The organism is Nocardia sp. 348MFTsu5.1, from assembly GCF_000383535.1.
Taxonomy (GTDB): Bacteria; Actinomycetota; Actinomycetes; order Mycobacteriales; family Mycobacteriaceae; genus Williamsia; species Williamsia faeni.
The window spans coordinates 343,436-399,328 of record NZ_KB911513.1 but is presented as its reverse complement, the minus strand read 5'-3'; the positions used below and the strand labels follow the sequence as shown (position 1 = coordinate 399,328).

Here is a 55,893-nt window from a genome sequence, read left to right as displayed (position 1 = left end):
CGGGCACGGCATATGGCGATAGCCCTGTCGCCACCGGACAAAGAGATACCCGATGCCGAGAATCATGAACTGAACGACTTCTCATTCGGGACCGGCGATGACGGTCGCACTCATGGCACCTTCGATCTGGACAACCTACTCGGAGAAAAGCTTGCAGTAGCGCTGGATCCATTGTCCAAACAGGTTCCCGAACCCGATGGATCACCCGATAGTCGGACCAGAGCCCAACGCACCGCCGACGCGCTGGAGCAACTGTTGGATTCCTACCTCGAACAAGAATACCGACCCACCCGTGGTGGCGCGAAACCCCACGTCAACCTGACGGTGTCACCAGAACATCTACAGGCACTACAACTGCGTGGATTGGGTGGTGTGAAGCCGCCGGCGTTGGCAGCCTCGTTTGAATGGACCGGACCCGCCTCCGCATCGACAGCCCAGATGGTGGCCTGCGACTCGGTGATCACGAAAATCTTGGTCGACAACAACATGGTCCCGCTCGACGTCGGCCGCGACCACCGGACCGTCACCCCAGCGATCCGCAAAGCGTTGATCGCCCGAGACCAAGGCTGCGCATACCCGGGCTGCGGCTGCCCGCCCGGCAGAACCGATGCCCACCACATCCAGCACTGGAGCAAGGGCGGCGTCACCAGCCTGACCAACACCGTCCTCCTGTGCAAGCGACACCACCGGTACATCCATCACCTGCGCTGGGAAGTCTTCATCGGTACCGACGGGCACCCCTGGTTCATCAATCCGGACGACGCCACCAAAACACCTCTGCGATCCCACGCCCGCCGCACCATGACGTCCGACCTCGCCGCCGCATAACCAGGCGAAGCCGGAACCGCAAGACCAGAAACCCTACGACGACATATTCCAAGTACCCCAAGCAACACAGCAACGGCTGTGTACTGCACGACCTTTGAGAACTTAATAGCGCAATCGACGGGTCGAGTCATGACCCGGCGGTCGGGTGAACTCGCAGTGATGCGGAAGGTTCACCCGGCCGCCGGGCTCATGGTCCTCGGAAGGTCCCCGAACGACCGAATCCCAATTTTCGTCGTTTTGTAGCAGGATGTCGGCATGAGTGACGGGGTTGGGACCACGCTGGTCCTGCAGCGTGGGGTTTTCAGTGGTCCAGTGGCCGCAACCGACGCCGGGCTGTATGAAACTGTGGCACAGGGTGAAGCGGCTCGCGAACGGCACCGCTTGCACCTGAGTCCTGGGGCGGTGGTCGACACCGACACCTATTTCGGTCGACTCCCCGCCGGGTATTTCCGCCGGTGGACCACCCTGACGCAGGTGGATCTCGCATTTCGATTCGAGGCCACCGCACGTTCCCGGGTGACCGTGCGCGGCTCGGACCACACCGGCATGGTCCACGATCTACACGACATCGACGTCGAAGGCACCGATGCCCTGGCCCTGACGGTCGATCTGACACCTTTCACCGACGGCGGCAATGTCTGGCTGACATTCACGGCCGGCGATGGATCGTTGACGATCGACGACGTGCGGTGGTCGACCACCGCGCAGCAGCCGATACGGCAGCCCGCGGTGGCTATCTGCACCTTCAACCGACCGGCCGACTGTGTCACCACCCTGGCGACTCTCGTCTCAGATTCAGTGGTCGCACACGAACTGCTGGCTGTCTGTGTCGTTGATCAAGGCACCGACCGCGTGGAAGACCAACCCGACTTCCGCGGGGTGAGCGCCGGCCTTTCGGACCGGTTCACCTACGTACAACAACCGAATCTCGGTGGCGCCGGTGGATTCACGCGCGGGATGTGTGAGATCACCGAGCGCCACGACAACGTCAACGTCATCCTGATGGACGACGATATCCGGTGCGAGCCGGAATCCGTCTTGCGCCTCAACGCCTTTGCCAACCTGACAACCGAGCCCATGATCGTCGGCGCACAGATGCTCTACCTGATGCATCCGACCCGGCTTCATGTCGGTGCGGAGGAAGCGAACCTCGAAAAGCTCAGGGCCGGAAGGTGGTCGGAGCACGCACTGCACGATGCCGACATGCTGACCGAACGTCAGGACCGGATAGCCGACGCCGGCTACAACGGCTGGTGGACGTGCCTGATCCCCGCCGAGATCATCAAGACCATGGACCTGCCGATTCCGATGTTCTTCCAGTGGGACGACATCGAGTACGGCATTCGAGCCAACTTGGCGGGCGGATACCGCACCGTCACACTCCCGGGTGCTGCGGTGTGGCACATGGACTTCGCGGTCAAAGACCACGACGACTGGACCCTCTACTTCAGTATCCGGAATTCACTGATCACCGCCGCGCTGCACAGCGACTTCGACACCGCACCGCTGAGCGTCCTGCTGTTCCGCGAGATCGCACAGTACCTGGTGTCGATGCGATACGGCCTGGCCCTCACGATGATCCGGAGCATCGAGGATTTCCTCGCCGGCCCAGAGATTCTCGAAGACGGTGGACGCCAAGCCCTCGTCGACATCCGGACCGAACGAAAGCGATTCCCCGAGACCACCATTTCGCCCGAGTCGGCGATACCCGGTGCCTCCTACGACGCTCTGCCCGTGCACCCGGCGGGTATTCCACCCGCGAAAGACAAGTTCGATCTCGTGCTGTCCAAACGCGCGGTAACCCAGCTGACAGGTCGAGTCCAGCGAGGTTGCGTGACGATACCGCCACAAAATGAACACTGGTGGCACGTGTCGCTGTTCGATCAGGTGGTTGTCACCGATGCCTCCGGCAGCGGCTACCGGGTCCGCACCCGCGATGTCAGGCTCGCTCGACAGCTGACCAAGCGAACCCTCCTGCTGATGAGGCGTTTTCGCGCCGACGGCACGAAGACCGCGCAGGCGTACCACGATGCACTGCCACGCGTGACCAGCATGGAGAGCTGGCGGCGCCTGTTCGAGACCCCGGAGCGGTGACGGCTACCGCGCCGACCGGCCCCGGCTGACACCACGTACCCCACGAACGGCCTTGCGCGCCGCACGCCGCGTCACGTTGCGGATCGAGATGGGCGGATTCGCCCGTAGCGCCGCCATCTCGTTGTGGTGCCGACGCTCGAGTTCGGCAATCTCGCGATGATGCCCGTCCCGCTGCCGATCGAGCTGATGGACCAGCTCGTCGCGGTTGACGGCCGCCGCGGCCATCTCGTACTGCATCGTGAGGACCCGCGTGTACAGGGCGATCCGATTGTTCTCCATGGCTGCCAGCAACGGCGAGTCTCTATAGGGCTCGAGCGCGGTCCGCAGGCGGTCCGTCTGATCCGCATCTCCGGTGGGGTAGATGATCCCGAGTCCGAAAATTGCTGGTATCAAGGCGAACTCGTGCGTCCCGGGGGCCTGCGCAGCGAGCGAGTCCTCGACGGCGGTCAGCACACCGTTGCGTTCACCACCCGCCTCCACCGCCACGGTGAAGTGTCCCTGTCCCACAAATCCGGCCGGGGTGACGTCGTCGTGCCACACCGTTGCTCCGTCGTCGCCGTGCTCGTGGACTCCGCCGGCCTCGATCGCGTCCGCGTTGTAATACTGATCGCGGCGCCCACAGGGCCATAGGACGTCGTGCAGGATGACAATCGCATCGGGCGCCTTCGCCAGAATCCAGTCGACCTCGCCACGGACGGTGGCATAGTTGTGGTCGCCATCGAGGATGTAGACGTCACCGAGCGGGAGGTCACCGAGCACCTCCGGCGAAAAGCCTTCCACCAGATGCAAATTGGCGTTCTGAGCCAGAGTGGTACGCATCTGTTCGGTCGGAGTCGGTTCGATGCAGTACACCTCGTTCGCACCGTGATCGAGGTAGATCGAACTCGCTCCACCGGATTCGACGCCCACCTCCACCACCGTCGCCGGACGAGCTGCGGCAAAGATACGGCCGATCACCTCGGAGAACAGCGTCAGCGAATGCAGCAGCAGCGGGGCGTTCCGCGCACTCCGCGCTTGGGCGTGTGGATCGTCTCGATCCCCGAACTCAGATGTCGTCATTGTCGTCCTCTTCCTGCGGCAGAGGTGGAGGACCTCCGGCACGCGTCACGATCCTGGCGACTCCGGCGGCCAGGGCCAGGGGGCCGCCGGCGCGGTATTCTTCTTTGGCGCGCGAGGTCAACCGGGTGAGTCGGCGTCCCGGTGGCGGCCGATGCTGCAGTCCCGACAATGACTGTGGGAGAACAGCAAACGCGATCGTGATCGCAGCAGTGCTCACGGGCGCGCCCGCTCGCGCGGCGAGTGGCAACCACAACGCCGAATGCGGTTCGTGGAACTCGACCAGATTGCCGCCCAGCCACGTCGATTCCGCATAGACCAGGCCGGAGAAGTCCCCCGGCTGGTCCCAGCGCAGCGGCTCCGGCAGGCGATGCCCACCGGCAGTGACGGTCGCCTCGATCCAGTCCACCCGCACCAGCGCGGGGCGACCGGGAATGGCCAGTGAGATGTCCGTCGCGTCAAATGCCTCGAAGTTCAAGCGCGCGAACGACAATCCGTTCCGGTTGATGCGCAGCGGGACCTTGGGTCCGTCGTGCCACTTGCCATCGCCGGTCCGAAAGCGCAACACGGTCTCGCTACCGGGCGCATCGGGCTCGAAGACCTCGGCCGGCACAGCCCCCGAGTTCACGGCCTCTGCGGCGGCGGCCAGTTTCGGGTCCGCTGCAGCCAGCACCTGGGGCCAGAAGGAGTCCCGCATCAGGAGGTCACCGACGTCTCCCGGCGACATATACGGGACCGCCGGCAGGAGATCGACCGGGACAACGTGGGTAACGAGATCCGAGCCGAAGTTGTCCTCGTGTTCCCAGGCACCGAAGACCGCAGCCTCGTCGGGGGTGGGATATATAATGGACGTCGCCAGGATGTTGCCCAGCTGCACCACCTCACCACCGTTGAACGCGGGCCACTCCGGCAACTCCGAGGCGTAGCGCAGCCATTCGTTCTGGAACGCATGAACTGCCTCGTGAAGAGCTGCGCGTGCGTGCAACTGCGACGCCGAGCCGGCAATCGGGCCGAGGATCGGTTCGCCCTCGGGAGTGAAATCGAGCAGCGACCCGCAGAGGCTGCTCACGCCTTGTTCCAGAACCTCCGGGCTGCGGACCAGTGGACCGACGATGTCTTCGGGTTCACCGGCGGAGCCGAGATAGCCCTCGAGGCGCAGACCACGCAGCGCCACCTTGGTGCTGCGTTTGTCGGTTGCGAGATACAGACCGGCCGGTTTGATCGGGATTCCGGACAGCTCCAGAGCTGTGGCCAACTGGCTCTGGATCGTGGCGCCCCAGCCGAGATCCACCAACGTGATTTCGCCCGAGTCGAGTGCGCCGACCAGCCGCAGATGCGCCAGGAGCCGTTCGCGGGTGGCCGTCGCGGTGGTCGCGATTCGGTTCCGCAGGGCCGGCGACTCGGTCAGGGCGGTCGCGACGTCGTCGGCGATGATGCCGTTGTCGAGCACCGTGCCCAGTCGGGCCGACAACGCCGGTACATCGCCGGGCCGCAGCTGGAGTATGCCCAGCAGGCCGCCGATGGTCATCCCGTGTCGGCGGCGCATGAAGGTGTGGATGCTGTCCTGGTCGACAACCCCCAGGGCCGCGACCGATGTCAGATGCCGCGACAGCCAGACCGGCTTGGCGGTGACATCGAAGCCATGTTGGCGGGCGGCGTTGTTGATCAGGGTCGACAGCATCTCCCCTTCCCGCATCGGACACCACAGCACCGAGGTGCCCTCTTCGTGCGCCCGGCGCGCCGCCCATTCGGCAAAGCCGGTGAGTACCGGTCCGAGCACGGATGCGCCGTAGCGCCACGCGCACGCCACATCAGGTGCGACTGCATCGAGCTGCGCATCCTCGATCAACTTGGCGCGCAGGCTGGTGATACCGAAGTCGCCCTGAGTCAGGTCCAGTCGCGGCGCACAGGCACCGAACGGTTCGAGCGGGCTGCGCTCGCGACGGAGGATCGGCTCGTACCTCTCGCCGATCCGGGTGAAATGCACGGTCCGGACACCCAGCTTGCCGGGCACCGTCACATCCGGACGCTTGTTGTCGCCGATGTGCACGATCTGGCCGGGGAGTACACCCAGCGCTTTCACGACGATTTTCCACAACCCGTCGGCCTTGTCGACGCCGTGTTCATGAGAGCGGAAGAACTTCGCAGACTTGAGTGGTTCGAGGCCGGGCTGATCGAGGAAGCGGTCGAGATGTTCCTGGAGGAAGTAGGTGTCGGACACCACGACAATCGGGATCGAATGTGCGTGAGCGGTGTTGATCAGGGCGGCGATGTCGAGGTCCGGCACCAGGGTCCGGTACTCCTCGTCGATCTCCGCCTCGACGTAGAAGTCGATATTGCCGCGCAGCATGATCGCGGTGGGCATCTCACGCCAGATGTCGTATATCGACACCTCGGGGCCCAGCGCGCCCCGCCGCTCGCGCGAATCCGATTCGGCGACGATCCGCATCCGGCGAAATGTCGCGGCATCCACCCACGGCGGGATGGCGCCCTCACGCACGAGTCGCTCGCCCAACAGGGCGAAGAGGTCGGTGGGCCGCGGAACCCGCCGCCACAAAATGGTGTCGAATATGTCGAGCGACAAGACAGAACACGAGCCGTCACGCAGCATCTGATGCACGTCTTCGAGGCTGGTGCGGCCACGCCGCACCACCCGCTTTTGGGAGTCCATCACTTCGTTGATCAGGGCTTTGTCCAATCCTCGTGTCTTGATCCAGAACCATCCTAGTGACGACGACCACCTCCGGTGCACATGTCCGCTTCGTTTTTGAGGTCGATGATCGAGCGCTGCGGATGCTTTACCGAGACTTCGATGGGGTCCGCACGTCGATCCCCGATCGGTACCGGCAAGATGAGTGCCATGGGTGTCATCTATCTGGTTCGACATGGGCAGGCCGGCGTCGACGAAAACGGCTACGGCAGTTTGACCGAACTCGGGCGGAGGCAAGCCCACAATGTCGGCAAGACGCTGGCCGCCCGGGCCGGCAAGGTCAACTTCACGGTGTCGGGAAACCTTGCACGCCAACTCGAGACGATCGAGGAGATCGTGGCGCAGTTCCCGAGCGGTGGAGCACCCGAACCGGTCGTGAATCCCGGCTGGAACGAGTACAACCTCGAACGCCTCGCCCAGACCCACGTGCCGCCCACCGGCATCACGCCCGAGGCCACCTCGGCGCAGCGCGGGTTCCAGCGCAACCTCGACGGCGCATTGATCGACTGGGCGAACAGCGGTGACAGTTCGTACACCGAATATCGCGCCGGAGTCCGGGATGCGGTTGCGCAGATCGCCGAACACGCCGGGCCCGGGCAGGTCGCCATCGCGGCGTCGTCCGCCGGCACCATCGGCGCGGTGATCGCCGACCTCTGGGGCATCAGCACCGACAACTGGCCGGGCGTCTCCCGGACGATGGTGAACGGATCGATCACCAAACTCCTCGTCGGGCGGTCCGGTATCAACGTCATGTCCGTGAACGATCATGCCCACGCCGACATCGACGACGCCGATGGCGAACGGCCGATGGTCACCATGCGCTGATCACTGCCCGACAACGGCCGATCAACGTTTGCGAACGGCTGTTCTGGGCATATTGCGTCTGTGCAGCCGCAACGGACGCAAACCCGCAAGATCCTCGTCACCGGCGCCACCGGATACATCGGCGGGCGCCTCGCTCCCCGGCTGATCAAACGTGGGCACGATGTCCGCGTACTGGTGCGAACACCCGACAAGCTGCAGGACGCCCCATGGGCCGACGACGCCAGGGTGATCAAGGGAGACCTGTCCGATCCGGCATCTCTGGCCGAGGCGTTCGACGGCGTCGACGTGGTCTACCACCTGGTTCATTCGATGGGTGGAACGAAGGATTTCGGCGACGAAGAACGTCGTTCGGCGCAGAACGTGGTCGCCGCGGCCACCAACGCCGGGGTCAGCCGGATCGTGTACCTCAGCGGATTGCATCCATCCGACGTGGAGCTCTCGGCACACCTGAGTTCACGTACTGAGGTCGGTGAGATCCTGATGGCCTCCGGCATCGAGACGATCGTGCTGCAGGCCGGTGTGGTGATCGGTTCCGGCTCCGCATCGTTCGAGATGATCCGCCACCTGACCGAGCGTCTGCCGGTCATGACCACTCCCCGGTGGGTACACAACAAGATTCAGCCGATCGCAGTGAACGACGTCCTCCACTTCCTGATCGAGGCCGCCACCGCGGCGGTACCGAAGTCCCGGACCTGGGATATCGGTGGCCCCGACGTCCTCGAGTACGGCGACATGATGCAGGTCTACGCCGAGGTGGCCGGGCTCTCGAAGCGACGGATGCTCGTATTACCGCTTCTCACACCAACACTCGCAAGTCGATGGGTGGGTACCGTCACGCCGATACCCGGTGGACTGGCCCGTCCGCTGGTCGAATCGCTGGAACACAACGCGGTGGTCTCCGAGAACGACATCATCACCGTGATACCGCCGCCCGCCGAGGGATTGACTCCTTATCGCAGGTCCGTCGAGTTGGCCCTGGCACGCATCGACCGCGGAGAAGTCGAAAGCGCGTGGGCGAACGCCTCGCCCGACCATCCACCGTCCGATCCGATCCCCACCGACCCCGGGTGGGCAGGTGAACAGGTCTACGCAACACACCATTCCGGCAACTCAACCGCAGATCCGGCGACGCTGTGGAAAGCGGTCGAGATGATCGGTGAGCGACCGGAATGGCAGGTCGACGTCTGCGAGCCCGAGAAGGTGCTGCGCCTGCGGTCACGCCAGTCGATTCCTGGTACCAAGTGGCTCGAGATCAAGGTGTCAAGCACCGGCAGTGGATCCCGCCTCGACCTGCGCACGGCGTTCTATCCACGAGGTGTTGCGGGCCGCGGCTACTGGTACGCGATGTGGCCTGGACACCGAAAGATGTTGGACGCCACGGCAACCGAGATCATCAGGCAGGCAGAGAACAGCCACCAACCGTGACCGGCGCAGACGGGTCATACTGAATGGATGGAGAACGTCCCCGATTCGGGTGGCGAGGCGTTCGGCCGACTCGCGTGGGAGACGGCCTACCAACAATTGTCCGCATCGGCCGCATCTGCGCCGCTGGTCATTGGCGATCTCGAACGCCTTGCTGTGGCCGCGTATCTCACGGGTCGATACGAGGAGAGCATCGGCGTGTGGGAACGTACGCATCAGGCGGCGCTCACCTCGGGCGATGTCGTCCGGGCGGCCCGCGCTGCGGCGTGGCTGGCGTTCGGCTTGTTGAACCGCGGCGAGTTGGCTCGCGGCGGCGGCTGGGTGTCGCACGCGCAGCGACTGCTCGACGATGCGGATGTCCACGGTGCGGAGCAGGGCTTCCTGCGCTATCTCACTGCGGTGAGGCTCTTGTTCGAAGGCGACACCGATGGCGCTCATCACTGTTTCGTGGAGGCCTGCGCGATGGGCGAACAGTTCGATGATCCCGAGCTCGTCGCGCTGGCGCGGGTCGCACTGGCGCGGTGCCTGATCTACCGAGGCGAAGTTGCCGAAGGGGTAGCTCTGCTTGACGAAGTCATCGTAGCGATTGCCGCACAAAAGGTTTCACCGATCGCCGTCGGCGACATCTACTGCACTGCGATCGACGGCTGTCACGAACTCTTCGACATCCAGCGCGTGCAGGAGTGGACAGCGGCATTCAGCCGGTGGTGTCGGAGCCAGCCCGAACTGGTGCTCTACCACGGTCAGTGCCTCATCCACCGCGCCGAGATGATGATGCTGCACGGTCACTGGTCCGAAGCGGCCGACGAGGCCGCGCGGGCCTTCGACCGGCTCTTCAGTCACCCCGCCGTCGGTGAATCGCTGTACCTGCAGGCTGAGTTGCACCGGCTGCGCGGGGAGTCGGCCGCCGCCGAGGAGCACTACCGGCAGGCGAACCGTCAGGGTCGGCAGCCGCATCCCGGGCTGGCGCTGTTGCGCCTGGCCCAGGGCGACGTTCACGGAGCGGGTGCGGCGATCCGGCGGGCGCTTGCAGAAGCCACCGAGCCACCCGCACGCGCGCCGTTGCTGGCCGGCTACGTCGAGATCACGCTGGCCGGTGGTGATGCAGCTTCAGCCCGGGCCGGGGCAGACGAACTGGCGACGCTGGCCACGGCGTGGAACACCACTTTCCTGCGCGCCGCTGCCGACCACGCCATCGGTGCGGTGCTCTTCGACGGCGGATCGCCTGAGCAGGCCCTGGTCGCCTGCGCCGCGCGGCCAGGGCGTGGCGTGATCTGGAAGTACCGTTCGAGCAGGCCCGGGCCATCGTGCTCATCGGTCGTGCTTGCAGGCGGCTCGGCGATGTCGAGGGCGCCGAGATGGAGTTCGCCGTTGCCCACTCCATCTTCGCCGATCTGCGCTGGACGCCGTCGGACTCGCTCGTCCGGTGGCCGACCTCGCGGTCGGTATCCGCGGGCAGCGCACCGCCGATCACCGCGGCCGACTGTTGTTCGATGTCGATGTCGACAAGATCTGGGGCGGCATCGGGCCGTGCCTGGCCATGCACCGGGCCGACCTTCACCGGATCCTGCTCGACGGGGCCGCCGGTATCCCGATTCGGTGGGACGACTCGCCACAGGCGATCACCCCGGACGGACCCCACGTCACCGTCGAAACGACCGCAGGCCACGTCGGACACTACGACCTCGTCGTGGGCGCCGATGGCGTGCACTCCACGGTTCGCCGGCTGATCCTCGAGGCCGGTGCGGCCACGCCGGTCGGCCAACACGCGTACCGCTTCCTGGCGCCGTGGGACGGACCGCCAGACCAGTGGTCGGTGATGCTCGGGCCGGGTTCGGCCTTCCTGACAATCCCGATCGGCAACGGTCAGGTGTACTGCTACTGCGATGGGCCGATCCGCGATCCCGTGGTCCCGCTACGAAACCTGTTGTCGGACTATGCCGCCGAACCGATCACTACCCTGCTGGGCATGCTGGACACGAAGGACAGCGACGCCGTGCAGGCCGGCCCGATCGAGGAGGTCGCCCTCGACACCTGGTCGCGCGGCAACGTCCTGCTCATCGGCGACGCCGCCCACGCCACCTCCCCCAACATGGCTCAAGGTGCCGCGATGGCCCTCGAGGACGCCATCGTCCTGGCTGAATCCCTCGGTACCGCAACCCACATCACCGAGGTACCGACAGCATTCGAACGACGGCGCCGCCCGCGAACCGACTGGGTGCTCGCCCAGACCCATCGCCGCGACCACGCCCGCAACCTGCCTCCGAGGATCCGAAACGTCATGCTCCGCCATTTCGGGAAGCGCATCCTCCACGCCAACTACAGTCCGCTGCGCGAGAGTCCCTGACAGTACTCAGGCCCGGCCGAGATTGGTCCCCGGGCGGGTCAGGACCACACCGGGCAGTACCGCGTACCGGGACAGCTGGGTCACGGCCAGGGCCATCACCGCGACATCGGCCGCGGTGATCATCTCTTCTTGCGGGATCGCGGTCCACGACGACATGTCGGTGCTGACGTATCCCGGAGAGATCGTGGTGGCCGAGACACCGGCCCCCGACTCCTCCAGATTGAAGGTCTCGCACAACGAGATCAACGCTGCCTTGGTGGCGCCATATGCCGCGAGTTCGGGTTCGGGATGAACACCGGTGATCGAGGCGATGGCGATGACCTTTGCGGCACCGGCCAATTCGGCGGTGCTGCGCAGCGTCGGGATCAGCGCCTGCAACAACACATACGCCGACCGCACGTTCACCTGATACAGCTTGTCGAGCCGCCGGGCGGGCAGCTCACTGATCGGACCCTTCTGCCCCATACCCGCATTGAGCACCAGCGCATCGAGGCGGCCGTACTCGGTGGCATGCATGGCGGCAAGATGCGTCAGCTGCTCTTCGTCGGCGGCGTCGGCGGTCACCACGTCGACGCGCCCACCGAACTTGCCCGACAAGCCAGTTGCCAACTCCCGCAACGGCTCCAGGCTGCGTGCGCTGATCGTCAGATCCCAGCCGTCGGCCGCGAACCTGGTCGCGATCTCGGCGCCGATGCCCCGTGAGGCGCCGGTCACCAACGCGACTTTTCGACCCTTGTCCTGAACTCCCACCTAGAAATTCCCCTCAGCTCTTGTTGTTGATCGCCCGCAGGCCGGCCGCCATGAACTCTGCCGTTGCGGTGGCGGCACTTTCGGCGCCGGAACCGGACGACGAGCCACTGCGAGCCCGGTGTGTGATGCCCTCACCGATCACACCGAGTTTGAAGTTCGCCAGCGCCAGATAGAAGTTCCAGTCCGACAATTCACGTCCGGACACCTTGGCGTACCGCTCGGCGAGTTCATCCGGCGACGGATAGCGGTCACTGGTCCACGCGGCTTCCATGCCGAGTACGGCATCGAAGATCGGTGTGCGGTAGGTGCACATCAGCGCCACGTCGGTGAGCGGATCACCCAGTGTCGACATCTCCCAGTCGACCACGGCCTTGACCTTGCCCGGATCGCTCGCGTCGAGGATCGTGTTGTCGACCCGGAAGTCGCCGTGGACGATCGAGTTGGATGTCTGCGCCGGAATCGCTTCATTCAGTGCCGCATGGAGTTTGGCCACGTCGTCGAGTTCCCGGGTCTTGACGTGCTCCCACTGACGGGCCCACGTCTTGACCTGGCGGGCGACAAAACCGTCAGGACGACCGAAGTCACCCAGGCCCACGGCCTGGTAGTCCACCGCATGCAGGTCGGCGAGTGCCTGAACCAGGCCGTCGACATTGCGTTCCACATCATCGTCGCCGAATGCCTCGAGGTCGTCGGCACTGCGCACCACGAGTCCGTCGACGAACTCGACCACGGTGAAGGGCGCGCCGAAGACGACGCCTTCTTTGTCGAAGGCAACGGTGCCGGCCACCGGAACCGCAGTGTCCTGTAGCCCATTGGTGACCGTCCATTCGCGATTCATGTCGTGGGCCGACGGGGTCAGGCCACCGGTCGGCGGGCGGCGAACCACCCAGTGCGAGTTGTCGTCATGGGCGCTGAAGGTCAGATTCGACCGTCCGCCGCTGATCAATTCGACAACCAGCTCGCCGGTGACGGTGACACCGTTCTCGATCAGGAATGTGCGGAGTTTGGCAACATCCATCCCGGGCAACGAGGTCATGACACCTTCCCGGCGGCGATGGCCTTCTTGGTCCTGCCGACAGCGCGCTTGGCGATCGCCCAGCGATGAACTTCGGACGGACCGTCGTAGATCTGGAACGGGCGGAGTTCACGCTGCAGACGGGCCAGCGGCAGTTCATCCGAGACACCCATTCCACCGCACATCTGGATCGAGCGATCCACGACACGTGAGAATGCCTCGGCACCAAATGTTTTGGCGATCGAGGTCTCGTCACCGGCATTCGAACCCTGATCAAGCGCCCAGCAAGCCTTGACCAGCAGTGCGCGGGCAGCAGCGAGATCGATCTCGTTTTCCGCGACCATCTGCTGAATCATGCCGAGGTCACCGAGCTTTCCGCCGAATGCCTCACGCTGCGCGACATAGTTCAGCGCGACGTCATGGGCGCGATTGGCGCTACCCATCCAGCGCATCACGTGGGTCATGCGGGCCGGTCCGAGCCGCACCTGCGCGTACCGGTAGCCCTCGTCGACCTCGCCGAGGACGTCTTCGTCGGGGACGAACACGTCACGGAAGGCAACCTCACAGTGCCCACCGATCATCGCCCTGTCGATCGTGTTGATATGCCGTCCGACGGTGATGCCCGGGGTGCCGGCCGGGGCGAGGAACATCGTCGCTCCACCGCGGTCGCCGGGGGCACCTGCCGTGCGGGCCATGATGATGAAGAATCCGGCGCCGTCGGCTCCGGTGATGAACCACTTGTCGCCATTGATCTTCCAGCCACCGTCGACCTTGGTGGCCGCGGTCCGCAGGGCGGACGGGTCGGCCCCGGCGCCGGGCGCGGGTTCGGTCATGGCAAATGCCGAACGCTGGTCACCGGCGGCGAGTGGCGCGAGGTACTTCTCCTTCTGCGCGTCGCTGGCGATGTGGGCGAGCATGTGAACGTTGCCCTCGTCCGGAGCGCCGATATGCAGTGCGATCGGCCCGAAAACCGAGTATCCGGCCGCCTCGAAGACGGGAGAGCGGTCGGACATGTTGAACCCGAGGCCGCCATACTCGACCGGGGCGTGCGGCGCGAAGATCCCGGCCGCGCGGGCTTGGTCGCGCATCTGGAGACGACGCTCGTCGCCACCGGCAGCGGCGATGTCACCGGCGAACTCGTCCTCGATCGGCAGTACGTAGTCGCGGACAAACTCATTCGTCTTCTTGATGACGTCCTGGACCTGGGGATCATAGGAAAGTTGAATCGCCATGGGCACCTCCTCGTGCGCGACGCCCGACGCCCCGGGAATCCGGACCGACCGAGCGATCGTTCGGTTGTGGGGAACACCGTGCCATGCCGATACCGCAGCGGTCAAGGACCGGACTCAGCCGGCTCCGGGCTGAACACCCACCATCTGCCGCGCGATCAGCAGATATCGGGACACCAACTCATCGGGGCCGAGCTCCCCCTGTGGTCGATACCACGTCGAAACGCCCACACACATGGTGGCGACCGCTCGCGCCGCGTCTTTCGGATTCGGGCAGTCGAACACACCCGCGGCGACTCCGGCCTCGACGATGTTGTCCACCATCAGCTGCTGGCGGTCCCGCAGTGCGATGTATTCGAGACGGAAGTCCGGCTCGAGGCTACGGATCTCCGTCGACCCGACAAACGCCCGCGCCCGCCGGTACATGTGAAAGCGAAGCAATGACTCGACCACGGCGTCGAACTGTTCCAGTGGCGCCGGCCCGGCCTCGGCCAGCGCCGCCTCCGAACGTTCCAGGAGGTCACTCATCGTCCGCTCGAGCAGGCCCTTCAGCAGAGACTGCTTGGACGGGTAGTGGTGGTATAGCCCCGGCACACTCAACCCGGCCCTTGCGGCGATGTCCCGCACCGACGTCCCGTGGTAACCGTGTTCGGCAAATGCCGCGAGCGCAGCCGCGAGGGGAATCGGGAGATCTTCTTCATCCGCGTACTGGCGCCACGTACCTTCGTCCCACACACCGTCATCACTGACGTGCGACGTCGGCTCGACCCCGGAGTTCATGGATCTCAACCTAGCTTGTCGCCCCCGCCGGCAAACGTACTCACCGGTTCGAGTCGCGAATACCCGATTCGCAATCAGAACCCCTCATCCGGCAAGCTGACTCCATGCAGGCCGAGCCCACATCGCCGCGGACGGCTTCGGCCGGGATCAGTTCGTCACTGACGCTTTTGTTCGCCCTCACGTGCGGAGTGTCGGTCTCGTCCCTGTATCTCCTACAACCGGTTCTCGACGACATCCAGTCGGACTTCGCCGTCAGCACGGCCACCGCGGCCCTGGTGGTGACGGCCGGACAGCTCGGCTACGTCCTCGGGTTATTGCTCCTGGTCCCCCTCGGCGACCTGTGGAATCGAAAACTGTTGGCGCCCAGCATGATGATCGCATCGGCCGGCGCATTGCTGCTCAGTGGACTGGCCCCGGGATTCATCGCGCTGTTCGCGGCATCGATCCTGGTCGGGATCAGCGCGGCCACCGCGCAACTCGTCATCCCCTGGTCATCGTCACTGGCACTGCCCTCCGATCGTGGCCGCGTCGTGGGTGTCGTGATGAGTGGCCTGCTGATGGGCATCCTGCTCGCCCGCGTGGTCAGCGGCCTCATCGCCGAGTTCGGTGGCTGGCGGTCTGTGATGTTCGTCTGTTCCGGACTGATGGCGGTCCTCGCCGTGATCGTGTACTTTCTCGCACCGCCCGACACCTCCCGGCCGCATCAGCCGTACGGAAGACTCTTGCTGTCGGTGGTCCGGATCATCCGCACCGAAACGATGCTGCGCCAGCGGATGGCTCTGGGTTTCCTGACGATGTTCGGATTCAGCGCGATGTGGACCTCGGCGGCCTTCCTGTTGTCCGGCAGCCGCGGTGAGCACTTCGACTACTCCGAGGCGGTGATCGGCGCATTCGGCCTGGCCGGGATCGCGGGCGCGTTGGGCGCGCCGCTGATCGGAAAACTCGCCGACCGTGGACATCTGCGCCTGGCAACAACATCGGCGTGGCTGGTCACCATCGCCGGCTGGCTACTGCTCGCCTGGCCCGGAACCCCGCTGCCAGCGTTCATCATCGGGCTCGTGGTCTTCGACCTCGGCGCGCAGTCGTCACAACTGTCGAATCAGAACGCCATCTACTCGCTGGCGCCCGAGGCCCGCAGCCGAGTCACGACCGCATACATGGTCACGTACTTCACCGGCGCGGTCGCCGGATCGGTGTGCTCGGGTTTCGCCTATGCGGGTGGCGGCTGGGGCACGTTGTGCCTGATCGGGATCGGCGCCTCGATCCTCGGCCTGCTGACGTGGATCGCCTTCGACCGCTGGAACACCCGTGGTCGCGTCAGTGGGTCTGATCAGCCCGTAGCGGAAGCAACTCCGTCACCGCGCCGTACATCATCTTGACGCACAGATCCACGAGTTCATCGGTGCTGCAGTCGATCCGGCCGTCGATCCAGGCCGACAGGACCTGCCCGAAGCCACCTACGTAGAAGTGGGCTGCACCCTGAACCTCGGGACCTTCGTCTTCCGCACCCGAGTTCTGCATGGTGAGGGCCGCGAACATCAGGATGGTGTCCATCCGTTTGCTGGCCAGCTTGCCGCTCAGCAGGGTCTGCGAGAAGAGCACCCGACCGCGCCTGCGGTCGGCATCGATCCGGTCGACGATGACCTGGACAACCGACGTGATCTGATCCCGGGGCAATGGGCCGCCGGCCACCACGGCCTCCTGCGCCGCTGCCGCGATGTCGAAAACCACCTCGTCATATGTGGCCGCGACCAGCGCATCGACATCTTCGAAACTCTCGTAGAAGTATCGGGCCGTCAATCCGGCCTGGCGACACACCCCGCGCACACTGATCGGTCCCCCGTCCGGCGCACCGAGGATCTCCAGTGCTGCTTCGATCAGCGCAGCCCGGCGACGTTTGACCCGGTCTGCTCCGTTTTCGCCTGCATAGGGGCGCAATGGGTCAGCCATCACTCCATCTTCTCACCTTGTGTTCGGCGGGATTGACATTCGGGCGCCGGATCGGTTCAATCTATTCGACAACGCACGTAGTCACAATTTGACACTGGAAGGCAGACAATGACGTCTGGAATCATCGACGGCAGCAGCGCTCTCGCTGTGGAGCCACTGGCGCCCGTCTGGACCCGGGACGAGGCCGACAGCGCTTCCGGAGACCTGCTGGAGATGCCCGGTATCTCGGCTCTCGCCGGTGCGGCGAACGTGATCATGCAGCTTTCGCTACCCGCGGTCGGATACGGCGTCGCCGAGAGCAAGGTCGACTCCGGCAACCTGTTCAAGCGCCCGGTCAAGCGGGCCCGCACCACGCTGGCGTATCTCGCGGTCGCGGTCAACGGCACCCCCGCCGACCGCAAGGCCTACCGCAAGGCGGTCGGTCACTCGCACTCCCAGGTCAAGTCCACCGATGCCAGTCCGGTCAAATACAACGCATTCGACCCGACACTTCAGTTGTGGGTCGCTGCTTGCCTGTACAAGGGCTGGGAAGACATGCAGTACCTCTACGGCGATCCCGAAGCCGTCACCGAAGAGGCCTATCAGCAGGGCGCGCTCATGGGCACCACGCTGCAGATGCCGCGGGACATGTGGCCCGCGACCCGCGCCGACTTCCAGGTGTACTGGGACACCACGGTCGCCGGACTCGAGATCGACGACACGATCCGCGACCTGCTCCTGTCCATCTCCAAGTTCGAGTTCTTGCCGCGGCCGCTGTCCTTGGTGATCGGCGGTTACGGCCTGTTTGTCACCACCGGTTTCCTGCCGTCGGAGTTCCGCGACAAGATGGGCCTCGAGTGGTCCGATCGGGACCAGCAGGTGTTCGACGTCCACAACCGGATCGCCCGAGCCGTTGCAACACGACTCCCGCAACCGTTGCGCGCCTTCCCGTTCAACACCTACCTCTGGGATGTCCGGCGGCGCATCAAGGCCGGAAAACCACTGACCTGACCGGTGGCCCGAGCGCTCTATCCGACAACCTGCGGATAGAGCGCCTCGATGGGTCCGGCGAGACCGGCTTTGACCGCGGCACTGACGTCGTCGGCCAGCACTTCGGTCGCGCCGGCCTCGAGGCCGGCATACGCGTCGCGGACCACGTCGGCAGGATCATTCTTCTCGGCGTCGACACCGGCGACCATCGGCGTGTCGGTGTAGCCGAGGTGCAATCCCACCACCTGGGTGCCCTGCGACGCCAATTCCAGCCGGAGCACATTGGTTGTCATCCACAGCGCCGCCTTCGACACGCTGTACGACCCACCGATCGCCAACCAGCTCAACACCGAGTGCACGTTGAGCACCGCGCCGCCACCCCGCGAGGCGAGTACCGGAGCGAATGCCTTGGTCACCAGGAGCGGCCCGTAGACGTTGGTGTCCATCAGGCCCCGGATTTCGTCGATCGACTGGTCGAGAAGCTTTCCGGGAAGCAGCGTCCCGGCATTGTTGATCACGACATCGACGTCGGACGCCTCCTGCGCCGCCGCGGCGATCGACTCCGCGTCGGTGACGTCGAGGCGAAGCGGCACGATCCGATCACTGCTCCACTCCCGCGGATTCCGGGCCGCCGCGTAGACCCTGCGCGCACCGAGCGCGAGGGCCTGATTGACGAATTCGGTTCCCAGGCCGCCATTGGCGCCGGTGACCAGTACTGTTGCGTCCTTCAGATCCACCATGTGACTTCTCCCATCGCGATCGGGTTGACCGCCTCCATGTGGAGAACCGTAGCCCTCTGACTTTTGTTCCCAATAGTCAGGTGCTGATGTCAGGAAACTCTCTTCAACGATGCCGGTGTCAGCTCGGCGGTACTCGTGTGTCCCGACAATCCCAGGGTCAGATCCAGCTCGGCGATGATGTTGGCCACGACGTCCCGGGCGCCCTCGGCTCCGGCCAGTGCCAGCCCGTACATGTGCGGACGGCCCACACAGACCGCATCGGCGCCCAGCGCGAGGGCCTTGAAGGCGTCGGCACCACCGCGAATTCCCGAGTCGAGCAACACTTTTGCGCGTCCCTGCACGGCAGCCACAACATCCACCAGCGCATCCACCGATCCGATCGCTCCGTCGACCTGTCGCCCACCATGGTTGGACACCAGGATCCCGTCGATACCCAGATCAACCGCCTGCAAGGCATCGTCGGGGTGCAGGATGCCTTTGAGGACGATCGGCAGCGACGTGCGCTCACGTAGCCCGGCGATGTCGGACCAGTTGAGCGAGGGGCGCGAATAGATCTCCAGAAACGTCTGCACCGATTCCCGCGGAACCGGTGAAAGTAGGTTGCGCACAGCACTACCCGGGGTATTGCGCGCCATCGACACCAGCGATTTGATGGCACCGACCGTGATCTGCGGACGCTCCCGCGGGAGTGCCGCTGCAATCCGCGCCCGGACGATGTCGACAAACCGTGGATCCGATGTGTACTGGTCGATCCCGAGCCCCTGCGCAAACGGCAATGATCCCAGATTCAGATCCTGCGGGCGCCAGCCCAGCATCGTGGTGTCGAGGGTGACGACTATTGCTGCGGCCCCGGACCTTTCGGCTCGCTGCAGGAAGCTGTCGACCAGATCCTCGTCGGTCGACCAATATAGCTGGTACCACCGCGACGCACCGGGCGCGACGGCATCCATCGCGGCCGCGGTCTCCTCCATCGGTACGCTGCCCTGACTGGAGAAGATATAGGGGACACCGAGCTCGGCCGCGGCACGCCCGATGTGGATGTCGGCCTGCGGAAATGCCAACGCGCCGGCACCGACCGGTGAGAACAGGACCGGCGCCGCCAGTTGCTGACCGAAGAGTTCTGTCGCCAATGTCCGCTTCGATACATCCCGCAGCATCCGCGGCACGATCGCCCACCGGTCGAAGGCCCGGCGATTGGCCGACATCGTGCCGCCGTCACCGGCGCCACCTGCCACATACGCCCACGCCTTCGGCGACATCTTCCGCTTGGCCGCCCGCTCGAGGGCGTGAAAATTGGTCGGCACCCGCGGTTTTCGACCGAACACGCCATCGGAATAGATGGTGTTCTGCCGGGCCCGGCCCATCGAATCCGCCCCGCCCGCCACGTCTGACGCGTCGCTGCTCATCGGTCCACCGTAGTGATACCGAGGTATATGGACAATGGGTGGTGAACAATCGCTGATGGAACGGAACTCGATGAGGAGACACATGACAAGCGGCACCCGTATCGTCCTGGCAGCACGTCCGCACGGCGAACCGAAGGACTCCGACTTCCGATTCGAGGAGGTCCCGCTGCGTGAACCGCAGGACGGTGAGGTGTCGTTGCAGACCCTGTACCTGTCGCTGGATCCGTACATGCGCGGCCGGATGAGTGCCGCGAAGTCCTATGCCCCACCGGTCGAGGTCGGCGACACCATGGTCGGAGCCACGGTGTCCCGCGTGATCGAATCCACCGTCGACCGATTCTCACCGGGCGACGTGGTGCTGGGTTACGGTGGCTGGCAGACACATTCGGTGGAGCCGGCCAAGCAATTGCGCCTCCTCGACCCGACGGTGAATCCGCCGTCCACCGCGTTGGGTGTGCTCGGCATGCCCGGGTTCACCGCGTATTCGGGGCTCCTGACCATCGGTGATCCGAAACCCGGCGAAACCGTGGTGGTGGCAGCGGCGGCGGGCCCGGTGGGGTCGGCTGTCGGCCAGATCGCAAAGATCAAGGGCGCCCGCGCCGTTGGCATCGCCGGGGGTCCCGAGAAGGTCGCATATCTCGTCGATGAACTCGGGTTCGACGCCGCCATCGACCATCGGGCCGACAACTTCGCCGAGCAATTGGCCGCTGCCACAACGGACGGCATCGACGTGTACTTCGAAAACGTCGGCGGCACAGTCTTCGACGAGGTGTTCAAGCGGATGAACACGTACGGCCGGATTCCGGTCTGCGGACTTGTCGCCAACTACAACCTGACGGCACTCCCCGAAGGACCGGACCGGTCGGGACAGTTGATGGGCAACATCCTGACCAGGAGCCTGACCGTGCGGGGCTTCATCCAGACGGAGTTCGCCGCGGAACAGACACCGCGATTCCTCGAAGAGGCATCCGGCTGGGTCGCCGACGGTTCCCTCAAATACCGGGAAGACATCACCGACGGACTGGAAAACACACCCGAAGCGTTCCGCGGACTACTCAAGGGCCGGAACTTCGGCAAGGCCCTGGTCCGCGTCGCCGACTGACCGCCACCACCCGATAGTGTGCCCTTCTGGCGAACAAAACCTCAGGTGAGGACCGCCAAAAGGGCACACCTTCGGGTCAGGCGGGCATGGTCAGTACCGGTTTGATGGCCGAACCGTCACGCGCCGCATCCCACGCGGTGCCGAAGTCATCGAAGTCGTATGTGGTGACCAGCTTTTCGAGCGGAAGTTCTCCTCGGGAGTGATATCCGATCAGTTCCGGGATGAACCGATGCGGAACACTGTCACCTTCGACGACACCTCGCACCCGCAGACCTTTGCCCATGATCAGCCCGACCGGCAGGTCTGCGGTGGGGGCACCGAGTCCGACGATCGCGAGCTGGCCACGCGGCCGTAGCGCGGCGAGCGCGTCCGTCAGCACCGAGGGCAGTGCCGTGGTGTCCAGCGCGTGATCGGCACCGCCACCGGTGATCTCGACGAGTTCGGCCACCACGTTCGCCCCGACCGGATCCAGAACGTGGGTTGCACCGAGATCGGCTGCCAGAGAACGCCTCTCCGCCTTCGGATCCACTGCCACGATGACACCGCAGCCGGCGATCCGGGCACCCATCACCGCAGACAGACCCACGGCACCTGCGCCGAAGACCACCAGCGCCTGCCCCGGGGCGGGCGCCAGCGCGTTGAGAACACCGCCGACCCCGGTTTGCACACTGCACCCCAACGGTGCCGCATACGCGGCGTCGATCTCATCACCGACCGGAATCGTATTGCGCTGGTGGGCAAGTGCGTACGTGGAGAAACTGGATTGGCCGAAGAAGTCGCCGATGATCACCCCGCCCGGATGACTCAGGGCATCACCACCGCCACGCATGTTCAGTGCGGTCGACCGCACACAATAGGCCGGGGCTCCCGCCACGCAGCTGGAACAGTCCCCACAGCTGTTGAACGTCAACACAACCCGGGTACCCACCGGGAGCGTGCAGTCCGGGCCGACGGCCTCGATCACACCCGCGCCCTCGTGACCGAAGACCATCGGCATGCGCTTGGCAGGCCAGCGCGCCGCCAGGGAGATGTCGGTGTGACAGATGCCCACCGCGTCGATCCGGACCAGCACCTCGGCACCGACCGGTTCCCTGATCTCGATGTCCTCTGGTTGCGGTGTCCCGCCGACCTCGGAGAGGACCGCTGCCCGCGCGCCCGTCCCTTGTTTTCCTGTCACTCGCGGACGAGATAGAAGTAGAAGTGCCGATCGCGCACGAGGCTGGACTTACCGTTCATGATGCCCATGACGTGGGTGTCGTCGACCTTCTTGAAGTGGTCGATCACGGGCTGACCGTCGTAGACCATCGACGCCGTGGTCTCTCCGCGGAACTCCACTGCCCACAGGCTGGCTTCACCCTTGCCGAGTTCTTTGTTCGAGTACAGGTTGCCGTCGTCGTCGCGGCAGACGAGGGGTTTCACGTCGTGGTAGCTGTCGAAAGTCTTGCCGTGCCAGTTGACCAGCGAGAGCTGGCCGTCCATGGCATGACCGCTGGGCAGTTCACCACCCGACCAGGCACCCAACATGAAGTCCCGGCCGATCGGCTCTAATCCTGCCCACAACTCGTCGAGCTCCGCCGGTTCACTGACCGCCTGACTCTCCTTGAGTTCAAAGAACGTGGCAACAGCTTTGTCGTTGTTCATATCCACCTCACTACCGAACAAGTTTGACAACGACAGTAATCAGAAAGTTGTCGCCTGTGAAATGTGCCAGGTCAGAATGCTGCACTGAGTATCAGCCCGGCACCCAGCAATCCCATCACGACCGCGACCACCACATCGAGCAATTGCCAGGCCCGGGGCCGGGCGAACAGCGGTGCCAGGCGAGACGATCCGAAGCCCAATGCCGCGAACCAGAGCAACGACGCCACGCAGGCACCGGCAGCGAACACCCACTTGCTCTGCGGACCGTGGCTGTTCGCAACGGCGCCCAACGTGATGACCGTGTCCAGATAGACGTGAGGGTTGAGCCAGGTCAGCGCGATGGCCGTGCCCACCGCTGCCCACCGCCCCACCTCGGTCGACCCGCCGGAGACCTTCATCGCGTCGGGGTACATCACCCGGCGCGCAGCCATCGCCGCAAGAATCAGCAGGTAGGTACCGCCGGCCACCGTGGCGACATCCACCACCTGCGGATACGCCGCGACCACGGCGCCGAGTCCGGCCACGCCGGCCAGGATCAACACCACGTCCGACACGGTGCAGATCGCCACCACCGGCATCACATGCTCGCGTCTGATGCCTTGGCGCAGCACAAAGACATTCTGCGCGCCGATGGCGATGATCAGGCCGGCGCCGGTCAACAGTCCCGCAATGGCGGGTACAAAAACGTTCACGAGGCCACGCTATGACGCCGATCCGCGTCAATCCAGCAAATGTTTTTCAAGAACCATTAGATTGATTCATGATGGACATCAGCAGCGAGGGACTACAGACACTGGCCGCAGTGATCCGCGAGGGAACCTTCGACGGAGCCGCGGCGGCATTGCACCTGACTCCCTCTGCCGTGAGCCAACGAATGAAGGCGCTCGAGAAAGCCGTCGGTGTGGTCCTGGTGCAACGCACCAAGCCTGTCCGGGCGACACCGGACGGCGAGATCTTGCTGCGCCTCGCCGCGCAGTGGGATCTGCTCCGGCTGGAGGCGGCGGCCGATCTGGCCGGCAAACCCGAACAGGGCGACCCCGCAGCTGACCCGCGGGACTGGCGCGACGTACCGCGAATACATCTGCCCATCGCCGCCAACGCGGACTCGATCTCCATCTGGCTGCTGCCGGTGGTTGCCGAGATCCAGCGGCGCCATCCGGTGGCCGTCGAGGTGCTGCGGGACGACGAGAGCCACTCCACCGGGTTCCTGCGAGCCGGGCAGGCGGTCGGCGCGATCACGTCTGATCCCCGGCCCGTTCGCGGCTGCACCGTGCTGCCGCTGGGCTCGATGCGCTACCTGCCCGTCGCCAGCACGGAATTCATCAACACCTGGCTGCCGAACGGACTACGGGCCGCCGACCTCGCACGGGCTCCGATGGTCTCCTTCGACCGCAAGGACACCATCCAACTCGATCTGTTGAACAGGCTCACCCGACAACACGTCGATCCACCGGTGACCTACGTACCGGCGTCGGTCGAATACCACCGCGCCGTCGAGTTGGGCGCCGGCTGGGGCGCGGTACCCGCCACCCAGATCGAACCCGCACTTGCCGCCGGCACCGTCAAGAAACTCGGCAACCAGCACGTCGACATCAAATTGTTCTGGCAATACTGGAAATTGGGGTCACCGATCATCAACGACCTCACCGATCTCATCAAGGACAGTGCCCGGGACTTCCTTGTCTGAACCCACCGATACGAGCTCCTCCACACTCGGGGCATCACGCAACGGATTCGCGATCTCGTCATCACGAAGCCGGAACGCAAAGAAAGCGATCGCGGCCAGCGGCACGGGAACCAGCCCGGCGATGACAAACGTGGCCGTGAGCCCGATCAACTCGCTGACCGGAGCCGCGATCACCATCGACACCGGCATCAACGCAATCGATACAAAGAAGTCGAGGCTCGAGATCCGGCCGAGCATATGCGGTGGCACCCGACGCTGTAACAGCGTGCCCCACAAGACCATCGGACCGTCGAAGGCCATCCCGAGAACAAACGCGGCGACAACGAACACCCAGAGCTCGGTGGCGAGCCCAATGGCCACCAACGGCACCGAACACAGACCCCAGATCGCGAACATCACCGACAGGTAGCGCCGGGGCATCGGCATCGAGGCGAGCACGATCGCACCCAATCCTGCGCCGAACCCGAAGGCCGCCAACACGATCGCGTGATCACCCGCGTCGCCACCGAGCCGGTCCTTGATGGCAAACGGCACCAGCACCTCGATCGGCCCCATCACCATCAACACCAGGATCAGCGCATACAACAGCGTCGCGAGCAGCCAGGGTGTGCGCCACATGTGGGCGAACCCCTCCGCGATGTCGGTGACGGCGCCGCGCACCAATTTCGTACCGGCACGACGTTCGTGGCGTACCGGGGTCGGCCCCATCAGCACATAGAAACCGGCGGAGAGCGCCGAGGCCACCGCGGAACCGACAATCGCGAGTCCGGGCGATGAGATGGCGATCAGTCCACCGGCGAGAGCCGGCCCGGCGGCCTGGAAGACGGTGGGCCGCAAGACACCTTCGATACCGTTGGCGGCCATCAGTTCGTCCCGCGGGACCAGCGAGGGAACTATCGCCGAATACGTCGGGTAGTAGATACCGGTGGTGACGCCACCGATCATCGACACCAGCACCAGATTCCACAGCTGGATGGATCCGGTCATCGCCAGCACTCCGACCCCACCGACCGCGATGAGTTTGACCGCCTCCAGTGCGATGAGAATCGTTCGCTGCGACATCCGGTCGGCCAACACACCACCGAGCAGCGTCGAGGCCACCATGCCGATGGCGGCGACCGCGGTGACGAGGGACAACTGTCCCGGACCACCACCCATCGCGATGACCTGCCAGACAACACCTACCGTCCAGATACCGTCGGCGAACATCGCGAGCACCAGGCCCGTACACAGCAGGCGATACTGCTGATGTGCGAAGGGCCTCAGGGCACGAGGCAAGCCGGATGATGCGGTCATCAGCCAACTGTGCCCGATGGACCACCGCTTTCACCAGCGATTTTCGTCCACCGACACGCGAAAACTCGCCGCCACCGGATTACGGTGGCGGCGAGCAAGTTCGGTATGGGCGACCGGTCAGGTCAGTTCACACCGATGATCTCCTGTGCGATCGCAGCGAGTCGGGTCTGGGCCGCGGATACGACACCCTGGCGGTCCTTGTGCGCTTCTTCGTAGGCGACAACTGTCCGGATGTCAGCGGGCTCGGTGAGCTCCTTGATCTCGGCGACCACCTCGCTGACGTTCAGCGCGTCGTAGTCGGCGATCGGCAGGTCCGCGGGATCGATCACCCCGACGGCATCACGAACCGCATGCACCGCATCTGCTGCGCCGGTTGCACCCTGGGCCCGGGCGGTGTCCTCAGCGGCGTCGAGCGCCGCATCCCGGGTGGCCTTGGCGGTCTTGCGGGCGGTCTTCCCGAAATCGGAGGCACGCCCGACGACCGCCTCGCCGACCCCGGTCACCTGCTTGACGGCTGCATCGCTGGTCGAGGTCAGCCGGTCGACGGCACCGTGACCCGCATCGGTCGCTCGCTTGACCGCCGCGCCACCGGTTTCCTGTGTCTTGTCGACGAATCCGCCGAACCGGGTGGGGGCGCTGCGGAGAACGTCGACCACCCGCTCGGCACCGCGCGCGGTCAATGTCACCGGAATGCCGGCAACGCGGAGGGCAGTGCCGCTCGCGGCCTGGAACGGACTACGTCGCAGGGCCACCGGTCCGCCGATGGCCTCCTCGGCCAGGACTGTGGTGATCCACTCGACCGTTGCCTCGTGGGCCACGATCAACCGGTCGGCGAGCGCGACGATGTCGGTTTCACCCTCGGAGGTCGCCAACGCCTTCAGGTAAATGGCGCGGTCGAGTAGCTGGTGCTCGAGCGCCAGATCCCCGAGCAAGGCCTCGTCGAAGGGCTGGACCTGTTCGGCCAGTGCCTTGGCGGTCGCCGTGAAGCGTCCGAAAATTGGCCGGAAGAGATCCGGCAGGCCGCCGAGTTCGCGAATCGCCTTCTCGATCGCCACGGCGCGGATTCGGCCGTGAGCGGCATTTTCAGACAGTTCGCGACGAACTGCCTCGGTTCGCGCCTGCCCGGTACGGGTCTGGGCAACCTGGATCTCGGTATTGGTCAAGGTCAACAAGATGCGCAACTGATTGCGCAGAGTGCTGGTGGAAGTGCTCATATCAGTCTCCTCTGCATTGATTGTGGGGTCGATATGCAGCGTTCATAGAAGGGCGTACCCGTGAACCAATCCGGTAAACGGCGCAGGTGAGGTACGTCACACTGAGCCCACGGTTACCCCAGTACGGTGAGTCCGACACCATGTCAGGTGTCCGAGGCAAAAGGAGTTGGTGTGTCGTTGCTACCCGGGGATCCGGCCGAACAGGCCCTGACCGTTGTCGACCTCGCCGACCCGCAAGGCCTGCCCTGGGACATCTCGGTACCCGGATGCCTGATCGCCGTCGACTCGACCGGCGGCCCCCTCTCCGATGACGCCGAACGTCTCGTCGGCCGGTCCACCTTTGCTCTCACTGCGGGCCCGGCCCCCGATCGCCGATTCATCACCGTCGATTCGATACCCGCCGCCGTCGACGAGTTGAGGCAGCGCGTGGCCGACCGGCCGGTCTCAGCTGCGGTCTGCGACGACGTGCTCCGAGCCGGTGACTCGAACACCGACACCTTCGCCGGGGTGATGATCGAGTCTCTCGGGTACTCGACGCTGCAGGCCGGCCGTGAGTTCAAGACCTGGCTGGAGGGGCAGGGACCCCGCAGTCTGGCCGATCCGCCGGAACCCGTTGTCCTCGAACGCAATGGTGACACCGTTGTTGTCACGCTCAATCAACCCAAGCGGCACAACGCATTCAGCAACACCCTGCGGGCCGGACTGATCGACGGCCTCACCGTTGTCCTCAGCGATCCATCTATCACGCGTGTTGAGTTCCGGGGCAACGGCAAATCATTCTGCAGCGGAGGCGATCTCAGAGAATTCGGCACCTTCGACGATCCGGCAGAATCCCATCTGGCGCGCACCCGCTTCAGTCCGGCGCTACTTCTCAATGCCGTGCGCGATCGGCTCGGGGAGAACCTCGTGGCGTTCACACACGGCACCACCATGGGTAGCGGACTCGAGATGGCAGCCGTCTGCGGGCACGTCACCGCGCATCCCGACACAGTTTTCGGCCTGCCCGAACTGACACTCGGATTGATACCCGGAGCGGGAGGGACCGTGAGCATCCCCCGACGCATCGGCCGGTGGCGAACCGCCTACCTGGTACTGAGCGGCAAAAACATCGACGCCACAACGGCTTTGGATTGGGGCCTGATCGACGAGATCGACACCTAGACGGATCGGCCCACGACGTCGTCGGCCCGCGGGTCGAGGCCGAAGACCTGCACCGCGGCGGACTTTCCCTTGAGTGCGTGGGCTCCCCGGTCGGTGAGGGCGGCCGGTCGAGCAGTGAGAGCGTCGACAGACTGTTGGGTCAGCAGGATCGCGTCGCCGGTGATCTTGGTGAACTGTTCGACGCGGGCAGCAACGTTGACGGTGTCACCGATCAGGGTGAACTCGAGTTTGCCTCCGCCACCGATGGTTCCGGCGATCACCAAACCAGTGTTGATCCCGGTACCAATCCGCAGCGCCCCACCGAATCGCTCGTCAACGAGGCGGTGAATCCGCACAGCGGCGCTCACTGCGGCGTCGGCATGATCTGTGAGGTCGTTGGGCGCGCCGAAGACGGCCAAGGCGCCGTCGCCAAGGAACTTGTTGACGTGTCCACCTGCCTCGATGACGGCTGGCACGACGATCTCGAACAGGGCGTTGAGACGTGCGACGGTGTCTTCGGCGGTGTTCGCTTCGGCAAAGGGGGTGAAGTCGCGGATGTCAACGAACATCACGGTCACCTCGCGGCGTTCACCGGTGAAGATGTCGTCACCCTGATCGAGCAGCTGCGCGGCCAGAGCAGGGTCGACGTAGGTACCGAATGCGGCCTGAAGTCGTTGCCGCTCAGCCAATCCGGCCTGCATGCGGTTGAACGATGCCGCCAGCACCCCGAGGTCATCGTCTTGGACCACCGGCACGCGCCGGCCGTAGTTGCCGGCCGCAACGCGTTCGGTTGCCACCGCCAGGTCTCGAATGGGACGTAGGACCGGCGAGAACGAAAAGGCAACAGTGACCGGTATCGCTATGGCAAGCGTCAGTGCGCACCCGATCACCACGGCGAGCGCGGGACCTTGCCGGGCCGGATCGAACACCGCTGCCAGCATCGCGCCCGAGGCGGCAAACGCAAACGCTGTGGCGATCATCGACAGGTTCGTCCAAGTGGCGAAGGTCGGGCGAGAGCGTGGCAGGGAGTCACTGATCCCGGTGTCGCCGGCGATCGCGACTCGGACCGGCCGGAACGCTGCTTCTACCAAGCCGTGCACAGAGACCAGCATCGCGGCAGCTCCGATCCCGGCACCAAGGATCGCGTACTGGACCAGCCGCGCCCCGGTCGCACCGGCAACCGCCCCGACAGTGGCCATGAACAGGGCGCACCACACCGCATCGGTCGCAATGCCTCGGACAACCGCCCGCCGAGCATAGGTGTAGGTGGCGACCAACACCTTCGTCGAGTCGACCCCGTGGCCCGCACCCCACTGATCAACGAGGCGCATCTCCCGCAGGCCAGGAAGAACGACCAGGTAAGCCCGCCCCAGCACGGCAACAAAGGTCACGACGGCCACTTCGCCGTAGTGACTTGACCCTTCGAAAGCGACAACGGGCATCGACAAAACCAAGCAGACCAGCAGCGACGCCGGGAAACCTACGGCGCAGAGCGCCCATGAGTACCTCCGCGCGTACCGATCCCATATCCACTGGAAGATGCGGTCCATGCCGCGATTTTAGAGGTCCGGCACCCTGCGCGCACTTGAGCGCAGGGGCCGGGAAGTTGTGAACATCAGAACGGCGGCGGATCATTCCTTTCCTGTTCTTCGCGGATTCTGCGGTTCCGTAGTCGTTCTTGTTGGCGGCGTGCATGTTTGGCAGCCGTACGCGATTGCTGCCGAGAGTCCGGCGCTGTAGGTGGCGGTCGACTGGGCGAGCCGCGTTGATTGTCGAAGACAATCAGCCGAAGTGTCGGGAAAAGATCATCACCGGTCCACGCCGGTCCGTCGTAGCTGCGGCCTTCCGGCGTGGTGAAGATCAGCCGTGGGCGTCCAGTTCGCGGGTCCGGGTATTGGTCGTCGAGCCAGTCGCTGTAGGTTTTCATCAGATGGTGAAACCTGCAGAGTGTCTTCATCTCTGACGGATGGGTGCACCCACCCGCATCCGGATCGTGGTGGTTGTACTCGCGGGTGTGATCGAGATCAGCGCCCCACGCCTTCTTGTCACAGCCGGGCCACATGCAATAGCAATCCCGGATCCGGATGTAGCTGTCGAGGACCACCGACGGACGGTACATGTCACCTGGCTGGGTGGCAGGCAGTGGAACGATCTGCGCGAACGGCGCTTTCACCGCATCGCCCGTATCCGAGAACTCACCGAGAGTTGGGTTTTCCGGCGACCGCATATACACGGTGGGCTTGCCAGGTTTCGTTTCCGGCTGTGGCTGCTCAGGTTCCGGCCGTATGGGTTCGGACTGTGCCGGTTCGGGTTCAGTCCGCTCGGGCTCGGGCTTGGGTTTGGCCGGTGCCGGTTGTGGTTGTGGTTCGGCCTCAGCCTCTGGCTGCACTGGTTCAGGTTCGGGTTCCGCCTGCTCGGATTTGGGCTGGTACCGGCTCCGATTCTGGCTCGGGCTCTGCGGCCTTGTTACCCATCGGCCGCTGAACTGTTTCCGTGCGGTCAGCGATGTCGCGAATGTGCGCGGCGGAGATGACCCCATGACCATCGAGGAACCCGGGATTGTCCGCCGTCCCCTCGAGCGTCGCCTGATCAGTGATGACATGCAGAACGATCTTCACATCCACACCGGAGATCACCTGATCCGCTGGGACCGTGACGATCTCAGCGGTGCAGGGATGTTTCGGGTCGTCCGGGCACTGGCAACCGAACTCGCGACCCATCACCGTCGCAAACAACGCATCGGCCATCCGATCAGCTTTGCGCCGCGGATCAGCCTTGCACGTCGACAGGGCGAGTTTTTCCAGCCGCGCCATGATCATCGTCATCTCTTCGGCAGTGGACTGTGCCTCCAGGACGGCCATGCCGTGATCGGCGTGCGAGCCCCACACCCCACGCCGGTTCTTCGCATCCTCGCGGGCTTGGCGCACCAGGTCAGGGTCACGCCGGAAGATGATGGCATCGACCATGTCCCGCATCCGGTTCTTCGACCACGACCCCCGCCGACCTAGGGCGTCGGCGATCGCCTGATCAATGTCCGCTCGATGCCGCGACCCGTCGATCAACTCGGTCCGCGACACAATGTCCGGAATATGCTGGGCCGCAACTTCTCCTGCCCGCAACACCGCATTGACCGATGGCAACCGATCTCGCAGCGCCAGAGCCCGGTTGACCTGCAATTCAGCGGCATGCTGAGTGATCCCTTGCGCCACTGCGAGTCTCGCGGCGCACTGCGCGAACGGATCGAGCGCCCGCATCTCCACCTGGGTCCCGACCGTCGGTTCCACCAATTGCTGATGCACCATTGCAGCAGCGGTATAGCGCTCCCACTCCATCCGACTCTGCTGCGCCATCGCCAGCTTGGTGTTACGCAACAGCTCATTGGTGCGCAGCAGGTAGGCGGGACCGATCTCATCGGCCCCACCTGCATCTTCGATCTCCCCCTCGAACATAATTGCGAGTCTAATCGAGGGGTACGACACATCCCTAGCAGTCAGTTTTCAACCCGGCACGCCGGCACATCAGACGAGCTACGCGGTCCTGATCTTCGGTACCGCAAAGGATTCCGGATCGGCCCGCTGCCAGTCGCGTTCCCATTCCGGACGTGTGGTTCCCCGGACCAGTTCGCCTTCGTCAAGCCATTCGAACAGGTCCTCGAACGACTCCGCCGACGAGTGACCCACCCGGCGCATCACCACCGCAGGACCGAGGTCGTCGAAGCTGGTCAATCCCATCGCGGCGAGCACCTGCATCGCCGATTCCACTGTTCCGCGTTGATAATTGAAGACCCGGTCGCCCTTGTCCTCGACGTCGAGTGCCCTGGCCCGGCGGGCGTCCTGCGTGGCAACTCCCACCGGACAGTTGTTGGTGTGGCACTCCTGCGCCTGGATACAACCGACCGCCATCATCATCGCCCGCGCAGCGTTGGTGAAATCGGCGCCGAGCGCAAGCGCCTTCACGATGTCGGTGCCACCGGCGATCTTGCCGGCGGCACCGATCTTGATCCTGCTTCGCAGTCCACTGCCGACGAGGGCGTTGTGCATCGTCATCAGACCGAGTTTCAGCGGTGTCCCAACATGATCCGCGAACTCCGGCGGTGCCGCACCTGTGCCACCCTCGGCGCCGTCGATCGTGATGAAGTCGGGCAGGATCTCGGTGCGCAACATCGCTTTACACAGCGCCAGCACATCAGTGCGGGTGCCCACACAGAGCTTGAAGCCCACCGGCTTTCCGCCGGACAGGCGGCGGAGCTCGCCGATGAACTGCATCAGTTCGATCGGGCTCGAGAATTCGCCGTGCGCCGGTGGACTGATCACCGTGACACCCTGTTCGACACCCCTGGCCTCGGCGATCGCCGCGGAGACCTTGCGACCAGGCAACACGCCACCGAGCCCGGGTTTCGCGCCCTGACTCAGTTTGAGCAGGATCGCCTTGACGTTGGGGTGCGCCGACTTCTCCGCAAAGCGCTGCGGATCGAACTTCCCGTCACGGGTACGGCACCCGAAGTAGCCCGAGCCGATCTCCCAGACCAGCGGAGCGCCGTACTCGAGGTGGTGAGCGGTCAAACCGCCCTCACCCGTCTCGTGGAGAAATCCACCGAGTGCCGCGCCTTTGTTCATCGCTCGCACCGCATTTGCCGACAATGCGCCAAAACTCATCGACGAGATGTTGAACAGGGCCGCGTCATACGGCTGGGTGCACTGGGGGCCACCGAGTCGCACGGTCGGGACGGTCTTGGAAATCGGCACCGGCGCCATCGAATGCAGCAGGTAGTCGTAGCCGGGTTCGGTGATCTCGCGTTCGGTACCGAATGCCGCCTCGGCGTGTAATCCCTTGGACCGCTGGTAGATCAACGACCGCACGTTGCGGTCGTACGGCCGACCGTCGTAGTTCCGCTCGATGAAGTACTGCTGCAACTCGGGCCGGATCGATTCGAGCAGAAACCGCATGTGCCCGATCACCGGATAGTTCCGAAGTATCGAATGCTGTTTCTGAAGGACGTCGTAGATCGCTACCAACAAGGCGATCACGACGATCACCACCGCATACCACCACACGGTGTGCCGGTTGACCGCGGCCGCGACGACGAGCACGCCGGCTGCGGCCACCAGCCCCAAGAGCACATTGAACTTCACCATGGGTGGAGCCTAGCCGCGGTGAGGCAGCAGCATTCGAGAGCGCCGGGCTTCAACGAATGCAGCAAAACCGCTCAGACCTCGATTGTCACGGTATCGTCCACCCGACCGAAGACCATTGCCTCCTCGATCCGGTCGAAACGATGGTCGATCGCGTCCAGAACGTAGTTCTGGCGAACGTTCCAGGGCCGATGAGTTCCCGACTTCGGCAAGGCGTCAGGATTGCGCTGCACGTACCCCGCCTTGATGTCCCAACTGGGCTTCACCGACATCGATCGAGCACCGAGGTGCGGATAGGAGTGCGTATAACCCTTTTCGCCCATGTACGCCAACAGTTTTGCCACCGCCTGCGCGGTCATGTCCGAACGCATCGTCCACGAGGCGTTGGTGTAACCAACGCACCAGGCCAAGTTCGGCACGTCCTCGAGCAGGTGGCCCTTGTAGACAAACCGATCTGTGGTTTTCACCTCGGCGCCGTCGACACTGACGGTGGTTCCGCCGAGCGATTGGAGTTGAAGCCCGGTCGCGGTCACCACGATATCGGCGTCGAGCCTCTCCCCGGACTCCAGCCGGATACCTGAAGAGTCGAATGTTTTGATGCGGTCCGTGACCACCGCTGCACGGCCCGCCGAGATCGCCTTGAAGATGTCCCCGTCAGGTACCGCGCACATCCGCTGGTCCCACGGCTGATAGGTGGGTTTGAAGTGAGTGTCGACGTCGTATCCGTCGGGAAGGTTGCGGACGGCAACAAGGCGCAGGAGCTTCTTCATGGTCTCCGGCAGTTTGCGGGAGAACGCATACGAAAGCACGATGATGGCAGAGTTTCGCCAGCGCATGATTGTATGAGAAACCCTGCGGGGAAACACTTTTCGGATAGTATCGACGGTCTTTGTCCGAGTGGACATGCTGCCGATGTATGTTGGCGACCGCTGCAGCATTGTCACCAGGGCCGCGCTTTCGGCCATCGCCGGAACAAGCGTGATCGCCGTGGCACCGCTACCGATCACGACGACCTTCTTGTCGCGGTAGTCGAGGTCTTCGGGCCAGAACTGCGGGTGAACGATCCGTCCCTTGAACTCGGTCTCACCGGGAAACTCGGGCCGGTAGCCCTCGTCGTAGTTGTAGTAGCCGGTGCCGAAGAAGAGGAACCGGCAGCTGAAGGTCACCGCGACGCCGCCCTGCTCGGCCTGCACGGTCCAGGTATCGGTGAGCGAATCCCAGTCGGCCGAACGGACCAGGGTGTCGAAGGTGATGTGGCGGTCGATCTGATGGCGGCGGGCGGTCTCGGTGAGGTACTCGCGGATGTGCTCGCCGTCCGCGATCGCCTCGGGCCGTTTCCAGGGCTCAAAGGGATAGCTGAGCGTGAAGATGTCACTGTCCGAACGGATACCCGGGTATCGGAACAGATCCCACGTTCCACCGATCCGGCTGCGACGTTCCAGAATCGCGTAGCTCAGACCGGGGTTTCGTTCTTTGATGCGGTAGGCGGCGCCGATACCGGACAAGCCGGCTCCGATGATCAGGACGTCGGTGAACAAAGCATCCTCATCGGGGACACCTGAGTTTGACTGTGCGGTCATACGGAAATCTCTCCCAGTCCTCGTCGACTTCGGATCAGTCCGTTCTTCCCTGCCACCCGGGGGGTTCAACCCAAAGCGATGACCGATCCGACCGACCCGAACACCACGATAAGCACCAGAAGGTCGATAAGTCTTGGACTCCGGTCAGATCGGGCCACGGATCCGATTCCGCCACGGGCTTCGACAGCCGCGGCCAGTTCCCTGCCGTTCTGCACCGCCAGCGAACAAACGACGGTCAAACAGTTGATCCAACCGTTGATCTGCTCCGCCGCCGACTGTTTGTGCTCCGGTTTGCGTTGCGACATCGTCTGCAACAGAACGCGGAAGTCGCTGATCATGAAGGGACAGAGCCGGAGCGCAAGGGCCACCGAGACCGCGGCGGATTGAGCCGGTATCCGCAAGCGCTCCGCCCAGCCGACCAATCGTTGCGCAAACGAAGGTATTTCGACCATCGGCGTCGTCCAGCAGAAGAGCAGTGCGCAATAGAGCGACAGCACCGTCATGCAGATGAGGATTCCCCAGTAGAGCGCGCCGCCGAGTCCGAGTTCCACCCCGGCAATCGTGACGTAGGGATCTTCGCCGCCCAGCGCCGTGATCAATCCGCCGAACAGGGTGATGAGGATCAGCCACTTCGGAAGCCGTGGCAGCGCAGCTCGCGGAACCTTGCCGAGGAGGGTCCAGCCGATGGCGATACCGGCCCCGACCCCGATACTGATCCAGGTCGGTTCGAGCATGAACATCACCGCGACCGCCGCGAGCATCAGCAGCTTGGTGCCGACCCACCACCTCCGCGCCGGAGAGGAATGTGGCAGCGCGCGAACGACATTCGCAAGGTTGGCGGTCGACTTCACCGTCGAGGGTTCGGGTGCCGGCGCAGTCGGCTGACCATCGACCGTGCCCTCGTCGACGACGACGGTGCGATCGACCAGGTCGGCGAGCTCACCGATGTCGTGGGAGATGACGACCAGCGTGGTGCCCGAGGCTTTCACCCTGTTGAGTCCCCGGACCATCGCGGCGCGCGCCGGGGTGTCGAGTCCGGCCAGCGGCTCGTCGAGCACCAGCAGCCTGGGCTTGCAGGCGAGCAGCCCGGCCAGCGCGACGCGGCGCTGCTGGCCGACCGACAGTTGATCGACGAGTTCGTCGCCGAGTACCGCGGGATTGAGACCCAGTTCGATCAGTGCGACGTTCACGGCCAGGTCGTCGACGTCGGCGGCATCTTTGATGTCCGACCGCACCCGCGAACGCACCAGTTGCAGTCTGGAGTACTGGAATCCGAGCAGCGCATGCTTGCGGCCGTTGCGAACCGGCTCGCCGTCGAGCATCACCTGCCCTGCTGTCGGCTTCTCGAGCCCGGTGAGAACCCTTGCCAATGTTGACTTTCCGGCGCCGTTGGGGCCGGTGATCAAGACCGCCGAACCCGCCTCGATCCGCAGGTTCAGACCGCTGAAGATCTGGTTGTGCCAGGGTGTCCCCGCATCATGGGCGTAGCCCACGTCGTAGAGCGCAATGTGTGCGCCGTTGATGTGCCCGATCCGGCGGCTCGGATTGAGCAACTCGGTGGAGACCTCACGGTGAGACGAATCCAGCACGATCTCACGGTCGGCCAGGGCGGCCTCGTCGACGTCGTGGGTGATCTGCAGAACGGCGGTGTCCCCGCTGTCGGCCAGTTCGCGGAAGACCTCGATGACCGAGGTCCGGCCTTCCTGGTCGATCATCGCCGTCGACTCGTCACTGATGAGGACAGCCGGATCACGCGACAGGGCGGCGGCGATCGCAAGGCGCTGCAACTGACCGCCCGACAAGGTGCTCGTCTCGCGGTGGAGCAGGCCGCTCAGACCGACCCGATCGAGCAGTTCGTTCATCTGCGCCTCGGTCAGATCGTGATTGCCCCACGCCAGGTCGTCGGCGACGACCATACCGAGCACCTGCGTCTCCGGGCGTTGACTGATGACCGCTGTGCCACCGGGCTTTCCGAGGCCGACCGCCCCAGGGCGGCTCACGGATCCAGAGGTAGGAGCCCGCCCGGCCACCACCTTCCCCAACGTCGACTTGCCGACGCCGTTGGGTCCGGTCACCGCGACCACTTCACCGGCGTCGAGCGTCATCGAGACATCCCAGATCGCCGGCACGGGTGCGCCCGGATACTGCACCCCGACGCCGTCCAACCGCATCGGCAGCGGCCGCACGGGTCCGGTCTCGCCGATCTTCTCCTCGACGTGCGGGGTACCGAGCCGGGCGATCATGGGTGGGAGCGGACGCCGGTGAACGACGTACACGGCCAGGCCCGAGAAGGTGACCCCGACGATGCCGATCGCCGGAATCGCGATCCACCAATAGTCGATGCACCAATTGACCACCGGATCGATGACCGCTGTGAGCCCTTCGAGTCCGGCGTTGTTCAAGACCCGCTCGAGGCCCTGCCAACCGTTGCGGATCTGCGTGATCATGAACTCGCGGTAGTCGCTCAGGAGGGCGATCATGGCCGTCGCGATCGCCGCCGACGGAATCGCGATGAACAGGAACGTATTCAAGGCCACCTGCGGTGACTTCCATCCACGGCGCAGCGCGGTCCCGGACAGGATGCCGAAGATCGCCGCCGAGCCGACCAGGTTCGCCGCCGTCACCCCACCGAAGAGAAACGCAACAATCCATCCCGTCATCGCGCCGAGCAGGCTGACACGCAACCGTCGGCGGCCGGCGAGGATGGCGAACGGTACCGACCCGACAAGGACGGCGGCACCACCGACGGGCACGACCCGGCTCAGCACACAGATCGCCGCGGCGACGTCGGCGAGGGCGGCGGCCTCCGCGATTTCCACCGCGGTGACGCGGCGGCCGATGCGGGCGCTGCGACGCGTCTTCACGTTGCCGCCATGTTCGGGGAGTGGTTCGTATTGTTCGATCTGTCCAGATTGCCAGACAACCCGACCGCGGGGGCGGGGCGTCGGAGTCAGCCGGCCTTACGTTTGGCAGGCGCCTTTTTCGCCGGAGCCTTCTTGGCAGCGGCTTTCTTCGCCGGGGCCTTCTTGGCAGCGGCCTTTTTCGCCGGGGCCTTCTGGTCGGAGGTGTCGTCGTCGCTTGCGGGTGAGCCGCCACGGTCTTTCACCGAAGCCCTCAGTGCCGCGAGCAGATCGGCCACTTCCGTGTCTTCGTCGCTGTCCTCATCCGACTTCTCGGGTTCGGTGAACGCCTCGGTCCCGTCTGCCTTTGCCTCGATCAGCTTGCTGAGCTCATGTTGATACGTGTCCTCGTACTGACCCGGATCGAAATCGCCCGACATCGACTCGATGAGGGACGCGGCCATCTTGAGTTCTTGCGGCTTGATGTCGGGTGATTCGTCGAGCGCGGGGAACGCCGCTTCTCGCACCTCGTCGGGCCACAGCAATGTCTGCAGGGTCAAGACGTTGCCGACCACCCGAAGCGCGGCCAGCCGGGTGCGATTGCGCAGCGTGAACGTCGCGATGGCCAACCGGTCGGTATCTTTGAGGGCTTCCCGCATGAGCGCGTAGGCCTTCGGGGATCTGCTCGCCGGTTCCAGGTAGTACGGCTTGTCGAAGAAGATGGGGTCGACCTGATCGACCGGCACGAAATCGGTGATCGCGATCTCGGGACTGCGCTGCACCGGGAGTTCGGACAGGTCATCTTTGGTCAGCACCACCGTCTGACCGCCATCGCTCTCGTACGCGTTGGCTATCTGTGAGAACTCGACCTCGTCGTCCGTACCCTCGCGGACCTTGCGGTAGCGGATACGGGTGCCGTCCTTGGAATCGACCTGGTGGGACTTACGATCGTGACTTTCCGTGGCCGAGTACACCTTGACCGGCACATTGACCAGCCCGAAGCTGAGATCGCCCTTCCAAATCGAACGCATAACGCCATTGTGCAGGTCGGAACCATTTGACGCAGCCCCCTGGAGGATGAAAAGTCGGGGCATGCCCAGCCGCAACACACTCGAGGTCGACGGGCACAGCATTGCGGTCACCCACCTCGACAAGGTGATCTACCCTGCCACCGGCACGATCAAAGCCCAGGTCATCGAGTACTACAACACAATTGCCGACGTGATGTTGCCGCATCTCCGGGACCGGCCGGTGACCCGAAAGCGGTGGCCCGACGGTGTTGAGTCGACACCGTTTTTCGAAAAGAATCTGCCCGGCCATGCACCGGAGTGGCTCGGCCGGGTGCGGCTGGGCCACAGCGACCGCGACGTGGTGTACCCGGTGTTGTCGGCCCGGGCCGACCTGATCTGGCTGGCCCAACAGGCCGCACTCGAACTGCACGTCCCGCAATGGACACTCGACCATTCCACCGGTGGTACCGGCGCGAGGTACAAGGTGGATCGTCTGACCGATCGTGTTGTCCTCGATCTGGACCCGGGCCCCGACGTCACCCTGTTCGATTGCGCCCGGGTCGCACTGCGCATCAAAGAAATGCTCGACGCCATCGGGTTGCCCTGCTTCCCGGTGACCAGCGGATCCAAGGGCATTCACGTCTATTTCAGGCTGCAGGACCCGATATCCCCGGATTCGGCACGACGGGTCGCCAAGCAGATCGCGACCAGTCTGCAGTCCGAGAGTCCCGATCTGGTGACCGCGCAAATGACCAAGGCGGTGCGCACCGGCCGGGTATTCGTGGACTGGAGCCAGAACAGTGCTTCCAAGACCACGCTGGCGCCGTACTCGATGCGTGGCCGCGAACGGCCCTGCGTCGCCGCACCCCGACTCTGGGAAGAGTTGGAAGACAACGATATCCAGCACATAATGTTCGACGAGATGGCCGACCGGATCGACCAGTACGGCGACCTGCTGGCCGAGCTCGAAACCGAGCCTGACACCTCACCGAAGTCCACCCCCACCACACCGGTGGTCGACCTCGGCGCCTACCGGCGCAAACGTGATGAACGAAAGACTCCGGAACCCTTCGGGGACAGCCGGCCGGAGGACTCCCGGAGCGGCGACCCGATGTTCGTGATCCAAGAGCATCACGCACGCCGGCTGCACTACGACTTCCGGCTCGAGCGTGACGGAGTCCTGGTGTCCTGGGCAGTGCCCAAAAACCTTCCGCTGGAAGGTGATAAGAATCGGCTGGCGGTCCAGACCGAGGATCACCCGATCGATTACGCGGACTTTTCGGGTGACATTCCGTCGGGAGAGTACGGCGGTGGCCACGTCGAGATCTGGGATCGAGGCACGTATGAAACCGAGAAGTGGCGGGACAAAGAAATCATCGTCCGTCTGCACGGCGACCGCATCCAGGGCCGCTACGCACTGATCAAGACCGGCGACAAGAACTGGTTGGCGCACTTGATGTCCGACGAACCGCGGCCGATCCTGCCCGACAGTCTGCGCGATCCACGACCGATGCTCGCCACCGACGAGACCATCGAGCACCTCACCGACGACAAATGGGCCTTCGAGGGCAAATGGGACGGCTACCGAATCCTGTTGCGCTACATCGACGGAAAGCTACAGCTGACTTCGCGATCCGGCATCGACATGACCAAGGACTTCCCTCAGATCCACAGGGTCACCGACGATCTGGGACTTCTCGACGTCGTGCTCGACGGCGAAGTGGTGGTGTTCGACGAGCAGGGACGCACCAACTTCACACAGCTTGCCGGTCGCAGCAACGCAGACGACCTCGACGTGAAGCTGCTGCTGTTCGACATCCTCTATCTCAACGGATCATCTCTTCTCAAACTCAAATGGGAGGACCGGCGCGGACTACTGGAGGAGATTGCGAAGGCGTTCTCCTCCGACGCTCCCGTCCAGCTGCCACCGCTTCTGTCCGGGCCGGGTTCGGATGCCGTTGCCGTCAGCCGTGATCGCGGTTGGGAAGGTGTTGTCGCCAAGCGCCGCGACTCGACCTATCAGCAGGGTCGTCGCTCCAAGACCTGGCTCAAGCAAAAGAACTGGAGCGACATCGAAGTCGTGATCGGCGGCTGGCGACCCGGCAAAGGTGGTCGAAGCAACCGGATCGGCTCGCTGCTGATGGGGCTGCCCGAGGAGACCGGATTGCGCTACGTCGGCCGGGTCGGGACCGGATTCAGTGATGCCCAGCTCGAGTCCCTGCTCGCCGAACTGGAGCCCTTGCGCCGCAAGACTTCACCGTTCCTCGGCAATCTCGACCGACCTGTCGAACTGGACGCGGTGTGGGTTCTGCCCAAACTCGTTGCGGATGTGAGGTTCATGGACTGGACCAGCACGGGTCACCTACGTCACCCCTCATGGCGCGGGATCCGGCGCGACAAACTGCCCGGAGACCTGTGATCAGGGCATAGCCTGCACGGCTGAATGTGCCCGGAAACTGAGGGGGAGTTACGGTGTTTACGGGTTCGGATGGCCGCCTGCGTCCCGCGAGAACCCCAGCCACACCATAAGGAGTCCACGTGCTCGTCGTCGCGCACATCAGCGATCTTCATTTCAACGGAACCGCCGCGCGGCGGGACCGCATCAATGCTGCGCTCGAGTACGTCAATTCCCGGTCAAGCGGCATCGACGCCCTAGTGGTCACCGGTGACATCACCGACAACGGCAGGCCGTCCGAATACGAGGAAGCCGGCGCCACCCTAAAGAGCCCACTGCCACTGATGATCTGCCCCGGCAACCACGACGTCCGCGGCGAGTTCGGACAGACATTCCTCGCCGGACAGAACTTCCCCGACGAGCGGGGCGGCATCGGTCCGCTCAACTACGCCCGGACCGTCGCCGACGCACTGTTCCTGATCTGTGACAGCTCCATCCCCGGCCAGAACAACGGATTCCTGAGCGACGAGACGATCTCCTGGATGGACGAACAGATCACGGCCGCCGGCCCCGCGGTACCGGTTCTCGTCGCGTTCCACCACCCGCCGGTCGTCTTGCAGATGCCGATGATGGACACGATCCGGCAGACCGGTGAAGAGCGGTTGGCAGCGCTCGTCGACAAACATCCGAACATCACCATGTTCATGTGCGGACACGCCCACACCGGTGCCGTCACGACCTTCGCCGGCCGCCCACTGTGCCTGGCTCCCGGGGTTGCCTCAACACTCAATCTGCCCTTCGAGGGCACCGGCGTGATCAACGAGACACAACCCGCCGGCCTGGCCTTCCACACATACGCCGACGGCCGTGTGATCAGCCACTTCCGGAGCGCCTAGGTAATCCGGATCACGCAGCGGTGAGCACCGGCGGTTGCAACCGGTCCGACGGCAGCCCGAGGATGTCGGTCACGTCGACGTAGATGGTGCGCTGATCCACCTTGGCCGGCACCGCGAGATTGCCGATCAGTTCACGCGTCGACGTGGTTGCCGACACCACCGGCACCCCGGCGACAAAAAGATCGGCCGCGGCCCGCCGGACCTGATCCGGAGAGGTCACCACCACCACGTCGGCGAGCCCGAGCTTCGCGAAGATCCCAGCGCTTCCGACGGCACTCTGCGCCACCGTTGCAGCGGCGGAGTCGACGTGGATACGGGTGGCCGCGATGCCGTGGTCGACCAGCCAGGTGCGCATGACGTCGGCGTCGCGGTGCGCGCCCACGGCGGCGCCGCCGGAGATGATGACCGGCGACTCAAAGGCCACGATCGCCTGGGTCCACACCGCGAACAGCCGGCTGGCCGTCTCGTCGGTGGGTGTTCCGTCAGCGTTCAGACCGGCGCCGAGAACCACGATCCCGGTGCCCTTTGCATGCAGTCCCGGCACCGGATTCGGACCGATGACCACTCCGCGGTCGATGCCGGCGAGCGCATCCCGAACACGCACCTGAAGAGGTCCGTCGTAGGTCCCCAGGGCCGTGAGTGCCGCCTGGGACAGTCGCGAATCGCCGCTGTAATTCGACCAGATCGCCTGCAATGCAAGCGCATCGGTGTCGCTGGGATCAGCCGCGAGTAGCTTGCGCAGGGCGTTGAGCCCGAGCGGTACCTCGCCGCGGCGGAACTGCAATTGCGCAGCGTTGTACAGGCTCGCCACGTCTGTCCCCGACATCACCGGCGACACCGTGGTCGATGCGTTCATCACGGTAGGGATCAGCGCGACCGCTCCGGTCGACATACCGATGGCGGCGGCCGCAGCCACCAGCGCTCTATTGACACGTGTCACACGTGCACCACTCGTCACTCTGGCCACAGTAGGCGGTCGAAGCCACGGCACCGCATTGAAGCGGTCTCAGCTCGGTAACACCCGCATTTCGAGGCGGCATCATCCACGGGGGGTGATGCCGCAGACCCGGCAGGCGGGGACCATTGACTGTCATGGGCCTCTTCAACCGTTCACACGACGACGGACCGCCGGCGATCCGCTATCAGATGCGAGAGAAATTGCTTTCCATCGGCGACGACTACTGGATCGAGAATGCCGCCGGCCAGAAAGTCTTCAAGGTCAATGGCAAGGCCGTCCGCTTTCGGCAGACGTTCATCCTCGAAGACAGCAAGGGCGCCGAGTTGGCGAAGATCCAGGAGAAAAAGCTCAGCGTCCGGGACAAGATGCACATCGAGCGGGGCAACTCCGGAGCCACCGTGCACAAGGCCCTGATCGGTATCCGGGACCGGTACACGATCAACCCCGACTCCGGGCCGGACCTGAAAGCAAAAGGCAACTTCGTCAGCCACGAATACGAGATCGAGCGCGACGGCGACACCGTCGCCACGATCTCCAAGAAATGGTTCCGTGTCCGCGACACGTACGGCGTGGACATCGCCGCAGGCGAAGATCAGGCGTTCATCCTCGCCATCACCGTGTGCATCGACGAGATGGCGCGCGGCTGACCGTTCGGTAACATGCATCGGGCAACTCCGGAAGGAACCCCAATGACTGTTTCCCCGCTCTCCCGCCGCGACCTCGATTTCCTGCTGTACGAGTGGCTCGATGTCGCGGAACTGACGACGCGGGAACGGTTCGCCGAGCACTCCCGGGAGACCTTCGACGGCATCCTCGATCTGTGCGCGGACATCGCCGTCAAACGCTATGCGCCGCACAACAAGAAGTCCGATCAGAACGAACCGCAGATCGGGCCTGACGGCAAAGTTGTCATCATCGACGAGGTCGGTGCAGCGCTCGACGAGATCGGCAAGGCCGGGATCATCGCCGCGCCCTTCGACGAGGCACTCGGTGGCATGCAGTTGCCGACAACCATCTCCCGCGCCGCCGGAGCCTGGTTTCAGGCGGCCAACGCCGCGACGTCCTCCTACACGTTCCTGACCATGGCCAACGCCGGTCTGCTGGTCGAATACGGGACGCCCGAACAGATCGACACCTGGGTCCGCCCGATGCTCGAGGGCCGCTTCTTCGGCACGATGTGCCTGTCCGAACCACAGGCCGGTTCCTCCCTGGCCGACATCACCACCAAGGCGCAGCCCGCCGACGACGGCAGTTTCCGCATCACCGGTACCAAGATGTGGATCTCCGGCGGCGACCACGAGCTGTCCGAGAACATCGTGCACCTCGTGCTCGCCAAAGCTCCCGGCGGCGGTCCCGGCGTCAAGGGCATCTCCTTGTTCGTGGTGCCCAAGTACCTTGCCGACGGCACCCGCAACGACATCGCCCTGGTGAGCCTCAACCACAAGATGGGTAACCGCGGCACCACCAACGCACTGCTCAACTTCGGCGACGGCACCCATACCCCGTCCGACCAGTCCGGCGCGGTGGGCTACCTCGTCGGCGAACCGCACCGCGGACTGTCGTACATGTTCCACATGATGAACGAGGCCCGGATCGGCGTCGGATTCCTCGCCACCGCACTCGGTTACGCCGGATACCTGCAGTCCGTCGAATACGCCAAGGTCCGCACCCAGGGTCGCCCGGTGGCGTCCAAGGATCCGAGCAGCTCGCCCGTCGCGATCATCGACCACGCCGACGTGAAACGAATGCTCCTCGCCCAAAAGTCGTATGTCGAAGGCGCATTGGCGCTCGGGCTCTACTGTTCGAAGCTGGTCGACGAGCAACACACCGACACCGATCCCGAATCTGCCGCCCGCACAGAGCTTCTGCTCGATGTGCTGACACCGATCGCCAAGAGCTGGCCGTCGCAGTGGTGTCTGGAAGCCAACAGCCTGGCGATCCAGGTCCACGGAGGCTATGGGTACACCAAGGAGTTCAACGTCGAACAGCTCTACCGGGACAACCGGCTCAACCCCATACACGAAGGCGCACACGGTATCCACGGTCTCGACCTGCTCGGTCGCAAGGTGGTCATGGGTGGCGGCGCCGGTTTGGTGCTGCTGGCCCAGACCATCACCGCCACCATCGAACGCGCCGGAGAGCGGCAAGCCGAACTGGCCGACGCCCTGAAGTCGGCGCTCGACCGGCTCGTCAGCGTGACCACGCAGGTGTGGTCGGCCGGTGACCCCGAGGTCAGTCTCGCCAACGCCACGATCTACCTCGAGGCCGCCGGGCATGTGGTGATCGCCTGGATGTGGCTGGAACAACTCTTGGCCGTCGGTGATCGCCAGGGCGACTTCTACGACGGCAAACGCGCTGCCGCCCAGTACTTCTGCCGATACGAACTACCGAAGACCGGGGCACAGTTCGATCTACTCGCATCGCTCGACCGCACCACTCTCGACGCCGAGCCCGGCTGGTTCTGACCCCTCTCCACCTGAATTTGCACCGCCCACCTGAAGTTTCAGGTGGGCGGTGCAAATGTTGGTGGAGCGTTGGGCTACCGGGCCCAGTTACTACAGGGCTTTGAGTTCCTCGATGACCAGGCCGACGGACTTTTTGGCGTCTCCGAACAGCATCGAGGTACCCGGCAGAGTGAACAGCGGGTTGTCGATGCCGGCATACCCGGAGGCCATACCGCGCTTGAGGACGATCACCGACCGTGACTGGTCGACGTTCAGGATCGGCATCCCGTGGATCGGGGATGACGGATCGTTACGTGCCGCGGGGTTGGTGACGTCGTTGGCGCCGATGACCAGGGTGACATCGGTACGGGCGAACTCGCCGTTGATGTCATCCATCTCCTTCATCGCGTCGTACTCGACATCAGCCTCGGCCAGAAGCACATTCATGTGTCCGGGCATACGACCGGCCACCGGGTGAATCGCGTACTTCACCTCGACGCCCTTCTCCTCGAGAATGCTCGCGAGGTCCTTGACCGCGTGCTGGGCCTGAGCAACGGCCAAACCGTAACCGGGGACCACGATCACCTGCGACGCATACGCCATCTGGATGGCAGCATCGGCCGCGCTGGTGGCCTTGACAGTCCCCTGCTCGCCGGCCGGACCGGCCAACCCGGCCGCCCCGCCGCCACCGAACGATCCGAACACGATCGCCGGGATCGAGCGGTTCATCGCCGTGGCCATCAGGTTGGTCAGAATCGAACCGGAGGCACCGACGATCATGCCGGCCACGATCATCGCCGTGTTGTTCAATGCCAGACCCGCTGCCGCAGCAGACAAACCGGTCATCGCGTTGAGCAGTGAGATGACCACCGGCATGTCGGCGCCACCGATCGGCAGCACCACGAACAGGCCCATGATCCCCGCCGCGATCAGCACCAGCACGATCCACCACTGGCTCGAGCCTTCACCCGGGGTGGCGTTGATACCGATGAACACACACGCCGCCAAAGCGATCAGCAGCAGCACGATGTTCGCGACCTGGAACAGTTTGGCGTTGCGGACGAAGGTCTTCTCGACGTTCTTGTTCATCAGCTCTTGCAGCTTGAGGAACGCGATCAGCGAACCCCAGAACGACACCGAACCGACGATCGCGGCGAACAACGAACCGATCACGATGTGGATGGTCGGTGATTCGCCGTGCTGGAACTCGGAAAAGCCTGCGGTTTCGATGAACTCGGCCCACGCGATCAACGCGACGGTGCCACCACCGACACCGTTGAACAATGCCACCAGCTGCGGCATCGCCGTCATCTTGGTGCGCTTGGCCGGCGGAACGCCCAGGATCACACCGACCGCCAACCCGACGATGATCAGAATCCAGTTGATGGCATAGGTGTCGCGGATCTCGATCAGGGTCGCAATGACGGCGATACCCATACCGGTCGCGGCGATCCAGTTACCCCGCACCGCGGTCTTGGGACCGGTCAGCCCCGACAGACCGAGGATGAACATCGAGAACGCAACAATATAAAGAATGGAGACAAGGTTGTTCACTTGTCGGCTCCTTCAGCAGCGGCAGCAGCCTTGTCGGCAACGGGAGCCTTCTTGCTCTTGAACATGCCCAACATGCGGTCGGTGACCAGGAAGCCACCCACCACGTTCAGGGTTCCGAAGATCAACGCGACAAACGCGATGATCCGCACCCCCCACGGAGCATCATCGGGCAAACGGCCCAACACGAGCAGGGCACCGAGAACCACGATGCCGTGAATGGCGTTGGTACCCGACATCAGTGGCGTGTGCAGGGTGTTGGGGACCTTGGAGATGACGGCGAACCCGACAAACCCGGCCAACACCAGAATCGCGATATTCGCGAGCAAATTTTCGTACATGTCAGGCACCAGCCTTCACATCAGTCGCCTCGCGTGTGACGCAGGCCGCGGCGAGGATTTCGTCGTCGAAATCGGGGACGATCTTGCCGCTCTCATCGAGCATCAACTCGATCAGCGCGAGCACGTTCTTCGAATACAGCTCCGAGGCGTGCTCGGGCATACCGGCAGGCAGGTTCAGGGGCGAGCAGATCATCACGTCGTGCTTGATCACTTCTTGGCCCGGCTCGGTCAGCTCGCAGTTGCCGCCGGTCTCACCGGCCAGGTCGATAACGACGCTGCCGGGTTTCATGCCCTCCACCGCAGCGGCGGTCACCAGCCGTGGTGCCGGGCGACCGGGCACCAGGGCGGTGGTGATCACCACGTCGAAGCCCTTGATCGCGTTCTCCAGGGCTTGTTGTTGTTGTGCGCGTTCGTCTTCGGTCAGCTCGCGGGCATACCCGCCCTCACCGGCAGCGTCGATCCCGAGATCGAGCCACTGCCCGCCCACGGACTTGACCTGCTCGGCAACTTCCGGGCGCACGTCGTAACCGGTGGTCCGCGCGCCCAGACGCTTGGCCGTCGCCAGCGCCTGCAGGCCGGCCACACCCACACCCAGGACCAGGACTGTGGCCGGTTTCACCGTTCCGGCAGCCGTGGTCAGCATCGGGAAAAAGCGGGTTGAACGCTCGGCCGCCAACACCACGGCCTTGTAGCCCGCAACGTTGGCCTGCGAGCTCAGTGCATCCATCGACTGCGCCCGCGAGATCCGGGGGATCGCCTCCACCGCAAATGCCTGCACCCCGGCGGCCTTGAGTGCGCCGATCTGGTTTTCCGCGTTGCGCGGATTCAGGAAGCCGATCAGGGACGAACCCGTCGACAGCTTGCCGATCTCGGCATCAGAGGGGGCATCGACCTTGACCACCACATCCGCCGACCACGGATCGCCGATCGAAGCACCGGCAGCGACATACAGATCATCCGGAATCAACGCACCCAGACCCGCGCCGGACTCCACGATCACCGGCACACCCTTGTTCACCAACGTGGCGGCGACCTTCGGAACCAGCGCAACCCGGCGTTCCCCCGCCGCCGTCTCGCGCACCACACCCACACTCATAAAAGCTCCCTCGTCATGGGGTTGGGCGGTTCATCGGAGACAGCTGTCCGACGCCTGCCCGTAAATGGCCGATGTGGCCCACGACACGCGTGCGCCACATCACTGGGTTGGAACATAGCATGAGTAAAAGGCCCGGGAGCTGTGTAACTGAACACAGTTCAAATGGCAGAACCCGGAATTCAAAAAAGCTTTGAACAGCTAATTATCTGCGTTCCGCTGTTGTCAGAAACTGACCGCGACGACTGGATCACCGGTCGGCTGCGGCGATCCACCCGCGGGTTCGACTGTGACACCGAAGGTGTCCGATCCGGACACGTTGTCGACCGCGACCGCCTGACGACCCGGTGAACCCTGCATCAGTCCGACCGACACGGGATCATGATCGTCCCCCATCAGCCACATCTGATAAGTCTGACCTGCTGGGACCGCGGGCAGTCCGTCGGCCAGCACCACGGCCTTGTCCTCTTCGCGCGATGCCACGACGGTGACGCTGGTGTCCTCGCCGATGTCGGCCTGTTGCAGTTGCATGTCCGGTGCCGCAAGCACCTGACTGATCTGATTGTCCACGTCCTGCGCAACCGGACCAGTGGCGTCGGGGGCGGTGACCCGACCAACCAGCACGCCGCCGACGATCAGCGCGAGCGCGGCCGCGACAGCCCCGACGGCGATGGTCACCCGACGTCGACGCGATGTGATGTCAACCACATTCGATGGCATCGTCTCGCGTGGCGGCAAGTCCGCCAGCACAAGCTGCCGGATCCGCGGTGGCGGTGGCGTGGCGTACCCCGCCGACAGCGAAGCCAACGCTTCGCGCGTTCGCGTGATCTCCCGGCGGTACCGCTGCCGCTCGGCGACGGGTGCGGCGGCGATCTCCCGCTCGACGCGCTCGACCTCGTCGGCCTCCAGCGCCCCCAGGGCGTACAACTCGATGTGCTCGTCGAGCCAGCTGTTCTCAGCCACGGGGATTCGCCTCCAGACATTGCTTCAGGCGACGGAGTCCATCGCGGATACGAGATTTGACCGTGGGGAGAGCTGCATCGAGCCGCTCTGCGACCTGGCGATAAGTGAGGCCACCATAGTAGGACAGCTCAATGCTCTGCCGTTGCGTCGAAGTCAGGCTGTCCAGGCAGAACACAACGCCGGCACGTTCCTCACGAGACACCACGGAATCGGCCACGACGTCACTGGGCAATTCCAGGTTCGAAACCGAGTAGTCGGTGGATCGTCGGCTGGCCGCTTCCTCGCTGCGAACCCGATCCACTGCCCGCCGATGCGCGATGGTCATCATCCAGCTCAATGCGGATCCGGCGGCCGGATCAAAGCCTTCGGCCTTCTGCCACACCTGCAAATAGACTTCCTGCAGCGTTTCCTCGGCATAACCACGATCTCGCAGAACTCGACAGATCAACCCGAACACCCGGGCACTCGTCGCGTCGTAGAGGTCGGCGAAAGCCGCTCGATCGCGGTCGGCCGTCCGGATCAGCAGATCGGCGAGGTCCACTCGCGCTTCGGGAATTCGGTCGGTCACATCCATGACCCTAGCGATAGTCATCAAAACACCTATTCAATCTGCAGCACTCGGTTGTGCCAACCGGTCGCGCCATCAGGTATCGGCGCCACCCGCTGCTCGGGTTGAACCTGCCCGGTCTTGTCCGTCGCGCGGCAGTAGACGGTGTGTTGTCCGGCGGTGGCCGGCCACGTCCAGTACCACTGCCGCCAGGTGTCGTCGGAGTATTCGGTCGCGAGCGTTGCGGTGTTCCACGGACCGTCGTCGACACGAACCTCGACCTTCGCAACCCCACGATGCTGCGCCCAGGCCGTACCAGCGATCACCACATCGCCCACCGGGTGCCGCGACAGTCCGGCCGGGCGATCGATGCGGGATGCGGTTTTGATCGGCGCCTTCTCACCCCAGTTGCGTTTGGTCCAGTACGCCTCTGCCATGTCGAACCGGGTGATCTCCCAATCGACAACCCACTTGCACGCCGAGACGAAACCGTAGAGCCCGGGGACCACCTGACGGACCGGATAGCCGTGTTCGAGCGGCAACGGCTCACCGTTCATGCCGATCACCAGCATCGCGTCGCGACCGTCCATCACCGCGTCGATGGGTGTACCCGACGTCCAACCGTCCACGCTGGTGGAGAACAGCATGTCTGCACCGTCCTTCACCCCCGCGCGCTCCAGAATCGCCTTCATCGGATAGCCCACCCACCGGGCCGTACCGGCCAGGGCGCCACCGACCTCATTGGAGACACATGTCAGCGTCACGATCCGTTCCGTTGCCTGCATGTCCATCAGGTCGTCCCATGTCAGGGTGAACTCGTTGTCGACCATCCCGTGCACGCGCAGTTTCCAGTCACCGGTGGTCAACGCCGGAACCTGCAATGCGGTGTCGATGCGATAGAAGTCGTTGTTGGCGGTGACAAACGGGGTCACGCCCTCGACCTCGACATCGGTGCCGGCCGGGACCTGCGCGGCGGCACTGGCCGGACGCGGCAGCCGTACCCGCTTGCGATCGGCGATGACGTCACCCATCGTCGAGATCTGCCGGCCGAGGTACGCCCCGGCAGCCGAGGCAACCGCAATCACAGCCGCGGAGATCGCAAACTGCCTACGCGACAATCCCTCCCGCTCCGGTTCGACCGGGTCGGTCTCGTCGCTGCGTGAACCGGCGAAAAGAAATCCGCGGAGATACCGCAACACCAGAACGCCGACCACCATCGCGATCAACGAGGGCAGCGCATACCACCGGTCCGACGTGGGCCGTTGCAATGCCGCGAACATACCGAAGATGCCGAACATGGCGATCAACACCGAACCGGCAGGGACAGTTCGCCGTTCGACGATGCCGGCCACCACCGACAGAAGTGCAACGGCAATTGCTATGCCCCACAACAACACCGGCTTGTCATTGGTGCCGAAGGTCTCGATGGCGAACTCACGTATCGACGCCGGGGCGTGATCAACCAGGAACGATCCGACCGCGTAGAAGGGAGACGCATACGGCGAGATGAACGCTGCCGTCAGTTCCCCGACAGCAAGCCCGGCACCTGCCGCCACCAGGCCGGCGAGCCCGTGACGTGCCACTGCAGCTGTATGCAATTCCTCAGCCTCTCAAGAGTTCTCAACATGCCTGTGTTGAGGGGGATTCGGAATCACCGCCGCTTCGGATGGCTCCCAGGCCGCTGACAACTTTTCTTCATCCGTACCCATCCACCCCCGCAGCAGCTCCGAACCTGCCGTGACCGACAAATGATCGGCGCCACAGCACATCACCGGCGCCGAACATTTTTGACCGACGTTAGGGATAAGGACAGCGAAGATGGCTCTCAAACGAATTCAGCGACTGGCAGTGACCGTGGCGAGCGTTGGCCTGGCAATCGGGTTGGTGGCAGGTTGTTCGGACGACTCCGACTCCTCCTCGGACACCGCCGCCGCCACCTCGGCACCGATGACCTCGTCCGAAATGGCAACGGGATCAAGCACTTCGATGGAACCGGCCACCCTGGTCGGACCGGGTTGCGCGGCCTACGCCGAAGCGAACCCGACCGGTGCGGGCTCGGTTGACGGTATGGCGGCCGATCCGGTTGCCACCGCCGCCGGTAACAATCCGGAGCTCACCACCCTGACCGCAGCGGTCTCCGGTGGAGTGAATCCGGACGTCAACCTGGTGGACACCCTCAACGGTGGCGAGTTCACCGTCTTCGCGCCCACCGATGACGCCTTTGCCAAGATCGACCCGGCGACCATCGAATCGCTCAAGACTGACAGCGCGACGCTGACCAAGATCCTGACCTACCACGTGGTGCCAGGACAGCTCTCGCCTGATGAGGTCATCGGCGACCATAAGACCGTCGAAGGTGGAACGGTCACCGTGACCGGCCCGGTCGACACTCTCAAGGTCCAGAACGCCTCCGTGATCTGTGGCGGTGTGAAGACCGCCAACGCGACCGTCTACCTCATCGATACGGTGCTGATGCCGCCGGCCGCATAACCTGCGACCAGGCATCAATGACCTGAGGGGTAGATCAAGAACTCGGGCCGGGGCGGCACACCCCCGACCGGCCGTTCCGGCCCGAGCCTTGGACTCCAATACAGCAAATTTCCATAGTTTGCCCGACAACATAGCCTGCCGATAGCACGAATTCCGATGTCCTCCCATATCGTGTTCGTTGTGACGGTAGGCCCGATCCCTGGAGATCAGATCGAGACCGCTGCGGCGGAAACCGATCCTCCCCAGCGGGGAACTCTTGTCGAGTTCGTGCGCAGGCCCCTGCCGATGCAGGTCCTGCGCTTTTCCGCGGTTGGGATCGTGTGCACCACCACCTACGCCCTGCTGTACCTCACACTGCACGGACCTCTCGGCGCTCAGGCCGCCAATTTCATCGCCATGCTGGTCTCGGCGATCCTCAACACCGCCGCGAATCGGGCCTTCACCTTCGGGCTGCGGGGCTCCCGGCAGATCCTCTTCCACCACATCCAGGGCATCGCCGTCTTCGCCTTCGGGTGGGCGCTGACCGCACTCTCACTGTTCGTGCTGCATCAGATCTCGGAGCATCCATCGAGCCGGCTCGAGCTGGTCATCCTGATGATCGTGAACCTGATCGCCACCTGCGTACGGTTCCTGACCTTCCGGCACGTGTTCTCCCGGGCATTGCGGAAGCAGCTCACCACCGCCGGCTGATCGGTCTAGCGGGCGGCGGCGTGTCGTCCCGCCCGGCGACCGAAGAACGAGCCCTCGCCCAGCTGCGTTCCGCTGGCGTAGCCCTTGCCGTCCTGCGCGAGGTTCGCCGCTCCGGCACCGGCGGCGTAGAGGCCGGGAATCGCCACACCCGACTCCGTGAGTACCTCACCGTCCAGCGAGGTCGCCAGGCCACCGATGGTGAATCCGGCGTAGATCGCCTTACCCAGCGACATGTCGAACGCCGCCCACGGTCCCTTGTCCTGCGGAGCCAGCCAATTCGCTCGCTTGCCGAAGTCAGGATCCTCGCCCCGCGCGGCGTACTCGTTGTACCTCGCGATCGACGCCTGCAGGTTTCCTTCCGGGATGCCGAGCGCCGACTCCATCTCCTCGATCGTCTCCCACCCGTCGATGAACGGCACCAATGGGAAGTCCGGCCGCTCCATGTGCGATTCGTCGACGATGAGGTAGGCAATGGCGTCCGGTTGCTCGAGCACGAAGGCCGACGTCCGGGAGTGGTAGGAGTCCTCGCTGACAAACCGGTGACCCTCCTTGTTCACCGCGAGTCCGGTGATCAGGATCGACGGCGGGTAGATCGGTGCGGTCACAAACGGCTGATCCATGTGTTTGAGGTCGCCCCCGACGGACGCTCCGAGGCGGATGCCCAACCCGTCGTCATAGGTACTGCCCAGTGTGTAGGGCTTTTCGGCCATCGCCGGGACGAACTCTGCGACCATCGACTCGTTCATCACGAATCCGCCGGCCGCGATGATCACTGCCTTGGCTTTGATGAAGCCGGTGTCCTGCAATCTCTTCCACCGCACCCCGACAACCTGACCGTTGTCGTCGACGACGAGATTGCGGGCGCCGGTCTCGTAGCGGATCTCGGTGCCGAGTTCGGCAAGGCGCTTCACCAGCAGATCGACGACCATGCCCGCGCCGCCGGTATCGCCCTTGACGGGGACCTTATGGCCGCGCGGCGCCGGGACCGCCTGTTCGCAGAACGGCCAGACCTTCTCGTTTCCGGTGAACATCAGCCCCTGCGTACCGGGCTGGATCACGGCCTTTTCCGGGTAGTAGGTGCGCTCGAACTCGAAGCCGAGCGCCTCGAGCCAGTCGAAGTGCTCAACACTGCCCTGGCAGTAGGCGTGGATCTTGTCCGGTTCCGGTTCCCGGGAAACCGCCAGGAGGTACTTCTCCATCTCTTCGGCCGAATCCTCGTGCCCGGTCGCCTTCTGCACCGCGGTGCCGCCACCGAGGTAGAAGTGCCCACCGGCCATCGACGACGTTCCGCCCGCGACGGCGGCACGCTCGAGAACGAGCACCCGGGCGCTCGCTGCCGATGCCTCGACCGCAGCGCTACCGCCGGAGATCCCGCATCCGACGACGAGTACATCGACTTCGTCAGTCCACTCGTCGACCGTCGATGCGGCCACCACCTCGGGCAATTCAGCCTTCATCAGCGCATTCCTCACTCGTTCCGCTCAACCTGTCGACCCAAACTAGAACTCGTTCTACTTTAGGTCAAACGTGCGGACGGCGTCACGCTTCAGACGTGTTCGGAAATGAGCGCGGCGACGGTGTTCGGCTCCAATGCAGAGAATGTGTGCCGGACATCGCCGGGATAGTTGATGTAGTCGCCCGGCCCGAGTTCGATCGGTTCGTCGATCAAGCCGACCAGCGCACGCCCGGACACCAGCACCACATGCTCGACGACACCCGCCATGTGCGGGTCGGAGTCCCGGGGCTCGCCCGGCTCGGCGGTGATCAGATACAGATCGCGCCTGGCATAGGTGGGACATGCCGACAGCAGCGTTGCCACATAGTCCGAACGTTCCGAGAACACGCCTGGACCTTCCCCGGCCCGGATCACCTGAACTTTCGGCGCCGGCGGCTGTACCAGCAGCGCGAACGGCACATCGAGTGCGGTGCTCAGAGCCCACAGGGTCTCCACGCTGGGATTGCCGTTGCCGGCTTCGAGCTGCGACAACGTCGACTTCGCCACCCCCGCCCGACGTGCGACCTCGGCCAGCGAGAGCCCGGTCCGCTTGCGTTCCCGCTGTAGCGCAGCCGCAATGGCCTGCAGCGGTGCTCCCGTCATCGGCATCCTCTCGAGCAGTGGCATTCCATGGCGAGTCCGTCGCCGACGTCGTCGTTCGATTTACACTACCAATCGTTCGGGTTGACGAACACCGCCCGATAGGTTCATCATAATGTCCATGCGTTCGATATGGCGAACACTCGATGGCGGACTGGCCCGCGACGTTGCACTGGTCTGTGCGGCGATCGCGCTGGTGGGGTTGTCATTCGGTGCGATCACTGTCGGCAGCGGTTTCGCGATCTGGGTCCCACTTCTCATGTCGGTTGTCGTCTTCGCGGGCGCATCGCAGTTCGCGTTCGTGGCGATCATCGCGGCGGGCGGAAGCATCTTCGCCGGCGTCGCCGCCGGCCTGCTGACCAATGCCCGCCACATCCTGTTCGGTTTCTCCCTCGGAGACGTACTCGGCAAATCCGTTGCCGCACGCCTGGTGGGATCCCATCTGATGATCGACGAATCCGTTGCGTTCACCATCGCGCAGCGGGATCCGGCACGGCGGCGCGCGGTGTATTGGGCCTGCGGCGCAGGTCTGTTCGTCTCCTGGAACATCGGCGGCATCGTGGGCGCCATCGGTGGTTCCATGATCAGCGACACCAACGCGTTCGGTCTCGACGCCGCCTTCCCGGCAGTGCTGCTGGCATTGGTCCTGCCCAGTCTCCGGGACCGC

Annotated in this window: 49 protein-coding genes (1 of these 49 running past the window's edge); 17 read left to right on the top strand and 32 right to left on the bottom strand. The window is 64.3% G+C overall.

Translation table 11 applies throughout. The annotated features are described in order from the left end of the window. Positions 1–828: HNH endonuclease signature motif containing protein (locus tag H290_RS0112500; protein WP_028463110.1), on the top strand; the 828-nt coding region annotated here is incomplete at its 5' end. 255 nt (positions 829–1,083) lie between these two features. Continuing rightward, positions 1,084–2,922 carry a glycosyltransferase gene (locus tag H290_RS0112495; RefSeq protein ID WP_020107151.1) on the top strand — a complete coding sequence of 613 codons (1,839 nt, stop codon included), beginning with the start codon at positions 1,084–1,086 and terminating at the stop codon, positions 2,920–2,922. Between the two features lie 3 nt (positions 2,923–2,925). Here the strand turns inward: H290_RS0112495 and H290_RS0112490 are convergent, their stop codons facing one another. Together H290_RS0112490 and H290_RS0112485 are read right to left on the bottom strand one after the other, a co-directional pair. Further along, positions 2,926–3,981: a class I SAM-dependent methyltransferase gene (locus H290_RS0112490; RefSeq protein WP_020107150.1), complete on the bottom strand. Its 1,056-nt coding sequence runs from the start codon at positions 3,979–3,981 to the stop codon at positions 2,926–2,928. Then, complete coding sequence (locus tag H290_RS0112485) at positions 3,968–6,649, bottom strand: HAD family hydrolase (RefSeq protein ID WP_051121988.1); 2,682 nt, start codon at positions 6,647–6,649, stop codon at positions 3,968–3,970. Before H290_RS0112485 ends, H290_RS0112490 begins: the two co-directional genes overlap by 14 nt. A gap of 141 nt (positions 6,650–6,790) precedes the next feature. Here H290_RS0112485 and H290_RS0112475 point away from each other — a divergent pair, with 141 nt between their 5' ends. Both H290_RS0112475 and H290_RS0112470 read left to right on the top strand, forming a co-directional pair. Continuing rightward, positions 6,791–7,513 carry a histidine phosphatase family protein gene (locus H290_RS0112475; RefSeq protein ID WP_231373574.1) on the top strand — a complete coding sequence of 241 codons (723 nt, stop codon included), beginning with the start codon at positions 6,791–6,793 and terminating at the stop codon, positions 7,511–7,513. 60 nt (positions 7,514–7,573) lie between these two features. After that, positions 7,574–8,938 (top strand): DUF2867 domain-containing protein, encoded by a 1,365-nt coding sequence (locus tag H290_RS0112470; protein WP_020107146.1) that lies wholly within the window; start codon positions 7,574–7,576, stop codon positions 8,936–8,938. Between the two features lie 600 nt (positions 8,939–9,538). Here H290_RS0112470 and H290_RS0112465 read toward each other — a convergent pair. Both H290_RS0112465 and H290_RS28450 read right to left on the bottom strand, forming a co-directional pair. Then, entirely contained in the window at positions 9,539–9,934 is a 396-nt protein-coding gene (locus tag H290_RS0112465; protein ID WP_020107145.1) for a hypothetical protein, read from the bottom strand. A gap of 74 nt (positions 9,935–10,008) precedes the next feature. Continuing rightward, positions 10,009–10,314, bottom strand: coding sequence for a hypothetical protein (locus tag H290_RS28450; protein ID WP_020107144.1), 306 nt, complete (start codon positions 10,312–10,314; stop codon positions 10,009–10,011). Between H290_RS28450 and H290_RS28445 the strand changes: the two genes are divergently transcribed. Then, positions 10,260–11,282 (top strand): FAD-dependent monooxygenase, encoded by a 1,023-nt coding sequence (locus H290_RS28445; protein ID WP_369758818.1) that lies wholly within the window; start codon positions 10,260–10,262, stop codon positions 11,280–11,282. The two genes, H290_RS28450 and H290_RS28445, sit on opposite strands and share 55 nt — an antisense overlap. Positions 11,283–11,288: 6 nt before the next feature. Here H290_RS28445 and H290_RS0112455 read toward each other — a convergent pair whose 3' ends face one another. The 4 genes from H290_RS0112455 to H290_RS0112440 all read right to left on the bottom strand — a co-directional run bounded on the left by H290_RS0112455 (position 11,289) and on the right by H290_RS0112440 (position 15,056). Beyond that, on the bottom strand, positions 11,289–12,032 hold the full coding sequence (locus H290_RS0112455) for an SDR family oxidoreductase (protein WP_020107142.1): 744 nt from the start codon (positions 12,030–12,032) through the stop codon (positions 11,289–11,291). Between the two features lie 13 nt (positions 12,033–12,045). Continuing rightward, positions 12,046–13,068: a phosphotransferase family protein gene (locus H290_RS0112450; RefSeq protein ID WP_020107141.1), complete on the bottom strand. Its 1,023-nt coding sequence runs from the start codon at positions 13,066–13,068 to the stop codon at positions 12,046–12,048. Beyond that, a complete protein-coding gene (locus H290_RS0112445) occupies positions 13,065–14,279 on the bottom strand; it encodes an acyl-CoA dehydrogenase family protein (protein WP_028463109.1) in 1,215 nt (404 codons plus the stop codon). Before H290_RS0112445 ends, H290_RS0112450 begins: the two co-directional genes overlap by 4 nt. Before the next feature lie 114 nt (positions 14,280–14,393). After that, on the bottom strand, positions 14,394–15,056 hold the full coding sequence (locus tag H290_RS0112440) for a TetR/AcrR family transcriptional regulator (RefSeq protein WP_020107139.1): 663 nt from the start codon (positions 15,054–15,056) through the stop codon (positions 14,394–14,396). A gap of 104 nt (positions 15,057–15,160) precedes the next feature. On the opposite strand from H290_RS0112440, the gene H290_RS0112435 reads away from it, so the two are divergent. Beyond that, entirely contained in the window at positions 15,161–16,435 is a 1,275-nt protein-coding gene (locus H290_RS0112435) for an MFS transporter (RefSeq protein WP_020107138.1), read from the top strand. On the opposite strand, the gene H290_RS0112430 is transcribed toward H290_RS0112435, so the two are convergent. Continuing rightward, the gene (locus H290_RS0112430) at positions 16,374–17,006 is read right to left on the bottom strand and encodes a TetR/AcrR family transcriptional regulator (RefSeq protein ID WP_020107137.1); all 633 of its coding nucleotides are present in this window, start codon (positions 17,004–17,006) and stop codon (positions 16,374–16,376) included. The genes H290_RS0112435 and H290_RS0112430 overlap by 62 nt on opposite strands. Positions 17,007–17,114: 108 nt before the next feature. On the opposite strand from H290_RS0112430, the gene H290_RS0112425 reads away from it, so the two are divergent. Beyond that, a complete protein-coding gene (locus H290_RS0112425; protein ID WP_020107136.1) occupies positions 17,115–17,996 on the top strand; it encodes an oxygenase MpaB family protein in 882 nt (293 codons plus the stop codon). 17 nt (positions 17,997–18,013) lie between these two features. Here the strand turns inward: H290_RS0112425 and H290_RS0112420 are convergent, their stop codons facing one another. Further along, a complete protein-coding gene (locus H290_RS0112420; protein ID WP_020107135.1) occupies positions 18,014–18,715 on the bottom strand; it encodes an SDR family oxidoreductase in 702 nt (233 codons plus the stop codon). Between the two features lie 89 nt (positions 18,716–18,804). Next, entirely contained in the window at positions 18,805–20,121 is a 1,317-nt protein-coding gene (locus H290_RS0112415) for an alpha-hydroxy-acid oxidizing protein (protein WP_020107134.1), read from the bottom strand. 82 nt (positions 20,122–20,203) lie between these two features. Here H290_RS0112415 and H290_RS0112410 point away from each other — a divergent pair, with 82 nt between their 5' ends. Continuing rightward, on the top strand, positions 20,204–21,223 hold the full coding sequence (locus tag H290_RS0112410) for an NADP-dependent oxidoreductase (protein ID WP_028463107.1): 1,020 nt from the start codon (positions 20,204–20,206) through the stop codon (positions 21,221–21,223). 76 nt (positions 21,224–21,299) lie between these two features. Here the strand turns inward: H290_RS0112410 and H290_RS0112405 are convergent, their stop codons facing one another. From H290_RS0112405 to H290_RS0112395, 3 genes are all read right to left on the bottom strand, one after another. Continuing rightward, positions 21,300–22,400 carry a zinc-binding dehydrogenase gene (locus tag H290_RS0112405; RefSeq protein WP_020107132.1) on the bottom strand — a complete coding sequence of 367 codons (1,101 nt, stop codon included), beginning with the start codon at positions 22,398–22,400 and terminating at the stop codon, positions 21,300–21,302. Continuing rightward, the gene (locus H290_RS0112400) at positions 22,397–22,864 is read right to left on the bottom strand and encodes a DUF4334 domain-containing protein (RefSeq protein ID WP_020107131.1); all 468 of its coding nucleotides are present in this window, start codon (positions 22,862–22,864) and stop codon (positions 22,397–22,399) included. Before H290_RS0112400 ends, H290_RS0112405 begins: the two co-directional genes overlap by 4 nt. A gap of 71 nt (positions 22,865–22,935) precedes the next feature. Next, a complete protein-coding gene (locus H290_RS0112395; protein WP_020107130.1) occupies positions 22,936–23,556 on the bottom strand; it encodes a LysE/ArgO family amino acid transporter in 621 nt (206 codons plus the stop codon). 71 nt (positions 23,557–23,627) lie between these two features. Here H290_RS0112395 and H290_RS0112390 point away from each other — a divergent pair, with 71 nt between their 5' ends. After that, entirely contained in the window at positions 23,628–24,551 is a 924-nt protein-coding gene (locus tag H290_RS0112390; RefSeq protein WP_028463106.1) for a LysR family transcriptional regulator ArgP, read from the top strand. On the opposite strand, the gene H290_RS0112385 is transcribed toward H290_RS0112390, so the two are convergent. Together H290_RS0112385 and H290_RS0112380 are read right to left on the bottom strand one after the other, a co-directional pair. Then, a complete protein-coding gene (locus H290_RS0112385) occupies positions 24,489–25,847 on the bottom strand; it encodes an MFS transporter (RefSeq protein ID WP_020107128.1) in 1,359 nt (452 codons plus the stop codon). The two genes, H290_RS0112390 and H290_RS0112385, sit on opposite strands and share 63 nt — an antisense overlap. Positions 25,848–25,969: 122 nt before the next feature. Further along, the gene (locus tag H290_RS0112380) at positions 25,970–27,061 is read right to left on the bottom strand and encodes a hypothetical protein (protein ID WP_020107127.1); all 1,092 of its coding nucleotides are present in this window, start codon (positions 27,059–27,061) and stop codon (positions 25,970–25,972) included. A 171-nt stretch (positions 27,062–27,232) separates the two neighbouring features. Between H290_RS0112380 and H290_RS0112375 the strand changes: the two genes are divergently transcribed. After that, positions 27,233–28,222, top strand: coding sequence for an enoyl-CoA hydratase/isomerase family protein (locus H290_RS0112375; protein WP_020107126.1), 990 nt, complete (start codon positions 27,233–27,235; stop codon positions 28,220–28,222). On the opposite strand, the gene H290_RS0112370 is transcribed toward H290_RS0112375, so the two are convergent. The 7 genes from H290_RS0112370 to H290_RS0112340 form a co-directional block, all read right to left on the bottom strand. Then, complete coding sequence (locus H290_RS0112370) at positions 28,219–29,751, bottom strand: adenylate/guanylate cyclase domain-containing protein (protein WP_028463104.1); 1,533 nt, start codon at positions 29,749–29,751, stop codon at positions 28,219–28,221. The two genes, H290_RS0112375 and H290_RS0112370, sit on opposite strands and share 4 nt — an antisense overlap. 65 nt (positions 29,752–29,816) lie before the next feature. Continuing rightward, on the bottom strand, positions 29,817–30,428 hold the full coding sequence (locus H290_RS31645) for an HNH endonuclease signature motif containing protein (RefSeq protein ID WP_231373573.1): 612 nt from the start codon (positions 30,426–30,428) through the stop codon (positions 29,817–29,819). A 166-nt stretch (positions 30,429–30,594) separates the two neighbouring features. Further along, a complete protein-coding gene (locus H290_RS31640) occupies positions 30,595–31,650 on the bottom strand; it encodes a DUF222 domain-containing protein (RefSeq protein WP_028463102.1) in 1,056 nt (351 codons plus the stop codon). A 78-nt stretch (positions 31,651–31,728) separates the two neighbouring features. After that, the gene (locus H290_RS0112355; RefSeq protein WP_020107124.1) at positions 31,729–33,336 is read right to left on the bottom strand and encodes an FMN-binding glutamate synthase family protein; all 1,608 of its coding nucleotides are present in this window, start codon (positions 33,334–33,336) and stop codon (positions 31,729–31,731) included. Between the two features lie 71 nt (positions 33,337–33,407). Next, positions 33,408–34,913 carry an NAD(P)/FAD-dependent oxidoreductase gene (locus H290_RS0112350; protein WP_020107123.1) on the bottom strand — a complete coding sequence of 502 codons (1,506 nt, stop codon included), beginning with the start codon at positions 34,911–34,913 and terminating at the stop codon, positions 33,408–33,410. Between the two features lie 65 nt (positions 34,914–34,978). Continuing rightward, positions 34,979–37,777, bottom strand: coding sequence for a DUF2232 domain-containing protein (locus tag H290_RS0112345; RefSeq protein ID WP_020107122.1), 2,799 nt, complete (start codon positions 37,775–37,777; stop codon positions 34,979–34,981). 86 nt (positions 37,778–37,863) lie between these two features. After that, complete coding sequence (locus tag H290_RS0112340) at positions 37,864–38,784, bottom strand: Ku protein (protein WP_020107121.1); 921 nt, start codon at positions 38,782–38,784, stop codon at positions 37,864–37,866. 61 nt (positions 38,785–38,845) lie between these two features. Here H290_RS0112340 and H290_RS0112335 point away from each other — a divergent pair, with 61 nt between their 5' ends. Continuing rightward, on the top strand, positions 38,846–41,182 hold the full coding sequence (locus H290_RS0112335) for an ATP-dependent DNA ligase (protein ID WP_020107120.1): 2,337 nt from the start codon (positions 38,846–38,848) through the stop codon (positions 41,180–41,182). A gap of 119 nt (positions 41,183–41,301) precedes the next feature. Continuing rightward, positions 41,302–42,054 (top strand): metallophosphoesterase, encoded by a 753-nt coding sequence (locus H290_RS0112330; RefSeq protein ID WP_020107119.1) that lies wholly within the window; start codon positions 41,302–41,304, stop codon positions 42,052–42,054. Positions 42,055–42,064: 10 nt separating this feature from the next. On the opposite strand, the gene H290_RS28435 is transcribed toward H290_RS0112330, so the two are convergent. Then, positions 42,065–42,994 carry a YdcF family protein gene (locus H290_RS28435; RefSeq protein ID WP_155976814.1) on the bottom strand — a complete coding sequence of 310 codons (930 nt, stop codon included), beginning with the start codon at positions 42,992–42,994 and terminating at the stop codon, positions 42,065–42,067. A 152-nt stretch (positions 42,995–43,146) separates the two neighbouring features. Between H290_RS28435 and H290_RS0112320 the strand changes: the two genes are divergently transcribed. Beyond that, positions 43,147–43,659 carry an LURP-one-related/scramblase family protein gene (locus H290_RS0112320; RefSeq protein WP_020107117.1) on the top strand — a complete coding sequence of 171 codons (513 nt, stop codon included), beginning with the start codon at positions 43,147–43,149 and terminating at the stop codon, positions 43,657–43,659. Between the two features lie 42 nt (positions 43,660–43,701). After that, on the top strand, positions 43,702–45,477 hold the full coding sequence (locus H290_RS0112315) for an acyl-CoA dehydrogenase (RefSeq protein ID WP_020107116.1): 1,776 nt from the start codon (positions 43,702–43,704) through the stop codon (positions 45,475–45,477). Positions 45,478–45,567: 90 nt separating this feature from the next. On the opposite strand, the gene H290_RS0112310 is transcribed toward H290_RS0112315, so the two are convergent. The 6 genes from H290_RS0112310 to H290_RS0112285 all read right to left on the bottom strand — a co-directional run bounded on the left by H290_RS0112310 (position 45,568) and on the right by H290_RS0112285 (position 51,534). After that, positions 45,568–47,010 (bottom strand): NAD(P)(+) transhydrogenase (Re/Si-specific) subunit beta, encoded by a 1,443-nt coding sequence (locus H290_RS0112310; RefSeq protein WP_020107115.1) that lies wholly within the window; start codon positions 47,008–47,010, stop codon positions 45,568–45,570. Further along, positions 47,007–47,348 carry an NAD(P) transhydrogenase subunit alpha gene (locus H290_RS0112305; RefSeq protein WP_020107114.1) on the bottom strand — a complete coding sequence of 114 codons (342 nt, stop codon included), beginning with the start codon at positions 47,346–47,348 and terminating at the stop codon, positions 47,007–47,009. Before H290_RS0112305 ends, H290_RS0112310 begins: the two co-directional genes overlap by 4 nt. Position 47,349: 1 nt before the next feature. Continuing rightward, positions 47,350–48,444, bottom strand: a complete 1,095-nt coding sequence (locus tag H290_RS0112300) for a Re/Si-specific NAD(P)(+) transhydrogenase subunit alpha (protein ID WP_020107113.1) — start codon at positions 48,442–48,444, stop codon at positions 47,350–47,352. A gap of 222 nt (positions 48,445–48,666) precedes the next feature. Further along, positions 48,667–49,404: an anti-sigma factor domain-containing protein gene (locus tag H290_RS0112295; protein ID WP_020107112.1), complete on the bottom strand. Its 738-nt coding sequence runs from the start codon at positions 49,402–49,404 to the stop codon at positions 48,667–48,669. Beyond that, positions 49,397–49,996, bottom strand: a complete 600-nt coding sequence (gene sigK / locus H290_RS0112290; RefSeq protein ID WP_155976813.1) for an ECF RNA polymerase sigma factor SigK — start codon at positions 49,994–49,996, stop codon at positions 49,397–49,399. The genes H290_RS0112295 and sigK overlap by 8 nt, the downstream gene beginning before the upstream one ends. An 8-nt stretch (positions 49,997–50,004) precedes the next feature. Continuing rightward, complete coding sequence (locus tag H290_RS0112285) at positions 50,005–51,534, bottom strand: molybdopterin-dependent oxidoreductase (RefSeq protein ID WP_020107110.1); 1,530 nt, start codon at positions 51,532–51,534, stop codon at positions 50,005–50,007. 235 nt (positions 51,535–51,769) lie between these two features. On the opposite strand from H290_RS0112285, the gene H290_RS0112280 reads away from it, so the two are divergent. Then, positions 51,770–52,441, top strand: a complete 672-nt coding sequence (locus H290_RS0112280) for a fasciclin domain-containing protein (RefSeq protein ID WP_020107109.1) — start codon at positions 51,770–51,772, stop codon at positions 52,439–52,441. Positions 52,442–52,621: 180 nt separating this feature from the next. After that, complete coding sequence (locus tag H290_RS0112275; protein WP_196809538.1) at positions 52,622–53,131, top strand: GtrA family protein; 510 nt, start codon at positions 52,622–52,624, stop codon at positions 53,129–53,131. 5 nt (positions 53,132–53,136) lie between these two features. Here the strand turns inward: H290_RS0112275 and H290_RS0112270 are convergent, their stop codons facing one another. Next, positions 53,137–54,588, bottom strand: a complete 1,452-nt coding sequence (locus H290_RS0112270; protein WP_020107107.1) for an FAD-binding protein — start codon at positions 54,586–54,588, stop codon at positions 53,137–53,139. An 89-nt stretch (positions 54,589–54,677) separates the two neighbouring features. Further along, a complete protein-coding gene (locus H290_RS0112265) occupies positions 54,678–55,235 on the bottom strand; it encodes an XRE family transcriptional regulator (protein WP_036518812.1) in 558 nt (185 codons plus the stop codon). A gap of 112 nt (positions 55,236–55,347) precedes the next feature. Here H290_RS0112265 and H290_RS0112260 point away from each other — a divergent pair, with 112 nt between their 5' ends. Continuing rightward, positions 55,348–55,893, top strand: the 5' portion of a protein-coding gene (locus tag H290_RS0112260) for an AzlC family ABC transporter permease (protein ID WP_020107105.1). The gene runs 147 nt beyond the window's last position; the window shows 546 of its 693 coding nt (coding positions 1–546); the start codon lies at positions 55,348–55,350; its stop codon lies off the right edge, out of view.

Excerpts from the sequence above, each read along its gene's own strand:
- H290_RS0112475 (WP_231373574.1), top strand. The coding sequence starts at position 6,791 with ATGGGGTCCGCACGTCGATCCCCGATCGGTACCGGCAAGATGAGTGCC.
- H290_RS0112415 (WP_020107134.1), bottom strand. The coding sequence starts at position 20,121 with ATGAGCAGCGACGCGTCAGACGTGGCGGGCGGGGCGGATTCGATGGGC.
- H290_RS0112440 (WP_020107139.1), bottom strand. The coding sequence starts at position 15,056 with ATGAACTCCGGGGTCGAGCCGACGTCGCACGTCAGTGATGACGGTGTG.
- H290_RS0112490 (WP_020107150.1), bottom strand. The coding sequence starts at position 3,981 with ATGACGACATCTGAGTTCGGGGATCGAGACGATCCACACGCCCAAGCG.
- H290_RS31645 (WP_231373573.1), bottom strand. The coding sequence starts at position 30,428 with ATGCGGTCGCCGGAAAACCCAACTCTCGGTGAGTTCTCGGATACGGGC.
- H290_RS0112265 (WP_036518812.1), bottom strand. The coding sequence starts at position 55,235 with ATGCCGATGACGGGAGCACCGCTGCAGGCCATTGCGGCTGCGCTACAG.
- H290_RS0112435 (WP_020107138.1), top strand. The coding sequence starts at position 15,161 with ATGCAGGCCGAGCCCACATCGCCGCGGACGGCTTCGGCCGGGATCAGT.
- H290_RS0112340 (WP_020107121.1), bottom strand. The coding sequence starts at position 38,784 with ATGCGTTCGATTTGGAAGGGCGATCTCAGCTTCGGGCTGGTCAATGTG.
- H290_RS0112350 (WP_020107123.1), bottom strand. The coding sequence starts at position 34,913 with ATGACCGCACAGTCAAACTCAGGTGTCCCCGATGAGGATGCTTTGTTC.
- H290_RS0112370 (WP_028463104.1), bottom strand. The coding sequence starts at position 29,751 with ATGGACCGCATCTTCCAGTGGATATGGGATCGGTACGCGCGGAGGTAC.
- H290_RS0112305 (WP_020107114.1), bottom strand. The coding sequence starts at position 47,348 with ATGTACGAAAATTTGCTCGCGAATATCGCGATTCTGGTGTTGGCCGGG.
- H290_RS0112495 (WP_020107151.1), top strand. The coding sequence starts at position 1,084 with ATGAGTGACGGGGTTGGGACCACGCTGGTCCTGCAGCGTGGGGTTTTC.
- H290_RS0112450 (WP_020107141.1), bottom strand. The coding sequence starts at position 13,068 with ATGACCTCGTTGCCCGGGATGGATGTTGCCAAACTCCGCACATTCCTG.
- H290_RS0112390 (WP_028463106.1), top strand. The coding sequence starts at position 23,628 with ATGGACATCAGCAGCGAGGGACTACAGACACTGGCCGCAGTGATCCGC.
- H290_RS0112400 (WP_020107131.1), bottom strand. The coding sequence starts at position 22,864 with ATGAACAACGACAAAGCTGTTGCCACGTTCTTTGAACTCAAGGAGAGT.
- H290_RS0112355 (WP_020107124.1), bottom strand. The coding sequence starts at position 33,336 with ATGGTGAAGTTCAATGTGCTCTTGGGGCTGGTGGCCGCAGCCGGCGTG.
- H290_RS0112385 (WP_020107128.1), bottom strand. The coding sequence starts at position 25,847 with ATGACCGCATCATCCGGCTTGCCTCGTGCCCTGAGGCCCTTCGCACAT.
- H290_RS0112425 (WP_020107136.1), top strand. The coding sequence starts at position 17,115 with ATGACGTCTGGAATCATCGACGGCAGCAGCGCTCTCGCTGTGGAGCCA.
- H290_RS0112315 (WP_020107116.1), top strand. The coding sequence starts at position 43,702 with ATGACTGTTTCCCCGCTCTCCCGCCGCGACCTCGATTTCCTGCTGTAC.
- H290_RS0112380 (WP_020107127.1), bottom strand. The coding sequence starts at position 27,061 with ATGAGCACTTCCACCAGCACTCTGCGCAATCAGTTGCGCATCTTGTTG.
- H290_RS31640 (WP_028463102.1), bottom strand. The coding sequence starts at position 31,650 with ATGTTCGAGGGGGAGATCGAAGATGCAGGTGGGGCCGATGAGATCGGT.
- H290_RS0112430 (WP_020107137.1), bottom strand. The coding sequence starts at position 17,006 with ATGGCTGACCCATTGCGCCCCTATGCAGGCGAAAACGGAGCAGACCGG.
- H290_RS0112420 (WP_020107135.1), bottom strand. The coding sequence starts at position 18,715 with ATGGTGGATCTGAAGGACGCAACAGTACTGGTCACCGGCGCCAATGGC.
- H290_RS0112485 (WP_051121988.1), bottom strand. The coding sequence starts at position 6,649 with ATGGACTCCCAAAAGCGGGTGGTGCGGCGTGGCCGCACCAGCCTCGAA.
- sigK (WP_155976813.1), bottom strand. The coding sequence starts at position 49,996 with ATGACTATCGCTAGGGTCATGGATGTGACCGACCGAATTCCCGAAGCG.
- H290_RS0112300 (WP_020107113.1), bottom strand. The coding sequence starts at position 48,444 with ATGAGTGTGGGTGTGGTGCGCGAGACGGCGGCGGGGGAACGCCGGGTT.
- H290_RS0112270 (WP_020107107.1), bottom strand. The coding sequence starts at position 54,588 with ATGAAGGCTGAATTGCCCGAGGTGGTGGCCGCATCGACGGTCGACGAG.
- H290_RS0112335 (WP_020107120.1), top strand. The coding sequence starts at position 38,846 with ATGCCCAGCCGCAACACACTCGAGGTCGACGGGCACAGCATTGCGGTC.
- H290_RS0112280 (WP_020107109.1), top strand. The coding sequence starts at position 51,770 with ATGGCTCTCAAACGAATTCAGCGACTGGCAGTGACCGTGGCGAGCGTT.
- H290_RS0112445 (WP_028463109.1), bottom strand. The coding sequence starts at position 14,279 with ATGGCGATTCAACTTTCCTATGATCCCCAGGTCCAGGACGTCATCAAG.
- H290_RS0112320 (WP_020107117.1), top strand. The coding sequence starts at position 43,147 with ATGGGCCTCTTCAACCGTTCACACGACGACGGACCGCCGGCGATCCGC.
- H290_RS0112410 (WP_028463107.1), top strand. The coding sequence starts at position 20,204 with ATGACAAGCGGCACCCGTATCGTCCTGGCAGCACGTCCGCACGGCGAA.